The 57,671-nt window shown below is 70.4% G+C and carries 48 protein-coding genes (1 of these 48 running past the window's edge); 14 read left to right on the top strand and 34 right to left on the bottom strand.

Annotated elements, in window-relative coordinates; genetic code table 11:
- Positions 1–119: 119 nt before the first annotated feature.
- Both AC067M_RS15130 and AC067M_RS15125 read right to left on the bottom strand, forming a co-directional pair.
- Positions 120–1,508 carry a M16 family metallopeptidase gene (locus AC067M_RS15130; RefSeq protein ID WP_478697440.1) on the bottom strand — a complete coding sequence of 463 codons (1,389 nt, stop codon included), beginning with the start codon at positions 1,506–1,508 and terminating at the stop codon, positions 120–122.
- The gene (locus AC067M_RS15125) at positions 1,505–2,854 is read right to left on the bottom strand and encodes a M16 family metallopeptidase (RefSeq protein WP_393623499.1); all 1,350 of its coding nucleotides are present in this window, start codon (positions 2,852–2,854) and stop codon (positions 1,505–1,507) included. Before AC067M_RS15125 ends, AC067M_RS15130 begins: the two co-directional genes overlap by 4 nt.
- A 366-nt stretch (positions 2,855–3,220) precedes the next feature.
- Between AC067M_RS15125 and AC067M_RS15120 the strand changes: the two genes are divergently transcribed.
- Positions 3,221–5,677, top strand: a complete 2,457-nt coding sequence (locus AC067M_RS15120) for a DNA gyrase/topoisomerase IV subunit A (protein WP_478697439.1) — start codon at positions 3,221–3,223, stop codon at positions 5,675–5,677.
- A gap of 59 nt (positions 5,678–5,736) precedes the next feature.
- Here AC067M_RS15120 and AC067M_RS15115 read toward each other — a convergent pair whose 3' ends face one another.
- A complete protein-coding gene (locus AC067M_RS15115) occupies positions 5,737–6,837 on the bottom strand; it encodes a CobW family GTP-binding protein (protein ID WP_478697438.1) in 1,101 nt (366 codons plus the stop codon).
- 317 nt (positions 6,838–7,154) lie between these two features.
- Between AC067M_RS15115 and AC067M_RS15110 the strand changes: the two genes are divergently transcribed.
- Positions 7,155–7,706 (top strand): DUF6082 family protein, encoded by a 552-nt coding sequence (locus tag AC067M_RS15110; RefSeq protein WP_478697437.1) that lies wholly within the window; start codon positions 7,155–7,157, stop codon positions 7,704–7,706.
- A gap of 150 nt (positions 7,707–7,856) precedes the next feature.
- The gene (locus tag AC067M_RS15105; protein WP_133932844.1) at positions 7,857–8,093 is read left to right on the top strand and encodes a hypothetical protein; all 237 of its coding nucleotides are present in this window, start codon (positions 7,857–7,859) and stop codon (positions 8,091–8,093) included.
- 143 nt (positions 8,094–8,236) lie between these two features.
- Here the strand turns inward: AC067M_RS15105 and AC067M_RS15100 are convergent, their stop codons facing one another.
- Positions 8,237–9,403 carry a citrate synthase/methylcitrate synthase gene (locus AC067M_RS15100; RefSeq protein WP_478697436.1) on the bottom strand — a complete coding sequence of 389 codons (1,167 nt, stop codon included), beginning with the start codon at positions 9,401–9,403 and terminating at the stop codon, positions 8,237–8,239.
- A gap of 99 nt (positions 9,404–9,502) precedes the next feature.
- On the opposite strand from AC067M_RS15100, the gene AC067M_RS15095 reads away from it, so the two are divergent.
- From AC067M_RS15095 to AC067M_RS15080, 4 genes are all read left to right on the top strand, one after another.
- The gene (locus AC067M_RS15095) at positions 9,503–10,801 is read left to right on the top strand and encodes a citrate synthase (protein ID WP_478697435.1); all 1,299 of its coding nucleotides are present in this window, start codon (positions 9,503–9,505) and stop codon (positions 10,799–10,801) included.
- Positions 10,802–10,854: 53 nt separating this feature from the next.
- Entirely contained in the window at positions 10,855–11,796 is a 942-nt protein-coding gene (locus AC067M_RS15090; RefSeq protein ID WP_478697434.1) for a sucrase ferredoxin, read from the top strand.
- A gap of 93 nt (positions 11,797–11,889) precedes the next feature.
- A complete protein-coding gene (locus AC067M_RS15085) occupies positions 11,890–13,560 on the top strand; it encodes an ATP-binding protein (RefSeq protein WP_478697433.1) in 1,671 nt (556 codons plus the stop codon).
- Entirely contained in the window at positions 13,557–14,237 is a 681-nt protein-coding gene (locus AC067M_RS15080; protein ID WP_478697432.1) for a response regulator, read from the top strand. Before AC067M_RS15085 ends, AC067M_RS15080 begins: the two co-directional genes overlap by 4 nt.
- Positions 14,238–14,261: 24 nt before the next feature.
- Here the strand turns inward: AC067M_RS15080 and AC067M_RS15075 are convergent, their stop codons facing one another.
- The 3 genes from AC067M_RS15075 to AC067M_RS15065 form a co-directional block, all read right to left on the bottom strand.
- Complete coding sequence (locus AC067M_RS15075) at positions 14,262–15,323, bottom strand: ABC transporter substrate-binding protein (RefSeq protein WP_478697431.1); 1,062 nt, start codon at positions 15,321–15,323, stop codon at positions 14,262–14,264.
- 104 nt (positions 15,324–15,427) lie between these two features.
- A complete protein-coding gene (locus AC067M_RS15070; protein ID WP_478697430.1) occupies positions 15,428–16,291 on the bottom strand; it encodes an ABC transporter permease in 864 nt (287 codons plus the stop codon).
- Positions 16,281–17,096, bottom strand: coding sequence for an ABC transporter ATP-binding protein (locus AC067M_RS15065; RefSeq protein WP_478697429.1), 816 nt, complete (start codon positions 17,094–17,096; stop codon positions 16,281–16,283). Before AC067M_RS15065 ends, AC067M_RS15070 begins: the two co-directional genes overlap by 11 nt.
- A 159-nt stretch (positions 17,097–17,255) precedes the next feature.
- Here AC067M_RS15065 and AC067M_RS15060 point away from each other — a divergent pair, with 159 nt between their 5' ends.
- The gene (locus AC067M_RS15060) at positions 17,256–17,948 is read left to right on the top strand and encodes a response regulator (protein ID WP_478697428.1); all 693 of its coding nucleotides are present in this window, start codon (positions 17,256–17,258) and stop codon (positions 17,946–17,948) included.
- Between the two features lie 56 nt (positions 17,949–18,004).
- On the opposite strand, the gene AC067M_RS15055 is transcribed toward AC067M_RS15060, so the two are convergent.
- The 6 genes from AC067M_RS15055 to AC067M_RS15030 all read right to left on the bottom strand — a co-directional run bounded on the left by AC067M_RS15055 (position 18,005) and on the right by AC067M_RS15030 (position 24,935).
- Entirely contained in the window at positions 18,005–19,597 is a 1,593-nt protein-coding gene (locus tag AC067M_RS15055) for a solute symporter family protein (RefSeq protein ID WP_478697427.1), read from the bottom strand.
- Positions 19,594–20,148: a DUF485 domain-containing protein gene (locus AC067M_RS15050; RefSeq protein ID WP_478697426.1), complete on the bottom strand. Its 555-nt coding sequence runs from the start codon at positions 20,146–20,148 to the stop codon at positions 19,594–19,596. The genes AC067M_RS15055 and AC067M_RS15050 overlap by 4 nt, the downstream gene beginning before the upstream one ends.
- Before the next feature lie 60 nt (positions 20,149–20,208).
- Positions 20,209–20,901 carry a response regulator transcription factor gene (locus AC067M_RS15045; RefSeq protein WP_478697425.1) on the bottom strand — a complete coding sequence of 231 codons (693 nt, stop codon included), beginning with the start codon at positions 20,899–20,901 and terminating at the stop codon, positions 20,209–20,211.
- Positions 20,898–22,052 (bottom strand): sensor histidine kinase, encoded by a 1,155-nt coding sequence (locus AC067M_RS15040; RefSeq protein ID WP_478697424.1) that lies wholly within the window; start codon positions 22,050–22,052, stop codon positions 20,898–20,900. The genes AC067M_RS15045 and AC067M_RS15040 overlap by 4 nt, the downstream gene beginning before the upstream one ends.
- Complete coding sequence (locus AC067M_RS15035) at positions 22,049–22,573, bottom strand: DUF1453 domain-containing protein (protein WP_478697423.1); 525 nt, start codon at positions 22,571–22,573, stop codon at positions 22,049–22,051. The genes AC067M_RS15040 and AC067M_RS15035 overlap by 4 nt, the downstream gene beginning before the upstream one ends.
- 241 nt (positions 22,574–22,814) lie before the next feature.
- Positions 22,815–24,935 (bottom strand): DNA gyrase/topoisomerase IV subunit B, encoded by a 2,121-nt coding sequence (locus AC067M_RS15030; protein ID WP_478697422.1) that lies wholly within the window; start codon positions 24,933–24,935, stop codon positions 22,815–22,817.
- 444 nt (positions 24,936–25,379) lie between these two features.
- Here AC067M_RS15030 and AC067M_RS15025 point away from each other — a divergent pair, with 444 nt between their 5' ends.
- Entirely contained in the window at positions 25,380–25,610 is a 231-nt protein-coding gene (locus tag AC067M_RS15025; RefSeq protein WP_133932828.1) for a DUF7455 domain-containing protein, read from the top strand.
- Between the two features lie 102 nt (positions 25,611–25,712).
- Here AC067M_RS15025 and AC067M_RS15020 read toward each other — a convergent pair whose 3' ends face one another.
- From AC067M_RS15020 to AC067M_RS14985, 8 genes are all read right to left on the bottom strand, one after another.
- Positions 25,713–26,579: a S1 family peptidase gene (locus AC067M_RS15020; protein WP_478697421.1), complete on the bottom strand. Its 867-nt coding sequence runs from the start codon at positions 26,577–26,579 to the stop codon at positions 25,713–25,715.
- A 131-nt stretch (positions 26,580–26,710) separates the two neighbouring features.
- A complete protein-coding gene (locus tag AC067M_RS15015) occupies positions 26,711–28,255 on the bottom strand; it encodes an RNA polymerase sigma factor (RefSeq protein ID WP_478697420.1) in 1,545 nt (514 codons plus the stop codon).
- Between the two features lie 430 nt (positions 28,256–28,685).
- Positions 28,686–29,573: a FadR/GntR family transcriptional regulator gene (locus AC067M_RS15010; RefSeq protein ID WP_478697419.1), complete on the bottom strand. Its 888-nt coding sequence runs from the start codon at positions 29,571–29,573 to the stop codon at positions 28,686–28,688.
- 172 nt (positions 29,574–29,745) lie between these two features.
- Positions 29,746–32,130, bottom strand: coding sequence for an ABC transporter ATP-binding protein (locus AC067M_RS15005; protein ID WP_478697418.1), 2,385 nt, complete (start codon positions 32,128–32,130; stop codon positions 29,746–29,748).
- A gap of 68 nt (positions 32,131–32,198) precedes the next feature.
- The gene (locus tag AC067M_RS15000) at positions 32,199–32,957 is read right to left on the bottom strand and encodes an NUDIX hydrolase (protein WP_478697417.1); all 759 of its coding nucleotides are present in this window, start codon (positions 32,955–32,957) and stop codon (positions 32,199–32,201) included.
- Between the two features lie 130 nt (positions 32,958–33,087).
- Positions 33,088–35,022 carry a glycogen debranching N-terminal domain-containing protein gene (locus AC067M_RS14995; RefSeq protein WP_478697567.1) on the bottom strand — a complete coding sequence of 645 codons (1,935 nt, stop codon included), beginning with the start codon at positions 35,020–35,022 and terminating at the stop codon, positions 33,088–33,090.
- A gap of 999 nt (positions 35,023–36,021) precedes the next feature.
- Entirely contained in the window at positions 36,022–37,710 is a 1,689-nt protein-coding gene (locus AC067M_RS14990) for a DUF4192 domain-containing protein (RefSeq protein ID WP_478697416.1), read from the bottom strand.
- Positions 37,711–37,880: 170 nt separating this feature from the next.
- Positions 37,881–38,078 (bottom strand): cupin domain-containing protein, encoded by a 198-nt coding sequence (locus AC067M_RS14985; RefSeq protein WP_478697415.1) that lies wholly within the window; start codon positions 38,076–38,078, stop codon positions 37,881–37,883.
- Here AC067M_RS14985 and AC067M_RS14980 point away from each other — a divergent pair.
- Positions 38,073–38,345 carry a LysR substrate-binding domain-containing protein gene (locus AC067M_RS14980; protein ID WP_478697414.1) on the top strand — a complete coding sequence of 91 codons (273 nt, stop codon included), beginning with the start codon at positions 38,073–38,075 and terminating at the stop codon, positions 38,343–38,345. The genes AC067M_RS14985 and AC067M_RS14980 overlap by 6 nt on opposite strands.
- A 142-nt stretch (positions 38,346–38,487) precedes the next feature.
- Here AC067M_RS14980 and AC067M_RS14975 read toward each other — a convergent pair whose 3' ends face one another.
- The 4 genes from AC067M_RS14975 to AC067M_RS14960 all read right to left on the bottom strand — a co-directional run bounded on the left by AC067M_RS14975 (position 38,488) and on the right by AC067M_RS14960 (position 43,758).
- On the bottom strand, positions 38,488–39,663 hold the full coding sequence (locus AC067M_RS14975) for an acyl-CoA dehydrogenase family protein (protein ID WP_478697413.1): 1,176 nt from the start codon (positions 39,661–39,663) through the stop codon (positions 38,488–38,490).
- 50 nt (positions 39,664–39,713) lie between these two features.
- Complete coding sequence (locus tag AC067M_RS14970) at positions 39,714–40,871, bottom strand: CaiB/BaiF CoA transferase family protein (protein WP_478697566.1); 1,158 nt, start codon at positions 40,869–40,871, stop codon at positions 39,714–39,716.
- A gap of 139 nt (positions 40,872–41,010) precedes the next feature.
- Entirely contained in the window at positions 41,011–41,385 is a 375-nt protein-coding gene (locus tag AC067M_RS14965; protein ID WP_478697412.1) for a Zn-ribbon domain-containing OB-fold protein, read from the bottom strand.
- 213 nt (positions 41,386–41,598) lie between these two features.
- Positions 41,599–43,758: a DEAD/DEAH box helicase gene (locus tag AC067M_RS14960; RefSeq protein ID WP_478697411.1), complete on the bottom strand. Its 2,160-nt coding sequence runs from the start codon at positions 43,756–43,758 to the stop codon at positions 41,599–41,601.
- Between the two features lie 378 nt (positions 43,759–44,136).
- On the opposite strand from AC067M_RS14960, the gene AC067M_RS14955 reads away from it, so the two are divergent.
- Positions 44,137–44,757: a hypothetical protein gene (locus AC067M_RS14955; protein WP_478697410.1), complete on the top strand. Its 621-nt coding sequence runs from the start codon at positions 44,137–44,139 to the stop codon at positions 44,755–44,757.
- A gap of 424 nt (positions 44,758–45,181) precedes the next feature.
- Here AC067M_RS14955 and AC067M_RS14950 read toward each other — a convergent pair whose 3' ends face one another.
- The 3 genes from AC067M_RS14950 to AC067M_RS14940 all read right to left on the bottom strand — a co-directional run bounded on the left by AC067M_RS14950 (position 45,182) and on the right by AC067M_RS14940 (position 47,300).
- Complete coding sequence (locus AC067M_RS14950; RefSeq protein ID WP_478697409.1) at positions 45,182–45,823, bottom strand: hypothetical protein; 642 nt, start codon at positions 45,821–45,823, stop codon at positions 45,182–45,184.
- 68 nt (positions 45,824–45,891) lie between these two features.
- The gene (locus AC067M_RS14945) at positions 45,892–46,593 is read right to left on the bottom strand and encodes a ribonuclease HII (RefSeq protein ID WP_478697408.1); all 702 of its coding nucleotides are present in this window, start codon (positions 46,591–46,593) and stop codon (positions 45,892–45,894) included.
- Positions 46,594–46,685: 92 nt separating this feature from the next.
- Positions 46,686–47,300, bottom strand: coding sequence for a TetR/AcrR family transcriptional regulator (locus tag AC067M_RS14940; RefSeq protein WP_478697407.1), 615 nt, complete (start codon positions 47,298–47,300; stop codon positions 46,686–46,688).
- Between the two features lie 177 nt (positions 47,301–47,477).
- Between AC067M_RS14940 and AC067M_RS14935 the strand changes: the two genes are divergently transcribed.
- Positions 47,478–49,025 (top strand): MFS transporter, encoded by a 1,548-nt coding sequence (locus tag AC067M_RS14935; protein WP_478697406.1) that lies wholly within the window; start codon positions 47,478–47,480, stop codon positions 49,023–49,025.
- 335 nt (positions 49,026–49,360) lie between these two features.
- Here AC067M_RS14935 and AC067M_RS14930 read toward each other — a convergent pair whose 3' ends face one another.
- The 3 genes from AC067M_RS14930 to AC067M_RS14920 all read right to left on the bottom strand — a co-directional run bounded on the left by AC067M_RS14930 (position 49,361) and on the right by AC067M_RS14920 (position 51,672).
- Positions 49,361–50,266, bottom strand: coding sequence for an ADP-ribosylglycohydrolase family protein (locus tag AC067M_RS14930; RefSeq protein ID WP_478697405.1), 906 nt, complete (start codon positions 50,264–50,266; stop codon positions 49,361–49,363).
- A gap of 12 nt (positions 50,267–50,278) precedes the next feature.
- A complete protein-coding gene (locus AC067M_RS14925; protein ID WP_478697404.1) occupies positions 50,279–50,938 on the bottom strand; it encodes a histidine phosphatase family protein in 660 nt (219 codons plus the stop codon).
- Positions 50,939–51,066: 128 nt separating this feature from the next.
- Complete coding sequence (locus AC067M_RS14920; protein WP_393623419.1) at positions 51,067–51,672, bottom strand: YdbC family protein; 606 nt, start codon at positions 51,670–51,672, stop codon at positions 51,067–51,069.
- A gap of 157 nt (positions 51,673–51,829) precedes the next feature.
- Here AC067M_RS14920 and AC067M_RS14915 point away from each other — a divergent pair, with 157 nt between their 5' ends.
- The gene (locus AC067M_RS14915) at positions 51,830–52,363 is read left to right on the top strand and encodes a TerD family protein (protein WP_478697403.1); all 534 of its coding nucleotides are present in this window, start codon (positions 51,830–51,832) and stop codon (positions 52,361–52,363) included.
- An 87-nt stretch (positions 52,364–52,450) separates the two neighbouring features.
- On the opposite strand, the gene AC067M_RS14910 is transcribed toward AC067M_RS14915, so the two are convergent.
- Together AC067M_RS14910 and nrdR are read right to left on the bottom strand one after the other, a co-directional pair.
- Positions 52,451–55,345, bottom strand: a complete 2,895-nt coding sequence (locus AC067M_RS14910) for a vitamin B12-dependent ribonucleotide reductase (protein ID WP_478697402.1) — start codon at positions 55,343–55,345, stop codon at positions 52,451–52,453.
- A gap of 165 nt (positions 55,346–55,510) precedes the next feature.
- Positions 55,511–56,071 (bottom strand): transcriptional regulator NrdR, encoded by a 561-nt coding sequence (gene nrdR / locus AC067M_RS14905; RefSeq protein ID WP_478697401.1) that lies wholly within the window; start codon positions 56,069–56,071, stop codon positions 55,511–55,513.
- A gap of 581 nt (positions 56,072–56,652) precedes the next feature.
- Here nrdR and lexA point away from each other — a divergent pair.
- The gene (gene lexA / locus AC067M_RS14900) at positions 56,653–57,432 is read left to right on the top strand and encodes a transcriptional repressor LexA (RefSeq protein WP_385386826.1); all 780 of its coding nucleotides are present in this window, start codon (positions 56,653–56,655) and stop codon (positions 57,430–57,432) included.
- A 164-nt stretch (positions 57,433–57,596) separates the two neighbouring features.
- Here lexA and AC067M_RS14895 read toward each other — a convergent pair whose 3' ends face one another.
- Positions 57,597–57,671, bottom strand: partial view of an ATP-dependent DNA helicase gene (locus tag AC067M_RS14895; RefSeq protein ID WP_478697400.1) — the 3' portion only. It continues 1,992 nt past the right edge of the window; the window shows 75 of its 2,067 coding nt (coding positions 1,993–2,067); its start codon lies beyond the right edge, outside the window; the stop codon is at positions 57,597–57,599.

Raw genomic sequence — 57,671 nt, 5'->3', positions numbered from 1 at the left:
GCTTTTGTAGCGCATCCCACAGGCCAGACAGGCAACCTCTCCCCCAATTCGGACATCAGGGGCCCCTGGAGACGTTTCCGTCTCCAGGGGCCCCTGCGTTCCGCCGCTCGTGTGTGCCGCTACTCGGCGGACACCACCGTGACGGCGCCGATGCCGAGGGCCTCGACGGGCTCCTTGATCTGCGCGGCGTCACCGACGAGGACGGTGACCAGGCGGTCCACCGGGAAGGCGCTCACGGCGGCCGCGGTGGCCTCCACGGTGCCCGTCGCGGCCAGCTGCTGGTACAGCGTCGCCTGGTAGTCGTCCGGCAGGTGCTGCTCGACCTGGTCGGCCAGCGTGCTGGCGACGGCCGCGGCGGTCTCGTACTTCAGCGGCGCCACCCCGACGAGGTTCTGCACGGCGACATCGCGCTCGGTGTCGGTGAGACCCTCCGCCGCGAGCGTGCGCAGCACCGTCCAGAGGTCCTGCAGGGCGGGGCCGGTGTTCGGGGTGTCGACGGAACCGCTGATGGCGAGCATCGCGGCGCCCGAGCCGTCGGGGGCCGAGCGCAGGACCTGCCCGAACGCCCGCACACCGTACGTGTAGCCCTTCTCCTCGCGCAGCACGCGGTCCAGGCGGGAGGTGAGGGTGCCGCCGAGGCAGTACGTGCCGAGCACCTGCGCGGGCCACACGCGCGCGTGCCGGTCGGGGCCGATGCGCCCGATGAGCAGCTGTGTCTGGACGGCGCCGGGGCGGTCCACGATGACGACACGGCCGGTGTCGTCGGCGGTCACCGCGGGCACGGGCCGCGGCTGGGCCGAGGAGCCCGTCCAGGCGCCCAGGGTGTCGCCGAGGAGCGCGTCCAGGTCGACGCCGGTGAGGTCGCCGACGACCACGGCGGTGGCCGTGGCGGGGCGGACGTGCTTCTCGTAGAAGGCGCGTACGGCCGCGGAGTCGATGTTCTGGACCGTGTCCTCGGTGCCCTGGCGCGGGCGGGACATGCGCGACGTGACCGGGAAGAGCTCCTTGGAGAGCTCCTTGGCGGCGCGGCGGGAGGGGTTGGCCAGCTCGTGCGGGATCTCGTCGAGGCGGTTGCGGACGAGCCGCTCGACCTCGCTGTCCGCGAACGCGGGCGCCCTGAGGGCGTCGGCGAGCAGACCGAGGGCCTTCTCCAGGCGCGAGGCCGGGACTTCGAGGCTGAGGCGTACGCCGGGGTGGTCGGCGTGTGCGTCGAGGGTGGCGCCGCAGCGCTCCAGCTCGGCGGCGAACTCCTCGGCGGAGTGCTTGTCGGTGCCCTCGGAGAAGGCCCGGGCCGTGATGGTTGCGACGCCGTCCAGGCCGGCCGGCTCGGCCTCCAGGGGCGCGTCCAGGAGCACCTCCACGGCGACGACCTGCTGGCCGGGGCGGTGGCAGCGCAGGACCGTGAGGCCGTTGTCGAGGGTGCCGCGCTCCGGAGCCGGGAAGGCCCACGGCTTCGCGTCGCCCGCCTGGGGCTGGGGGTGGAAGTCCATCGTGGCGAGCTCGGTCACTGGGCCGCCTCCTCGTTCTCGTCCTGATCGGCGGGGGCTTCGGCGGCGGTCGGCTCGTAGACGAGCACCGCCCGGTTGTCGGGGCGCAGGCGGGCCTTGGCGACCTCCCGGACCTCCTCCGGCGTCACCTCCAGCACGCGCTGGACGGCGGTCAGGGCGAGCTGCGGGTCGCCGAACAGCACCGCGTAGCGGCAGAGTTCGTCGGCGCGGCCCGCGACCGTGCCGAGGCGGTCCAGCCACTCGCGCTCCAACTGGGCCTGGGCGCGTTCCATTTCCTCGGCCGTGGGGCCCTCCTCGGCGAACCGGGCGAGCTCCTCGTCGATGGCGGCCTCGATGACCGGCACCTCGACGTCACCGGAGGTCTTCACGTCGAGCCAGCCCAGGGAGGGCGCCCCGGCCAGCCGCAGCAGGCCGAAGCCGGCCGCCACCGCCGTGCGGTCGCGCCGTACGAGCCGGTTGTAGAGGCGGGAGGACTCGCCGCCGCCGAGGACGGTGAGCGCCAGGTCGGCCGCGTCGCACGCGCGCGTGCCGTCGTGCGGCAGCCGGTAGGCGGCCATCAGGGCGCGCGCGGGGACCTCCTCCTCGACGACCTCGCGCAGCTGCGCGCCGATGACGTCGGGCAGCGTGCCGTCGCGGGGCGCGGGCTTGCCGTCGTGGCCCTGGATCGAGCCGAAGTACTTCTCGATCCAGGCAAGGGTCTGCTCCGGGTCGATGTCGCCGACCACGGACAGAACCGCGTTGTTGGGCGCGTAGTACGTACGGAAGAACGCGCGCGCGTCCTCCAGGGTCGCCGCGTCCAGGTCGGCCATCGAGCCGATGGGCGTGTGGTGGTACGGGTGACCGTCCGGGTACGCGAGGGCGGTGAGCTTCTCGAAGGCCGTGCCATAGGGGACGTTGTCGTAGCGCTGGCGGCGCTCGTTCTTGACGACGTCCCGCTGGTTCTCCATCGACTCGTCGTCCAGGGCGGCGAGCAGGGAACCCATGCGGTCGGCCTCCAGCCAGAGGGCGAGCTCCAGCTGGTGGGCGGGCATGGTCTCGAAGTAGTTGGTGCGCTCGAAGCTCGTGGTTCCGTTGAGCGAGCCGCCGGCGCCCTGCACCAGCTCGAAGTGGCCGTTGCCCTTCACCTGGCCGGAGCCCTGGAACATGAGGTGCTCGAAAAGGTGAGCCAGGCCGGTGCGCCCCTTGACTTCATGGCGCGAACCGACGTCGTACCAGAGGCACACCGCCGCGACGGGGGTCAGGTGGTCCTCTGAGAGCACCACGCGCAGGCCGTTGGCCAGGCGGTGCTCGGTCGCTGTCAGGCCGCCGGAGCCTGCCTGGGCTGTGGCCGTGTGACCCATGGGCATGTACATCCCTTCGATCGCGGGAGCGGTCGTTCCGACCGCGGATTTCCTGCTGGTCCTGCCACTTTATGCAAGCGTGCGGACGGTCGGCGAAGTTCCCGGAGGTCGTACGCCGAGAGCGAGAAGCCGGTTGCGGGCGGCGATGGCGTAGCCTGCGGGCAGTCGTGCCGCAGGGCCGCCCCGGTGGGCGCACGCGGCGCCTCTCGGCGACGGCCGAGCGTTGCGCACCGGGTCCCGGCACGTGTTGTCAGTGCCACGGTCCACAATGGTCCACATCAGATCCCGTCAAACGCTTCAACCATGAGTGAGCCGAAGGCGACGTGAGCGCCCTGTAGGCGAGCGACCAGGAAACAGGAGGAGCCGGCAGCGATGGCCCGCCGCAGCACGAAGACCCCGCCGCCCGACGACTCGTACGAGGAGAAGATCCTCGACATCGACGTCGTCGACGAGATGCAGGGCTCCTTCCTCGAGTACGCGTACTCGGTCATCTACTCCCGTGCCCTGCCCGACGCCCGGGACGGCCTCAAGCCGGTCCATCGCCGCATCGTCTACCAGATGAACGAGATGGGCCTGCGCCCCGACCGCGGTTATGTGAAGTGCGCCCGCGTGGTCGGCGAGGTGATGGGCAAGCTCCACCCGCACGGCGACGCGTCGATCTACGACGCCCTGGTGCGCATGGCCCAGCCCTTCTCGATGCGGGTGCCACTCGTCGACGGGCACGGCAACTTCGGCTCGCTGGGCAACGACGACCCGCCGGCGGCCATGCGGTACACGGAGTGCCGCCAGGCCGCGGCGACGAGCCTGATGACCGAGTCGATCGACGAGGACACGGTCGACTTCACGCCCAACTACGACGGTCAGGAGCAGGAGCCGGTGGCCCTGCCCGCCGCCTTCCCGAACCTCCTGGTCAACGGCGCGTCGGGCATCGCGGTCGGCATGGCCACGAACATGCCGCCGCACAACCTGGGCGAGGTCATCGCCGCCGCCCGCCATCTGATCCGCCACCCGAACGCGGATCTCGACACCCTGATGAGGCACGTCCCCGGCCCGGACCTGCCCACCGGCGGCCGGATCGTTGGCCTGGCGGGCATCCGGGACGCGTACGAGACGGGCCGCGGCACGTTCAAGATCCGGGCGACGGTGGCGGTGGAGACCGTGACCGCGCGCCGCAAGGGTCTGGTCGTGACAGAACTGCCCTTCACGGTCGGTCCCGAGAAGGTGATCGCCAAGATCAAGGACCTGGTCGGTTCGAAGAAGATCCAGGGCATCGCCGACGTCAAGGACCTCACCGACCGTGCGCACGGCCTGCGCCTGGTCATCGAGATCAAGAACGGCTTCGTGCCGGAGGCCGTCCTGGAGCAGCTCTACAAGCTGACGCCGATGGAGGAGTCCTTCGGCATCAACAACGTGGCGCTGGTGGACGGCCAGCCGCTCACGCTGGGCCTGAAGGAGCTCCTGGAGGTCTATCTCGACCACCGCTTCGAGGTCGTGCGCCGCCGCAGCGAGTTCCGCCGCAGCAAGCGGCGCGACCGTCTGCACCTGGTGGAGGGCCTGCTCACGGCGCTGGTCGACATCGACGAGGTCATCCGACTGATCCGCTCCAGCGAGAACTCCGCCCAGGCGAAGGAGCGCCTGATGGAGCGCTTCTCGCTGTCGGAGGTCCAGACCCAGTACATCCTGGACACCCCGCTGCGCCGCCTGACCAAGTACGACCGCATCGAGCTGGAGGCGGAGAAGGACCGGCTCAACTCGGAGATCGCGGAGCTGACCCGAATCCTGGAGTCGGACACGGAGCTGCGCAAGCTGGTCTCCGCCGAACTGGCCGCGGTCGCCAAGAAGTTCGGCACCGACCGGCGTACGGTGCTGCTGGAGTCCTCGGGCGCCCCGGTGGCGACCGTGCCGCTCCAGGTCGCGGACGACCCGTGTCGCGTCCTGCTGTCCTCGACGGGCCTGGTGGCCCGTACCGCGAACGGCGAGCCCTTCACGCAGGACGCCGACGCCCGGCGCGTCAAGCACGATGTGATCGTCTCCGCGGTCCCGGCGACGGCCCGCGGTGAGGTGGGCGCGGTCACCTCGGCGGGACGCCTGCTGCGGATCAACGTCATCGACCTGCCCCAGCTCCCGGACACGGCGTCCGCCCCGAACCTCTCGGGCGGCGCCCCGCTCACGGAGTTCGTCTCCCTGGAGGACGACGAGACGCTGGTCTGTCTGACCACGCTCGACGAGTCGTCCCCCGGCCTCGCCCTGGGCACGGAGCAGGGCGTCGTCAAGCGCGTGGTCCCCGACTACCCGTCCAACAAGGAGGAGCTGGAGGTCATCACCCTCAAGGAGGGTGACCGGATCGTCGGCGCGGTCGAGCTGCGCACGGGCGAGGAGGACCTGGTCTTCATCACGGACGACGCCCAGTTGCTGCGCTACCAGGCCTCCCAGGTCCGCCCGCAGGGCCGGCCGGCGGGTGGCGTGGCGGGCATCAAGCTCGCCGAGGGCGCCAAGGTCATCTCTTTCACGGCGGTGGACCCGGCGGCGGACGCGGTGGTCTTCACGGTCGCGGGCTCGCGCGGCACACTGGACGACTCCGTCCAGACCACGGCGAAGCTGACCCCGTTCGACCAGTATCCGCGCAAGGGCCGCGCGACCGGCGGTGTCCGCTGCCAGCGGTTCCTTAAGGGCGAGGACTGTCTGTCGCTGGCCTGGGCCGGCCATGTGCCCGCCCGGGCGGCCCAGAAGAACGGCACCCCGGCCGAACTCCCCGAGATGGACCCGCGCCGGGACGGTTCCGGCGTGTCGCTCGCGAAGACGGTGTGGGTGGTGGCCGGGCCGGTCTAGCCCGTGTTGTGAAAGTCCCGCCTGCCCTGCGGGCGGACGACGGGACTTTCACAACACGCCTAGTCGGCGAGAACCTCGTCGTCGGGATCCACCTGTGCGTCGTCCTCGTGCGGGTGGCCTTCTCGGTCGTCGTCGGGGTCCCGTACGTAGCGCAGGACGCCCCACATGCCGTGTTCGTCGGCGTGTGGGGCGTCGCTCTTGCACGCCTCCAGTTCCTTGCCGAGTGCGGGGGCGTCGATGTCGGAGCCGATGAGGACGAGCTGGGTGAGGCGTTCGTCGGTGGCCGCCCAGGGCTCCGGGTAGAAGCGGAGGAACCGCCCGACAGCATGGACGGCGTAGCGGTTGCGGACGTCGTACGGTCCGAAGTCGACGTACCCCTTGATCCGGTAGAGCCCCTCGGGCCGGCTGTCGAGGAACGTCATCAGCCGCCGCGGGTCGAGCGGCGTCTCGGAGACGAAGGACAGGCTGTCGTACGCGGTGTGCAGGTGACCGGCGTGATCGTCGCCGGAGTCCTGGTGGAGGTCGTCGAAGGAGAGCTGGCCGATGCGCTCCTCGCTCGGCCGGCAGTCGAAGAGGAACTCGGGGTCGATCCGCCCGTACCGGGCGGGGACGACCGGGGCCCGGTCCGTGAGCGACCGGACGAGGCCGAGGACGCGCTCGGCGTCAGGAGCCCGGTCGAGCTTGTTGACGACGACGAGGTCGGCGAGGGCGAGATGCCGGTCGATCTCGGGGTGCCGGGCGCGGGTGTCGTCGAACTCGGCGGCGTCGACGACCTCGACGAGCCCTCCGTACACGATCCCGGGATGCTCGCTGGCGAGCACCATGCGCACCAGTTCCTGGGGCTCCGCGAGTCCACTGGCCTCGATGACGACGACATCTATGCCGGTGGCGGGGCTGGCGAGCCGCTCCAGGTAGACGTCGAGCTCGCCGACGTCCACGGCACAGCACAGGCATCCGTTGCCGAGGGAGACGGTCGAGTCGCCGAGTGCGCCGGCCACGGCCATGGCGTCGATCTCGATGGCGCCGAAGTCGTTGACGAGGGCTCCGATGCGGCTGCCGCCGCTGTGGTGGAGGAGGTGGTTGAGCAAAGTCGTCTTCCCGGAGCCGAGGAATCCGGCGAGTACGACGACCGGAACCTGCTGCGGACTGCTGTGCCCCAACGCGCGACCTCTCTCACACCGACGCGTGCACCGGCTCGCGGTCCCGGCGCACGTACGAGGATTGAATGCTGTCCCAGGATACGAGCCGGGAGAATCACCGCGAAGTGAACGATTGTTAGCAGCACTGGCGGGGCAGACGTTGGGCATGGCGCCGGAGCGTGCGACCCTCACTTCCTTCCGTGCGCCTCCTCTCCGCCTCCCCGCCGACCAGAGCCGCTCGGCACCCTGGGAGACGGCAAGCGCCGCCCACTCGCCGGTCCCCCTCAGTCACCCGCACCCCGACGACCGGCGGACGGCCGCCTGATTCGGGGGTTGACATGGCCACACAGAGGAATGCAGCGGGGAGGCTGGGCTCGGCCGCAGCCGGCCTGTTGCTCGTCACCGCCGGACTGACGCTGGCCGCGCGTCAACGACGGCTCGAGGAAGCGCGCATGGAGGTGCGGAGGCTGAAACTGGAGGAGTTGGCCTCACAGCGCAAGGCTCTGGCGCACCAACAGCGCATGCACTGGGAACTGTTGGCGAAGGCGATCGACGACCCCTCCCTGGCTTCCGTGATCGACACCTACGACCAGAGCATCCCGGCGGAGAAGCGACGCCAGTTCTTCTACGCCAACGCCTGGTACGTCAACCTCTACCACCTCTACCGAGCCGGGATGCTCGACCAGGAGGAGCTGTACGGGCGTCTGCGTGAGATCTTCCAGAGCCCTGTCGTGCGGGAGTACTGGGAGGCGTCCAGAGGTCAGCGCGCCACTCTGAAGCACTCGTCCGACGAGGCCAGGATCGGCCGGATGGTCGACGGTCTGATCAAGGACCTCGACGAGGCTGACACGGACGAGTGGTGGGTGGTGGGCGAGCCTCCGACGGATTGACTGCGCGCCGCCCGAAAGGCACACCGGTCAAGTCCTTCGCACCGGCAACCCGGCTGGGTGACTTTCGCCCATGGAGACACGTACACCTCATGTATCCCAGTAACGTGCTGCCGAGCATGTGCCCAAATCTTCTGTAAGGACCGGTAACCCTTGAAGATCGTGCGCCGCATCGGTGTGCCTCCGAGCGCCCGTGGCAGTACCTCTGGAGCCAACTGCCCGGACGTGTTCGAGCTGAGCGACGGCAACTTCGCCGTCATCGGCACCGAGGCCACCGAGGCGCTTGAGCGAGAACTGCCTGCCGATGCTTCCCGTGCCGATTACGAGCGAATCGTGGTCGTGAGCCGGGAGACCCTCATTCGCGCCAAGGCAGACATCCCCGACGCCTGAGCCCTACCGTCGCCATCCCCGGCACACGCGCAACCGTCGAGTGAGCCGGGCGCCCGTCCGGCGAGCAGCCCGGCACCCCGTCGCTGCTCGGTGAGTCTCCGATGAGGCCTGGCGCCAGAACGGCACCAGGCCACACGTGTTTCTCAGGCCGCCGCCGGCACGGCCACGGGCGCTCCGGGCCCCACGTAGCGCGCCACCGGGCGGATGATCTTCCTGTCCTCCGCCTGCTCCAGGATGTTGGCGCTCCAGCCCACCGCCCGCGCCGCCGCGAATGTCGGCGTGAACATCTCGCGGGGCAGCCCGCACAGCTCCATGACCACGCCCGCGTAGAACTCGACGTTCGTGTGCAGCTCACGGCCGGGCTTCAGCTCGGCAAGGATGGCCTCGACCTGTCGCTCCACCTCGACGGCGAAGTCGACGCGGGGGCCGCCGAACTGCTGGGCGATCTCACGGAGCATGCGGGAGCGGGGGTCCTCAGTGCGGTAGATGGCATGACCGAAGCCCATGATGCGGTCGCCCTCGAGGACGCGTTCACGGATCCAGGGGGCGATGCGGTCGGGGGTGCCGATCGCATCCAAGGTGTCCAGCGCACGGCTGGGCGCTCCTCCGTGCAGGGGCCCCGAGAGCGCTCCGACCGCGCCCACGAGACAGGCCGCGACGTCAGCGCCTGTCGACGCGATCACCCTCGCCGTGAAGGTTGACGCATTGAATCCATGATCAATAGTTGAGATCAAGTAGTGCTCGATGGCCCGAGCCTGCTGATGGTCCGGTTCGGTGCCGGTCAACATGTACAGGTAGTTCGCCGCGTACGAGAGGTCCTCGCGCGGCTCCACGGGGTCGAGCCCCTGGCCCAACCGGTGCAGCGCGGTGAGCAACGTCGGTACGGCCGCGGCCGCCACCACGGTGTCCTCGCGGCGCCGGTCGGCGTCGATGTCGTACACGGGACGGAAGCCTTTCGCCGCGCCCAGCAGCGACAGTGCCGTGCGCATCCCGGCGAGCGGGCCCGAGTCCCGCCCGGCGGCCGCGATGCCGGGCAGGGCGGCGCGTACCTCGGCGGGCAGGCGGCGCAGGGCCGCGGTCTCGAAAGCGAAGGCGGCGGCACGTGCGGCGTCCGGCAGTTCGCCGTGGACGAGCAGGTGCCAGACATCCTCGAAGCTGCGGGTCTGCGCGAGTTCGACGGCCGAGTACTGGCGGTAGTGGTAGAAGCCCTCGAGCCCCCGAACGTCACCCACCTCGGTGTCGGTGACGACGACGCCCGCGAGTCCTCGCGGGACGTCGACAAGAGCGGCTGCCGACCTGTTGACGGACATGATTTCCTCCCTGGACTTGATTCGACTGTCCATGCTTGACTCGATTACTGTCAATATTGATTGAATCAATATTCCTCTGGGATGGATACGGTGACCCTCATGCGCGACCTGGAACCCGGCCCCGGCCACCCGGAACGACGGCTCAGCACGAAGGAGGCCGCCGAACTGCTCGGCGTGAAACCCGAGACCGTGTACGCGTACGTAAGTCGGGGTCAGCTCAGTAGCCGACGCGTGCCCGGCGGGCGGGGCAGCACCTTCGACGCCCAGGAGGTGGAGGCGCTCGCCCGGCGCAACAGGCGGGAGAGCGGCGGGAGTCCGCAGGCCGGCGGCGAACTCGCCGTAAAAACACGCATCACTCTCATCGAGAAGGACCGGTACTACTTCCGGGGCGTCGACGCGACCGAGCTGGCCGCGCGGCACACCTATGAGGAGATCGCCGAGTGGCTGTGGACCGGTCGGCTGCGCCCGGGCATCACCTTCACCGCGCCCGAGGCCTCGGTGGCGGTCGCCCGCCGCGCGGTCGACGCGCTGCCCGAACACACTGGCCCCACCGACCGGTTGCGGGTCGCGGCGATCGCCGCCTCGGCGGCGGATCCACTGCGTTTCGACCTGTCCGAGGACGCCGTGCTCGGCACCGCGCGTACCCTCATCCCCACGCTCGTGACCTCCCTGCCGACGCAGCGGCGCGGCCACCGGGACGAAGGCCCGCTGGCCCACCGCCTGTGGGCGCGGCTCAGTGGGCGGCCCGCCGACGAGGCGTCACTGCGCGTCCTGGACGCCGCCCTCGGCCTGCTGGTCGACCACGACCTGGCCGCCTCCACGCTCGCGGTCCGCGTCGCCGCGTCGGCCCGTGCGCACGCCTACGCGGCCGTCTCCGCCGGGCTGGGCGTGATCGAGGGCCCCCTGCACGGCGCGGCCAGCGGGCTCGCCCACCGGCTGCTGCTCGAGGTGCTCGACCACGGCGACGCGGCCCCTGTGATCGCGGACGAACTTCGGGCCGGGCGTCGCATCCCTGGCCTCGGGCAGCGGCTCTATGCCGCCGAGGACCCACGCGCGCGTGCCCTGTTCGCCCTCCTGGCGGAGATCCCCCATGCCGCGCCCGCGCTCGCCGCAGCCCGGGACATCGTGGCCACCACCGCCCGCCACACACCGCTGCACGCCAACGTCGACCTGGCCCTCGCCGTCCTGACGGTGTCCTCCGGCATGCCTTCCACGGCGGGCGAGACGATCTTCGCGGTCGCCCGGACCGCGGGCTGGATCGCGCACGCCCTGGAGGAGTACGGCGAACGCCCGCTGCGTATGCGCCCGAGCGGGCACTACGTGGGCCCGACGCCGCCCCAGCCCCTGCCGGAGGCTTCCCAGGTCTCGCCGCAGACATCCCAGCCCCTCGCGGAGTAGGGCGGCGGCAGGGCCGGAAGCAACCCGTCGGAAATCAGGTTAGGCTCACCTTTGTGAGTGCGTGTGCGACCGTCTCGCAGGACCTTGACGAGCCCGTTTCCGGAACCGCGGCGACGGCGCGTACCTGGCTGCTCCTGGAACAGCCCGGCCCCTGGGGCGCCAAGGCGCTCACTTCGAGCCACCTGGACCCCGCGCTGGGGCGCGCCCTGGAGGCAGCCGCCGAGGACACGGGCGTACGCATCGCACTCATCCGCCGTCCCGGGCGGCACGCGGACTTCGGCACACCGCACCTGCGCCGGGTGTACGCGGCCCACACCACCCCGGGCCGGGTGTGGCTGCATGGCGCAACCATCACCGACCCGCGCCAGCTGCTGAACCTCGATTTCGCCGCGCTCGGCAGGGGTGACCGCGGCTCCTTCGACACCGTTCTGCAGGGCGGCCCCCACACGGGCGACCCGCTCGCCCTCGTCTGCACCAACGGCAAGCGCGACCGCTGCTGCGCCCTCCTCGGTCGGCCGCTGGCCGCCGAGCTCGCCGCGTCAGGTGTGACGGGCGTCTGGGAGGTCACCCATCTGGGTGGCCATCGATTCTCACCGACGGTGCTCGTCCTGCCGTACGGCTACGCATACGGCCGGGCCGCGGCGCACACCGTCAAGGAGGTCGTGCACGGCGTGCAGGAGGGCCGACTCGTCGTGGAGGGGTGCCGCGGGCGCTCCACCTGGGGCCGCCCCGGTCAGGCGGCCGAGCTGGCCGTGCGCGGGGCGGTCGGCGAGTACGCGGCGGACGCGTTGAGCGTCGTACGCACGGTCGGCGCCGCACCGCGCTGGGAGGTGACCGTCGCCCACGTGGACGGGCGCCACTGGCAGGTCGTCGTGGCGCAGGGCGCGTCCCTGCCGCCCCGCCCGGAGAGCTGCGGAGCGTCGGTGCTGGGGACGCCCGGACGGATGGACGTCGTGGAGGTGCGTCAACTGGCGGCCACCGCGCTGGCGAGCTGACGCCTTCGGGCAAACGACGACCGCGCACTGCGGCCGAGAGATCCACGCCACACCCCTACGGCAAGGCCCACGCCCCCACGTACCGTCGTGGGTATGAGCCCCACTCCCCCTGCCCGCCGCCTTCGCCTGGGCATGCCGCGCCGGGTGTTCTCACAGATCCTGATGATGCAACTGGCGATCGCCGCGGGAGTCGTGGTGCTCGCGACCGGACTGTTCCTCGCACCGCTGAGTCATCAACTCGATGACCAGGCGATGCGGCGTGCCCTCGCGATCGCGCAGACCACCGCGGCCATGCCGCAGATCGCCGGGGACCTCGAGAACACGCGTCCGTCGGTCGACGGGCCCGTGCAGCGGGAGGCGGAACGGATCCGCAAGGCCAGCGGAGCCGAGTACGTGGTCGTGATGAACACGCGCGGGGTGCGCTGGTCGCACACGGACACCAAGCAGATCGGCGGCATCGTCTCGACCGACCCCAGCCAGGCCCTGGCCGGCAAGGAGGTCATGCAGATCGACAGCGGCACCCTGGGCCGCTCCGCCCGCGGCAAGGTGCCCCTGCGTGACAGCGAGGGCCACATCGTCGGTGCGGTCTCGGTCGGCATCGAGTACGACAGTGTCCGGGCCCGTCTGATCCACGCCATCCCGGGGCTGTTCGCGTACGCCGGCGGTGCGCTGGCCGTGGGCGCCCTGGCCGCGTGGGTGATCTCCCGCCGGGTGCAGCGGCAGACCCGAGACCTGGCCTTCTCGGACATCTCGGGACTGCTGGCGGAGCGGGAGGCGATGCTGCACGGCATCCGGGAGGGCGTCGTCGCCCTGGACCGCGCCGGCCGGATCCGCCTCCTCAACGACGAGGCCCAACGTCTGCTGCACATCGGCGACGAGGTCGTCGGGCTCTCTCCCGACGAGGCGCTCGGCGAGGGACGCACGGCCGACGTCCTGGCCGGCCGGGTGAGCGGCACGGACCTGCTGACCGTGCGCGGACAGCGCGTACTGGTCACCAACCGCATGCCCACCGACGACGGCGGCGCCGTCGCCACCCTGCGCGACCGCACCGAGCTGGAACAGCTCGGCCGTGAACTCGACTCCACGCACGGGCTCATCGACGCCCTGCGCGCGCAGGATCACGAACACGCCAACCGCATGCACACGCTGCTCGGGCTGCTCGAGCTGGAGATGTACGACGACGCCGTGGAGTTCGTCGGGGAGGTGGTCGGCGACCACCGGGCCACCGCGGAACAGGTCACCGAGAAGATCGAGGACCCGCTGCTCGCCGCTCTGCTCGTCGGCAAGGCCACCGTCGCTGCCGAGCGTGGCGTCGCCCTGTGGGTCTCGGACCGCACCCGGCTCCCGGACCGGCTGATCGACCCCAGAGGACTGGTCACGGTCGTCGGCAACCTGGTGGACAACGCGCTCGACGCCGTCGCGGGCACCCCGCACGCGCGCGTGGAGGTCGAGCTGCGCTCCGAGGGACGAACCGCCGTCCTGCGAGTGCGGGACACGGGACCCGGAATCCCTGCCGAGCAGCGAGAATTGGTCTTCACCGAAGGGTGGTCCACGAAGAAGCCGCCGGCACACGGCAAGCGCGGGATCGGGCTCTCCCTGGTGCGCAGACTCGCCGAGCGGCAGGGTGGCAGCATCGCCGTGACCGAGGCGGACGGCGGCGGCGCGGAGTTCAGTGTCGTCCTGCCCGAGGCGCTGACCGAAGCGGCCCTGGAACCCGCGCTGACCGCCCCCGCGAAGCACACTGCCGAGGAGGAGACGCGATGATCGAGGTCCTGGTCGTGGACGACGACGCCAGGGTCGCCCAGGTCAACGCCGCCTACGTCGAGAAGGTGCCGGGCTTCCGTGTCGCCGCCGAGGTGCACAGCGCGGGCGAGGCGCTGCGGCAATTGGAGGCGCTGCCTCGACTGGACCTGATCCTCCTGGACCACTATCTGCCCGATGAGACGGGTCTGGAGATGGTTCAGGAGATGCGCCGCCGCGGCCACCAGACCGACGTGATCATGGTGACGGCCGCGCGGGACGTCTCCACGGTGCAGGCAGCGATGCGGCACGGGGCGCTGCAGTACCTGGTCAAGCCGTTCAACTTCGCGGGTCTGCGCGCCAAGCTGGAAGCGTACGCCGAGCTGCGCCGCACCCTCGACGGCGGCGGCGAGGCGGAACAGGCCGACGTGGACCGCATCTTCGGCGCGCTGTCCGCGTCTTCGGAGCCCGGGCTGCCCAAAGGCCACTCCCCCACCACCGCGGAGCTCGTGCGGCAGTCCCTGATGAACGCAGAGGGGCCCCTGTCGGCCCAGGAGATCGCCGACCGGACCGGGGTGAGCCGTCAGACCGCCCAGCGCTATCTGAAGCTCCTGGAGCGCACGGGGAGGGCTCGGCTGACCCTCAAATACGGCGACGCGGGCCGCCCGGAACACCGCTACGTGTGGGCGACCCGCGCGTGAGGGCCGTACGTCGGGGAGCAGCGGTCAGCCGGCCGCCTTCTCGACGAACTCCGTCGTGTACGTCTTGCTCAGGTCCACCTTGGCGTTCTTGATGTTCGGGTTGAACGCCTTGAGGACCTTCTCGACGGTCTCGGGACCGTCCTTGGGCATGACGCCGTCCTTGGTGAACATCGGCAGGGTGCTCTTGATCGCCGCCGCGTAGAGGACCTTGTTGCCCTGCGAGTAGTCAGCGGGCATCTTGTCGGCGATCTCGGAGGCGCTGTGGGTGGACATCCACTGGAGCGTCTTGACGAATGCATTGGCCAACTTCTGGACGGTGTCCTTGTGGCTGTTCACCCAGTCCGTCTGCATGTACAGACTTGACGACGGGTAGGGCCCGCCGAGCGCCTCGAGCGAGCCGGCGGGCGTGCGCATGTCGAGGAGGATCTTGCCCGCCCGCTTGGAGAGGATCGTCGCGACGGTCGGGTCGGTTGTCATGCCTCCGTCGATGGCGCCCTTCTGGAGCGCCGAGATGAAGGTCGGGCCCGCTCCCACGGCGACCGGCGTGAACTCGCTGACGTCCACGCCGTTCTTGACCGCGAGGTACTTGGTGAGGAAGTCGGTCGAGGAACCGAGGCCGGTGACGCCGAGCTTCTTGCCCTTGAAGTCCTTGGGCGAGGTGATGTCGTCGGCCGCCTTGTTGGAGACGACCTCCACCTCGCCGGGCGCGTGCGAGAACTGCACGACGGACTCGACAGCCTTGCCCTTCACCTGGAGGTCGAGCGTGTGGTCGTAGAAGCCGACCGCGCCCTGCACCTGACCGGAGACGAGTGCGGTCTCGGCCTGCACGCCGGCAGGTTCGCTGAGCAGCTCGACGTCGAGGCCCTCGGCGTCGAAGTAGCCGAGCCGCTGGGTGAGGATCGCGGGCATGTAGATGACCTTGTCGAGGCCACCGACCATGATCTTGACCTTCGTCCCCTTGCCGTCGCCCTTGCTGCCGGAACCGGTGGACGCGGTGCTCGCCGCGTCGTTGGCACAGGCGGTGAGTGAGGAGAGAGCGAGCAGTCCGGCGGCGGCCAGGGCGGCGTATCTGGCGGGCTTGCGCATGGCGGTTCACGTCCTTGTGAGAGGGCGGTGCGGGCAGAAGACGCACCCGGAGAAGCGATGGGAGTGAGGGGGAGCGAGCAGGAGCGAGGGTTCGGTCGAGGGCTTCAGCTGTCGGAGCCCGACGGCTTCCACCGGAAGATGCGGCTCTCGGCGAACGTCAGCAACCCCTCCGCGACGAGCGCGACGACCGCGAGGATGACCATCGCGGCGTACACACCGGCCGCGTTGAAGGTGCCCTGCGACTGCGCGACGAGCAGTCCGATGCCCTTGGTCGCGCCGATGTACTCACCGACGATGGCGCCGATGAGAGCGAAGCCGAAGCTCACGTGGAGGCTGGTGAAAATCCACGAGGTGGCCGAGGGGATGACCACCTGAAGAGTCACCCGGCGGTCGCTCGCACCGAGAATGCGAGCGTTGGCGACCAGGTTGCGGTCGACCTCGCGGGCACCCTGGAAGGCGTTGAAGAAGACTGGGAAGAACACCAGGACCACGGCCGACGCGACCTTGGAGGCGGGCCCGAGGCCGAACCAGATCACGAAGATCGGTGCCAGGACGATCCTGGGGATGGAGTTGAGCACCTTGATGTATGGACCAAGGACATCGGCGAGGAAGGTGATCCGCCCCAGGGCGATGCCGCACACGACACCGGCGACGACACCGATGACCCATCCGAGCAGTGCCTCGTGCAGCGTGTACCAGATCTGTTCGCCCAGGGAACCGAGCGCGGTGCCGTGCATGACCCAGGTGTAGATCTGGTCCCAGATCTTGGAGGGCATGGAGAAGTTGAACGGGTCGATCGTCTTGGTCCGGGCGAGCAACTCCCACAGGCCCAGGACGCCGATCAGGAGGAGCACGCGCGCGGCGGTGACGACGGCTTTGCGTCTGCGGGCCGCGCGGGCCCGTGACTGGGCACGGTTCGGGGTCTTGACCGTGTCGACGACCGGTGTGCTGAGAACCTCATGCGACATGAGCGGCACCCCTCTCGCGGGTGATGCGGACCTCTTCGCCGAGGGACTCCCAGATCTCGCGGTAGATCTCGATGAAGCGCGCCTCCAGGCGGACGGACTCGACCTTGCGCGGCCGGGGCAGGTCGATGTCGAAGACGTGCTTGACGGTGGCGGGGCCCGCCGTCATCACGACGACCTTGTCGGCCAGCGCGATGGACTCCTCCAGGTCGTGGGTCACGAAGACGACAGACGCGCCTGTGCCCTCCCACAGCTCCAGCAGCTCGTCCGACATCAGCGCCCTGGTCTGGACGTCGAGGGCCGAGAACGGCTCGTCCATGAGCAGGATCTCGGGGTCGTTGACGAAGGTCGCGGCGAGCGCGACGCGCTTGCGCTGGCCGCCGGAGAGCTGGTGCGGGTAGCGGTCCTCGAAGGCGGTGAGGCCGACCCGGGCCAGCCACTCGCGGGCCTTCTGCTTCGCCTCGGCCTTCGGCACACCCCGAAAACGGGGGCCCGCCATGACGTTGGACAGAACCGTGCGCCATGGGAAGGTGGCGTCCTGCTGGAAGACGAAGCCGACCTTGTCGCCGACGCCCCGGACCGGCTGCCCGGTGACCAGAACCTCGCCCTCAGTGGGCTCTTCCAGGCCGCTGACCAGTGTCAACGTGGTCGACTTACCACAGCCGGTCGGTCCCACGACGGCCACGAACTCGCCACGTCGAACCGTGAGGTCCAGGCCCCTGACGGCCGTGTGCAGACCCCCCGACGGGGTCTTGAAGATCTTGCTCGCGCCCCGCAACTCGATGGCGGGGCTGGTGTCTGCGCTCATGGCCGGGGACAGTAGGTGTGACCCGGGCCACGACAGCAGCCTTGTGGGCACATGCGCTTCTTTTGCTTGCAACGGCCTGTTGTGCTCGTTTTGCTCGCGCTACAACAACGGAGCTGAAACACGGGCTTTTCGCGCCTGGGCTTGAAGGAAAGAGGCCCGATGATTGACGTCCTGGTCGTGGACGACGACTTCCGCGTCGCTGAGATAAACGCCAAGTACGTGGGCAAGGTTCCCGGCTTCCGGGTCGCCGCCCGCGCGCACAGCGCCGCCCAGGCCCTGGCCACCGTCGAACGCGGCACCATCGATCTGGTCCTGCTCGACCACTACCTGCCCGACCAGACGGGTCTCCAGCTCGTCCACCGCATGCGGGAGCAGGGCCACGGCACCGACGTCATCATGATCACGGCAGCCCATGACGTCACCACCGTGCAGACCGCCATGCGCCTGGGCGCCCTGCACTACCTGGTGAAACCGTTCACCTTCGCGGCGCTGCGCAGCCGCCTCGACTCCTATGCCGCCCTGCGCCGCACCGTCGACCGGGTCGGCGGCCGCGGCATCGCCGGCCAGGAGACGGTCGACCGGATCTTCGGCGCCCTGCGCACCACCCCGGCACCGTCGTCACCGGGGCTGCCGAGCGGCCACTCGGAGCCGACCACCGACCTGATCTGCGCGGTACTGCACCGCGCGGACCACCCCCTCTCCGCCCACGAGGTCGCCGCCGAGACCGGCCTGAGCCGCTCCACCGCCCAGCGCTACCTCCGCCACCTGGAACAAGCCGGCCGCCTCCGCCTCTCCCTGAAGTACGGCGATACAGGCCGCCCCGAACACCGCTACGCCTGGGTGGCGCCCTAGCAGCCGCTCCCCGGCCTCTGGAGGCGGACGCGCTACGAGGATGGCGGCCGCGCCCCCTACACGGCCCCCGCCCCCGTCAGGGACCGCACCTCGGTCTCCGCGTGCTTGGCCTCGTCCGGGGCCTCGGCCGAGGTGACCGTGCCGAGCCAGCCGGTGACGAAGCCCAGCGGGATCGAGACGAGGCCGGGGTTCTCCAATGGGAAATACTGGAAGTCCACGGCCGGGAAGAGGGACTCGGGGCTGCCCGACACCACCGGCGACAGCAGCACGAGCACGACGGCCGGGATCAGCCCGCCGTATACGGCCCACACGGCGCCGCGTGTGGTGAAGCCGCGCCAGAACAGCGAGTAGAGCAGCACCGGCAGGTTCGCGGACGCGGCGACGGCGAAGGCCAAGCCCACCAGGAAGGCGACGTTGAGGTCGCGGGCCAGCAGGCCGAGGGCGATCGCGACGCCCCCGACACCGACCGCCGCCATCCGCGCCACGGCCACCTCACTGCGCGGCTCGGAGCCAGCGCGCCGCAGTGACGCGCACAGGTCGTGGGCCACCGATGCCGAGGCGGCGAGGGTGCATCCAGCCACCACCGCGAGGATCGTGGCGAAGGCGACGGCGGCGACGATCGCGAACAGAACCGTTCCGCCGGTGGAGTCGGCACCGCCGCCCAGGTCGAGGGCGAGCAGGGGGACCGCCGTGTTCCCGGCCGCGTTCGAACCGCGGACCGCCTCGGGACCGACGATCGCCGCCGCTCCGAAGCCGAGGACGATCGTCATCAGGTAGAAGCCCCCGATGAGCCCGATCGACCAGACCACCGAACGCCGTGCCGCCTGTGCGGTGGGCACGGTGTAAAAACGGGAGAGGATGTGCGGCAGCCCAGCCGTGCCCAGCACCAGGGCCAGCCCGAGGCTGATGAAGTCGAAGCGCGCGGTCCAGTCACCGCCGTACCTCAGCCCAGGAGCCAGGAACGCCGCCCCATGACCGCTGCGCTCGGCCGCCGTCAGCAGCAGTCGGTCGAAGTCGCCGTGGAACCGCATCATGACGAGCACCGTGAGCGCGATGGTGCCGCCGAGCAGCAGGACCGCCTTGACGATCTGGATCCACGTTGTGGCCCGCATTCCTCCCAACGACACATAAATCACCATGAGCGCCCCGACGCCGATGACCGCCCAGGCCTGTGCCGCCCCGCCTGTCCGCCCGAGGAGCAGCGCGACCAGGCTGCCGGCGCCCACCATCTGCGCCACCAGATACAGAACGGACACGGTGATGGAGGAAGTTCCCGCCGCGATCCGCACCGGCCGCTCCCTCATCCGGGCCGCGACCACGTCGGCGAGCGTGAACCGCCCACAGTTGCGCACCAGTTCGGCGATGAGGAACAACACCACCAGCCAGGCCACCAGGAAGCCCACCGAGTACAGCAGCCCGTCGTAGCCGAAGAGCGCGATCAGCCCGGAGATCCCCAGGAAGGAGGCGGCCGACATGTAGTCACCCGCAATGGCAAAACCATTCTCCATCGGCGAGAAGAGCCGCCCGCCCGCGTAGAACTCCTCCGCCGAACCACGCCTGTTGCGGCTCACCCAGGTCGTGATCCCCAGTGTCACCGCGACGAACCCGCTGAACAGCAGCAACGCCAGCGTCTGATGGTTGTCGGTCACGACGCACCACCGCGGGCGCCACGGGCCAGCTCCTGGGTGTCCCAGCGCAGTTCGAGTGCGGCGCGGTCCCTGCGGAGCCTGGCATGCCGGGCGTAGCCCCAGGTCAGCAGGAAGGTACTGAGGAACTGTCCGAGTCCGGCGAGCATCGCCACGTTCACGGCGCCCGCCACGGGCCGAGCCATGAACCCGGGCGCGGTGGTCGCCGTCACCACGTACCCCACGTACCAGGTGAAGAAGACCGCGAACGCGGGCACCACGAACCTCCGGTACCGAGTGCGCACCTCCTGGAAGGCGGCGCTCCGCTGCACCTCCAGGTAGACGTCGGCCACTTCCCCACCAGCCCGCTCCGGGCGCGGCTCCGCGCCGGCCGCAGCGAGCCTGTTGTCGGCGACCGACTCGCCCCAGCCCGAGGCGAGTGCGTCGTACCAGGGGTCGTCGTACCGCACGTCCGTGGACGCCTCGGCCGGGGCCGGGCGTTGACCTGCCTGGGCCTCGACGGAACTGTCGGGCCCACCCCCGCCGCGGCGCGCGCGACCGTTGCTTGACTGCATGCCCAAGGATGGACAGAACGGGGAGATCCCCGACTCTTCTTCCCCGCGTGCTTCACCCCATCAGGTGACGTCACCCGCTGGTGGCCGCGCCAGACCCTTCGCATAGGCGTAACGCACGGCTTGCGCCCGGTCCTTGAGTCCCGTCTTGGCGAAGAGGTTGTTGATGTGGGTCTTCACGGTCGCTGTGGAGACATGCAGCCTGCGGGCGATCTCCTGATTGCTGAGACCCTCGGCGATCAGCACCAGCACCTCCGATTCGCGCACGGTGAGCCCGTCCGGCGGCTCCGGGGGCCCGGCCGACCGGGGCCCGGGCTCCGACAGGCGTTCCAGCAGCCGCCGTTGGATGCTGGGCGACAGCCCGGCGTCCCCCGACAGCACGCTGTGCACGGCCCGCACGATCTCGTCGCCGCCCGCGTCCTTCGTGAGGTAACCACGCGCCCCCGCTCTCAGGGCGGGGAACAGCGAGTCGTCGTCCGCGTACGTCGTGAGCACCACGACCTGGGTCCCGGGGTGCTCCGTCCGGATCCGCCGCGTCGCCTCCACTCCGTCGCAGCGGGGCATCCGCAGGTCCATCAGCACCACGTCCGGGGCCAGTTCCGCGACGAGCCTCACCGCCTCGTCCCCGTCACCGGCGGCACCGACGACCTCGACGCCGGGCAACAGACCCAGCAGCATTACGATTCCCTCCCGCACGACGGTCTGGTCGTCCGCCACCACCACCCGCGCGGGTTTCCTCCCCTCCTCCTCCGTCATGTCGGCACCTTCAACGTCACCACGAACCCCTCCTCGCCCCGCCCGGCCCGCAGCGAACCTCCCAGCAGTTCGGCGCGCTCCCGCATGCCCAGCAGACCGTACCCGGCCCCCGCGTCGGCGAGGTCGCCCGGTGCGCCTCCCGAGTCCCGTACGTCCAGCGTCACCTCGTGCGCGCCATAGTCCAGCCGCACCCGCACCTTTGCGCCCGGGGCGTGCTTGCGGACATTCGTCAGGGCTTCCTGGGCGACCCGGCGCACGGCCTGCGACGCCTCGGCCGACAGCGGTCTGCGTTCACCCGTAATGGCGACCTCAGCACCGTCCGCCGCAGTGTCGACCAGCCCACTCAGGAACTCTTCCAGCGGGGTCAGGTCGCCACGCAGCGCGGACAGCGCCTGCCGGGTCTCGGCGAGGCCGTCGCGTGCCATGCCCCGTGCGGCCACGACCCTTTCGAGGATGTGCTCCCGCTGCGCCCCGCGCTCGATCAGCAGCCGCGCCGCCTCCAGATGCACCAGCTGCGCCGAGAGGCTGTGGGCCAGTACGTCGTGGATCTCCCGCGCGATGCGGGCGCGCTCGGCCAGTGCGGCCGACTCCGCCTCCGCCGCACGGGCCGCGCGCTCCTGGGCGAGTAACCGCTGGGCCGTGCCGCGGGCCTCGGCGTCCAGACGCAGGGTGTATCCGGCGAGGGCCATACCGCCGACGGAGGCGACGGTACCCAGCACGGTGCCGCGGTCGACCACGGCGAACCCCGCGAAGGCGATCGAGGCGACGGGCAGCGCCAGCGCGAGGGGCATCCGCTCCAGCGCCGCGATGGCACATCCGCACCACAGGACGAGCGGAAGAGTCCCGAAACCCGCGGCGTGGGCAGCGGCCGCCAGCCCCAACAGCAGGAAGAGGACCGCCAGCGAGGGCCCCAGCCGGTGCTGGAGCGTGGTCCGGAAGAAGGCCCACGTCAGCGCCCCGGCGACGATCACTCCCCCGACACCGGCGCCGAACACCCACCCGTGGACGCGGCTGTCGTGGAAGGCGCCCCACAGCAACAGGCCGAGGACCAGCAGGCGCACGGCCCGGCCGACCACACGTCGCGGGCCCGAGATTCCCTCGCGGCCCAGCGCCTCCCGGGAAGGCCAGCGTGTCCAGGCGTTCTCCCTCACACACGCTCCCTCCGCGCAAGCCAGGCCTCGGTGTCACCGTACGCCGTACGTGCCACCGGAGCCGGGCCCAGCGCACGCCCCCGCCAAACCATGATCCCGGAGCGGACCAGCAGAGTGCCGGCGAGTCCCAGCATCAGGGCCGAGCTGTCCTGATGGACGCCGATCAGCGCGCCACACGCGAACAGACCCGCGCGCAGTCCGATGCCGACGATCCAGACGGCCGCACTCGCCTTGGTGCTCTTGCTCCAGACGGCGCCGTCCGCCGCGGCCCATATCCGGGTGGTCCAGGCCCATCCCGCTCCAGTGGCCAGACCGACAAGCAGTTCGGCGCCCACGAGCAACAGCGACTCAGTGCGGTGGTGGGCGTCGAGCAGGCCGGGCTCGCGCAGCGCCATGACCGCCAGGATCGCGGGGACGAGCCACCAGCGCCGGTCCGCGTCGATTCGGCGGGCGCGGAACTGCCGTACGACCACCAGGGCGACCACGGCCGCGATCAGCAACGCGTTGACCAGCCCGGACATCTCAGCCTCCGTGAGCGGAAGGGGATGCCGACGACGAGTGCCGCCGACGCCTTCGACGCTACGGAAACGCGCAGGTCCGCAGATCGGAGCCGGGGTGGATCACGGGTGGATCCTCGGCCGCCCGCCCTCTCCACCCACGGGTGGAGAGGCACGAGCGGAAGGACCCCCCTGCTGCCACCTGAGGCACCAGTGGAGCCCAGAGAGGCCCCGGGCTCTGTATGCCGCCGCGGCTGGCGTGTTGCTAGGCGTCGATGCGCGACCGGTCCAGCGTCGCCGCCGAGCTGGAGATGAACTCCTTCCGCGGCGCCACGTCGTTGCCCATCAGCAGATCGAAGACCTGCTCAGCGGCCTCCAGGTCGGAGAGGTTGATCCGGCGCAGGGTGCGATGGCGTGGGTCCATGGTGGTCTCCGCCAGCTGGTCGGCGTCCATCTCGCCGAGGCCCTTGTAGCGCTGGATGGAGTCCTTGTACCGGATGCCCTTGCTCTGGAACTCCATGAGCTTGTCGCGCAGCTCACGGTCCGAGTACGTGTAGACGTACTTGTCCTGCCCCTTCTTGGGCTGGATCAGCTCGATGCGGTGCAGCGGCGGCACGGCGGCGAAGACCCGGCCGGCCTCGACCATGGGCCGCATGTAGCGCTGGAACAGCGTCAGCAGCAGGCACCGGATATGGGAGCCGTCCACATCGGCGTCGGTCATCATGATGATCTTGCCGTAGCGGGCCGTGTCGATGTCGAAGGTTCGCCCGGACCCGGCCCCTATGACCTGGATGATCGCGCCGCACTCGGCGTTCTTGAGCATGTCCGTCACGGACGACTTCTGAACGTTGAGGATCTTGCCCCGGATCGGCAGCAGCGCCTGGAACTCGGAGTTCCGGGCGAGCTTGGCGGTGCCGAGCGCGGAGTCCCCCTCCACGATGAACAGCTCGCTGCGGTCGACGTCGTCACTGCGGCAGTCGGCGAGCTTCGCGGGCAGCGAGGACGACTCCAGGGCCGTCTTGCGGCGCTGCGCGTCCTTGTGCTGGCGGGCGGCGATGCGCGTACGGGCCGCGGCGACTGCCTTCTCCATGACCACGCGGGCCTGCGCGGCCGCGTCCCTCTTGGTGGAGGTCAGGAACGCCTTGAGCTCCTTGGAGACTACCTGCGCCACGATGCGTCGGGCCGCCGAGGTACCGAGTACCTCCTTGGTCTGCCCCTCGAACTGCGGCTCGGCGAGGCGCACGGTGACGACGGCGGTGAGGCCTTCCAGGGCGTCGTCCTTGACGATGTCGTCCTCGGCGACGCGCAGCAGCTTCTTGGTCCTCAGCACCTCGTTCATGGTGGCCGCGATGGCCTGCTCGAAGCCCGCGACGTGGGTGCCGCCCTTGGGGGTGGCGATGATGTTCACGAACGACTTGAGTGTCGTGTCGTAGCCGGTGCCCCAGCGCAGGGCGATGTCGACACCTAGCTCGCGGGTGACCTGGGTGGGGGTCATCTGGCCGTGCTCGTCCAGCACGGGGACCGTCTCCCGGAACGTGCCCTGACCGGAGAAGCGGAGGACGTCGCAGACCGGCTTGTCGGAGGCCAGGTACTCGCAGAACTCACTGATGCCGCCGTCGAAGCGGAAGGACTCCTCGCCCTTGCTGCCGCCCTCGCCGAGGCCGTACTCGTCACGGACGACGATCGTCAGGCCGGGCACCAGGAACGCGGTCTGACGGGCACGCTGGTGCAGGTTCTCCAGGGAGAGCTTGGCGTCCTTGAGGAAGATCTGACGGTCGGCCCAGTACCGCACGCGCGTGCCGGTGCGGGTCTTGGGAACCCTCTTGGTCTTGCGCAGGCCACCCGCCTCGAACTTCGCGTCCGGGCCGTTCGTGGCGAAGGCGCCCGGGACACCCCGCCGGAAACTGATGGCGTGGGTGTGGCCGCTGCGGTCGACCTCGACGTCCAGGCGCGCGGAGAGCGCGTTCACCACGGAGGCGCCCACGCCGTGCAGGCCTCCGGAGGCCGCATAGCTGCCGCCGCCGAACTTGCCGCCGGCGTGCAGCTTGGTCATGACGACCTCCACACCGGAGAGGCCGGTCTTGGGTTCGACGTCGACCGGGATGCCGCGACCGTTGTCGCGCACCTCCACGGAGCCGTCGTCGTGAAGGATCACATCGATGTGGTCGCAGTAGCCACCTAGGGCTTCGTCCACGGAGTTGTCGATGATCTCCCACAGGCAGTGCATCAGACCTCGACTGTCGGTCGAGCCGATGTACATGCCCGGGCGCTTGCGTACGGCCTCGAGGCCCTCGAGGACGAGCAGGTGCCGCGCGGTGTAGTTGGAACCGTCCCGGTCTGCTCCTGCCAGCAGCGCTGTGGACGGCACGGACGTCTCGGCGGTCACGCGGTTCGCTCCTCGCTGAATTTCAGGGTGGGCCCTTCTGGGTAAGGGCGCGGCATCGGTAGCCGTTCAGAGGGTACCGAGGCCTGGTAGAGCCGTTGTAACGCCACCCTCGTCTGACCTGAGCCTAGTCCAGAGTCGCATACACGTTCGATCCCTCGTTGGAGTGAAGTACATATCACGTTCCCTTCGGGGCATGAACCATTTAGGCTCCGGGCACGTCCTCATGAACAAACCGGCAATCCAGCCGGGTGGACTGACACCTGACCGACAGCGCGAAACCGTAAGACACGACAGACACGCAATACGGCACATTCGCCGCCAAACCGGCAGCAGACGGCCGCCTCGAAGGATTTTTTTCGAGGAGAAGCCACGAGCGGGAACGTTTTGGGGCTGGTTGGATGTTGACCCTGGTACGACAGCTCGTCGAGCTAGAGAAGAGGCGACGTGACTACTGTTCTGACCCCCGCGAGCCCGCTGACGGCCGCTGATCGCTGCGACCGTTGCGGCGCCCAGGCCTACCTGCGGGTTGTCCTGGTGAGCGGCGGAGAACTGCTCTTCTGCGCCCACCACGGCCGCAAGTTCGAGCCGGAACTCAAGAAGATCGCCGCTGAGATACAGGACGAGACGGAGCGGCTGACGTCCGTTCCGGCATCAGCCACCGAAGAAGAGCGCTGACGCTTCGCACCACGACGAGCCAGCTCGGCACAGGCCGGCACACGGGCGGCCGCCCCTGCTCCCAGGGGCGGCCGCCCGTACTCACACCGTGGTGAGGGCTGCTCATGAGCCCTGAGGCACTGTCTGGGGCTGTCGCGCCCCCTCGTCGGGACTCAACGCCCGCACGACGTCGGACAGGCGCGTGTAGACGCCGGGACTCCCCGGCCATCCGCAGCCGCTCCCCCACGACACCAGCCCGATCAGCCGCCCCTGGGCGACGAGCGGCCCCCCGCTGTCCCCCTGACAGGCGTCCCGGCCACCTCTCACCTCCCCGGCGCAGACCATGGCCGTGGCGAGGTACGTGCCTTCGTCGCCGCCCGGATACGCCTTCTCACACAGGGCGTCGTGCAGCACGTGCACGCGTGCGGCTCGCAGGCTGGGTGCGTAGTCACCGGCGCTCGTGGTGTCCCCCCAGCCGTAGACCGCCGCCTCCACCCCTGGTTCGTAGGCGGGATCACCCGCGGCGGCCATGCGGATCAACGCCGTCGACGGGAGCGGCTCGGCGAGCGTGAGGACGGCGAAGTCTCCGGCGTTGTCCAAAGGGTCGTAGCTCGGGTTCACCCAGGTGCTGCGCACCGGGATCTCCTGCCCGTGGTCCGAGAGCAGGTTCGTACGCCCGGTGATGACCTTGAAGTCGCGCACGCGGCCCGGTGGCGCGCCCAGGACGTCCTCGCTCAGGCAGTGGGCCGCTGTGAGCACAGTCGTCGGGCCGACCGCCACACCTCCACAGAACTGTCCCGATCGCATACCCCCGAACCGGTCACGGCTCGACAGCGCGACCGTCCAGGGGCTTTCGGAGATGTCCACCGGGAACCCACCGACGACGACACTGTCGGCGGCCACGGGGACGGCTGACAGCAACGGTATGACCGCCGCCGCGGCCGCCAGGACCAGCGGCCGGGTCAACGCCCGTACAAGGGGACGACACATACGGGATCCTCACTCTGGGGTGGTTGTGGGAAACCCAGAGTGATCCACCGCGCCCCGGCCCGCACCCGCGCCCGACGCCGAAGGCCCGGCTCCTGAGGGAAGCCGGGCCTTCTGGGGCGTGCTGATGCGACCTAGTCGAGGTAGTCGCGCAACACCTGGGAACGCGACGGGTGGCGCAGCTTCGACATGGTCTTGGACTCGATCTGGCGGATGCGCTCGCGGGTGACGCCGTACACCTTGCCGATCTCGTCGAGGGTCTTCGGCTGACCGTCGGTGAGACCGAAGCGCATCGAGACGACGCCCGCCTCGCGCTCCGACAGGGTGTCGAGGACGGAGTGCAGCTGCTCCTGCAGGAGCGTAAAGCTCACGGCGTCGGCCGGTACGACGGCCTCGGAGTCCTCGATGAGGTCACCGAACTCGCTGTCGCCGTCCTCACCCAGCGGGGTGTGCAGCGAGATGGGCTCCCGGCCGTACTTCTGGACCTCGATGACCTTCTCCGGGGTCATGTCGAGTTCCTTGGCCAGCTCCTCCGGGGTGGGCTCGCGGCCCAGGTCCTGGAGCATCTGGCGCTGCACGCGCGCGAGCTTGTTGATGACCTCGACCATGTGCACCGGGATACGGATGGTGCGGGCCTGGTCAGCCATCGCTCGGGTGATCGCCTGACGGATCCACCAGGTGGCGTACGTGGAGAACTTGTAGCCCTTGGTGTAGTCGAACTTCTCGACCGCGCGGATCAGACCGAGGTTGCCCTCCTGGATGAGGTCCAGGAAGAGCATGCCGCGGCCGGTGTAGCGCTTGGCCAGCGAGACCACCAGACGGAGGTTGGCCTCCAGCAGGTGGTTCTTGGCGCGGCGGCCGTCCTCGGCGATGATCTCCAGCTCACGCTTGAGCTTCGGAGCCAGCTTGTCGGCGTTGGACAGCTTGTCCTCGGCGAACAGACCGGCCTCGATGCGCTTGGCGAGCTCGACCTCCTGCTCGGCATTGAGCAGGGGGACCTTGCCGATCTGCTTCAGGTAGTCCTTGACCGGGTCGGCGGTGGCGCCGGCCGCGGCGACCTGCTGGGCGGGCGCGTCGTCCTCGTCCTCGTCGGAGAGGACGAAGCCCGCGCTCTCGGTGCCCTCGGGCTCCTCGCCGGTCTTCGGAGTCTCTTCGAGGACCTCTTCCTCGAGGAGCTCGGCGTCGTCCTTCGTGGCGCTTGTCTTCTTGGCCGCCGTCTTCTTGGCGACGGTCTTCTTCGCGACCGCCTTCTTGGCGGTCGTCTTCTTCGCAGCGGCCTTCTTGGCGGGCGCGGCTTCCTCGGCGGGGTCGACCGCGGCAGGGTCGGCGGGCGCTGCCGGGGCAGCCGTGGTGGCGGTGGCCTTCCTGGTGGTCACCGTCTTCGCCGCGACCGTCTTGGTGGCGGTGCGCTTGGCCGGACTCTTCGCTGCGACGCTCTTTCGGGTGCGCTTGGGCTCCGCGGCACTGACCATCAGCGTCACACCCTCTTCCTCGAGGATCTGGTTGAGGCTGCGCAGTACGTTCTTCCACTGAGTGGCCGGAATCTGGTCAGCTTCGAAGGCCCGACGCACATCGTCGCCGGCGATCTGCCCCTCAGCCTTTCCCCGCTCAATGAGCGCCATGACAGAGACGGACTCGGCGATCTCCGGCGGGAGCGTACGGGATGTGCTGGCCGACACGAACAACCTCTCGGAACGTTGGAAAACGGCTTTCCGGCCCCGTCCAAGACGGACAGGAGCCGACCACCGGCCTTGGTGATGGGCCGACGGCGCGGGCGGGGCCGGGGAAGATGCACAGCGCCTTGAACGGCGTCCGTATTCCCTCCGCGACTGTCACCTCTTAGGTCATCGCACTGCCCGCGCGAGCGTTACGCCCAATCTGCGTGGCCCGAGTCACACCCCGTAAGCAATCAAAAACGGTCAGACACGGGCAGAGTAGGTCGGCCATGGTGTTGACCTGGATCACTCCAAAGGATTCACCATCTCGTCGCACCGTCGGACCCCGCAGCAACCCGAAGGTTCCTGCGGGGTCCGACGGAGGACGGCCCGCCGACCGGGGGATGCCACAGAAGGGGGAGACATCCCCGGCCGTGCCGCCCGCGGCGCGTGGTCAGTGCTCGCGCGGTGCGGGGACCACGCGCTCCCCCTCGGGGTGGACCATGAGCAGCTGACGCATGGCCGCCTCGGCGGCCGCGCCGTCGGCACCGGCCAGGGCGTCCGCGATCCTGGCGTGGTGCGCGAGGGAGGTCTCGTTCGGCCGGTCACAGCCCGTGACCGGGCTGCCGGAGACCTGGAGGGCGGCCGACACGATCCCGGACAGGTGCTCCAGCATGCGGTTGCCCGCGACCTGAATGAGGAGGGAGTGGAACTCGGCGTCTGCCCGGGAGAACGTGAGCGCGTCCCCCTGCGCCAGGGCGTGCCCCATGATCTCGACCATGTCGGCCAGCCGCTGCTGTACGTCCTCGCGCCCGTGCCCGGCGGCGAGCCGGGCGGCGAGCGGCTCGATCGTCCAGCGCAGCTCGCTCAGCTCTCGACGCTGGTCGTCGCGCTGCGGCCCGAAGGCGCGCCACTCGATGATGTCCGGGTCGAGGAGGTTCCAGTCACTGACGGGGCGCACGCGCGTGCCGACGTTCGGGCGGGCGCTGACCAGGCCCTTGGCCTCGAGGACACGGAGCGACTCACGGACGACGGTGCGGGACACCTCGAACCGCTGGCCGATCTCCTCGGGGACCAGCGGCCGGTCGGCACCCAGGTCGCCCGAGACGATCATCTGGCCCAGCTGCTGGACGAGTTGGCCGTGCAGCCCGCGGCCGCGACTGCCCGCGGCGCGCCGGCCGACCCGGCCCAGTTCGGGGTCCGCGCTCTCCCAGGAGGGAGCTCCGACGCGGTCGGCGGCGGGGGCCTCCCCGTAGGGGTAGCGGTCGAGTTCGCCCGGGCCGGCCAGACCGGAGTCGGCGGAGCGGGCGGCGGTCATCATGGTGTGCGCAAGGGTACTCACGGATCCTTTGTCGGCGCTGGCTCCAACTCCCTTGAGGTCTTTGGTGAAAAGCACACGAAAGGGTGATCGCTCACCCCGTCGCAATTGACGCCTTATCGGAAAGAAACGGGCGTTCTACGGGGAGTTGCGTGCAGGCTGCGTGCAGGCCGGGAACTGAAGGGCACGGATGACGTCACCGGACCCTGCTGCGCAGGGTCGTGAGCAGATACGCGCAGAGCAGGGCGGTCAGCGACAACGTCAGCGCCCCGCCGACGGGTTGGGCGACAACCTTCGCCACACCCGACAGATAGCGCTCTCCCCCGAAGGGCCATTGCAGCAGCAGCACCTCTCGAAGTCTCATGGGAACCCCTGCGGCGGTCCGCACGGACGGTCCCTCCAAGACCTTTTGTACGAGGGGTACGACGACCACGGGCACTGCCAGCACCGCCGCGAGCCCAGCCGTGGTGGACCGGAAGACTCCTGCGGCCAGCACTCCGGCCCAGGCACACCCGATCACGAGACCGGTCCAACTCGCACCGAGGGAAACCCAGTCCGCGGGAACCTGAGCGAGCTCCCGTCCGTAGACGAGGTAGAGCACTTCGGCGTCGCAGCCGACCGTGAGGGAGGCCAACAGCAGCGCGGTGGCACCGGTGACGAGGAGCTTGGCGGCGAGCAGCCCCAGTCGGCGGGGCACGGTGCCGCGGTCCGCCGCCAGCGCGGGGTGGCGGAACTCGTCGCCGAAGGCCAGCGCGCCCAGGAGCCCGGCGCCGAACGCCGCCGGCGGCAGGGGCAGCTCCCGCGGCCACGCGGCCAGCAGGCGGGGCTGAGGAGTGTGCCCGACACGGGCCAGCAGTACGGCGGTGACGGCGGAGGTGACGAGCACCGCGGCGGCTGTGAGAAACGCGGTACTGATGCCGGCGACTCGACGGAGTTCATATCGGAGCGGGCGAAGGGGGCTGGGGGCGGGGCGGACGGAGATGGGCGGAGGCAGAGGCGGCAGAGCGGCGAGGTCGAGCGAGTGGGCTGCGGGGGGACGGGGGGTGCGGGGAGCGGGGTGCGGGTCGGCCGCTGTATTCAGCGGGTGTGCGGTTGAGGCGAGGGAGCGCGTCAGCAGGGCCGGGTCGGTACGGTCGGGATCGTCGGCGCCGGCATCTGCGTCTGCGTCTGCGTCTGCGCGGGCATCGACCTCGACAGGGTGGTGGGGGCTCCGCTCAGCGGTGAGGCCGTGGGACTGTTCGGCGAGCGTCAGGGGAGCACCGTGCTCGGGCCACTCGGCGCCGTGAACCGTCAGCGTCGCTGTGCTCGGCTCCGGCTCGGCGGAGCCGACCACCATGGCGGCGGGAAGGAGGCGGTCCGGGGTGTCCGCTTCGGCGGCCTGGCGCAGGCGGTCGGAGACATCCCCTTCCCCCCCGGCGGCAGCGGGGCACAGAGGGTCCGGGCCCGAGCCGGGCGGAGCGGTGAGGCACAGGCGGTCAGACACGTCCGCTTGCGTCTCGGCGACAGCAGGGCACAGAGGGTCGGGCCCCGAGCCGGGCGGAGCGGTGAGGCACAGGCGGTCAGACACGTCTGCTTGCGTCTCGGCGGCAGCGGGGCTTAGAGGGTCCCGGGCGTCCGCTACCGTCGTCGGGCGCGGGCGGTCCGGGTCGTTCGCTTTAGTCTCCGGATGACGATGCGGGTGGTCAGGCAGTTCGACGGCCGCGCCCGGCCCCATGTCTCCGACCTCGTCGGCGAGTTGGTGGACGAGGATGCCGTGGCGGAAGGCGGTTTCGCCGACGGCGGCGCAGGTGGTGCCGTAGACGGAGAGGCGGTTGCCGTCCTCCTGTACGACCTCGACGGAGAGGCGGGAGGTGCGGGCCTGCTTGGCCAGGAGGGCCGCGAGGCGGGCGGCGTGCGGGGTGCGGACGGCGACGCGGGGGCGGAGGCGGCTGCGGGCGAAGTCCGTGACTGCTTGGTCGGCGACGAGTCTGCCCTGCTCCAGGGTGACGACCCGGTCGGCGGTGCGGGCGGCTTCCTTGGGCTCGGGCGTGGTCAGCAGGACCGTGCCGCCGTGCGCCGCGTGCGCGCGCAGCATGCCGTGCAGCCAGCGGCTTTCGCGGGCGGAGAGACCGTCGGCGGGATGGTCGAGCAGGAGCGTGTGCGGGTCGCCGAGCAGGGCGCAGGCCAGGCCGAGCCGACGGTCCATGCCGCGCGAGAGGGCGCCGAGGCGTTCCTCGCGCAGGCTGACGAGGCCGACTGCTTCAAGGACTTCGTCGGCCCGTCGGACCGGAACGCCCGCGGCCGCGCACAGCATGCGGAGGTGGCCGCGGACCGTGCGGGACGGGTGACCGGGGACGTCCCCGAGAAGCACCCCGACCTCGCGGGACGGGTGGGCGATGCGGTGCAGGGGTCGGCCCCTGAAGTAGGTGACGCCACGGCCCTGTTGAAGTTCAAGCATGAGTCTCAGCGCCGTGGTCTTGCCCGCGCCCGGCGCTCCGAGCAGTGCGGTGACGTGGCCCGCGCGCGCCTCGAAGGAGACGTCGTCGACGGCGGGCGGAAGCTCCTTGCGGGGAGTGCTGGTCAGTCCGATGGCCTGGATCACCCGAAGCAAGATAGCGCGCTATGTCCGGTTTTTCGGGCACCGCACGTCCGATCGGCCGAGGCCGGGAGTCACACTTCGGGGCGCAGCATCGGAGGGTTGAGCAGCGTGGCGCCGCCGGCGCGGAAGAGCTGGGCGGGGCGGCCGCCCTGACGTGTGGTGGTGCCGCCAGTGGGGACCAGGAAGCCGGGCGTTCCCGTCACCTTGCGGTGGAAGTTGCGTGGGTCGAGCGCGACGCCCCATACCGCCTCGTATACGCGGCGCAGCTCACCGACCGTGAACTCGGCAGGGCAGAACGCCGTGGCCAAGGAGGAGTATTCGATCTTGGAGCGAGCGCGTTCCACCCCGTCGGCGAGGATCTGGGCGTGGTCGAAGGCGAGCGGCGCGACCGGTTCGCCGTCACGGACGTAACCGCCCTGCTGGAGGAGCTCCTCGACGGGTGCCCAGCGCGCGTTGCTGGCGTCGCCGCCCGCTCTGGGTGCGGGCAGGTCGGGAGCGAGCGCCAGGTGGGCGACGCTGACCACGCGCATCCGGGGGTCCCGCTTGGGATCGCCGTACGTGGCGAGTTGCTCGAGGTGGGCGCCGTATTCCGGGACGGGGACGCAGGGGTCGTGGGCGCGTAGTCCGGTCTCCTCTGCCAGCTCGCGTGCGGCTGCCTGCGCCAGGTCCTCGTCGGCCCGTACGAAACCGCCGGGGAGCGCCCAGCGTCCCTGGAACGGTGGCTCCCCCCTGCGTACCGCCAGCGCGCACAGGGCATGGCGGCGCACGGTCAGCACGACCAGGTCCACGGTGACGGCGAAGGGCGGAAAGGCTGACGGGTCGTAGGGCATGCGGCGATCATAGTCGTCTGCCTGACGATAAACACTCCCTTCGTCGGCCGCACAGGTGGCTGATCCACTTCGTGCCGTCATGCGCCTCGCCATCGCTCCCGCCGTCCCCTCTTCGGCGCGTCCTACGAGGTCACACCCCCAATTGCAGGCCGTCGGCAGCTTCCTCGACCATGGCCAGGCCGAGTCGGCTCACCCGTACGGAGAAGGGGGCATCCGCGACCCGTAGGCCGGTCAGGCCGATCTCGCCCAGCGGGGCGCTGCGCATGGGGCGCAGCGTGACCGCCCCGGCCGGGGCGTCGGGGCGGATGCCCGCGAGGGTGGTCAGCAGCAGCACTCCCGCGGCCGCCGCGGTGGCGGCGGGGCGGCAGGCCGCCGGGTGGGGCAGGGGAGTACTCCCGTCGGCGCGCTGCTCGCCCGCGTACATCTCCGGGAGCCGGTGACCGAAGGCCGCGGCCGCCGCCAGTACGCCACGCAGCAGCGAACCCGCCTCCTTCTCGTAGCCGGCATCGGCCAGGCCCGCGACGGCGACGGCTGTCTCATGCACGCGTACGGCGCCGACGCGGTGTCCGAACGGGTTATAACCGGGCTCCTTCACGCCCAGCCCGCGCAGCCCCCACCCCGAGTCCAGGACCGGGCTGCCGAGCAGCCTCGCCAGCTGTTCGGTCTGCACCTTGTCGAGCAGCCCGGGCGCCCGCTCGCCCCCGCCCAGCAGGCCGGTGTCGAGGAGATGGGCGGCAGCCGCGCCGAGGTGCGGTACGGGACGTCCGTCGGGAGCGAGGGCGGCCGCCGGCCGACCGCCGCCGAGGTCGTCGATCCAGAAGTCCTCACGAAAGGCCGTCCGGAGTACCCGGGCCCACTGCCGCAGCTCGGCGCCGCCCGGCCGGCCGCAGGCGTCGAGCAGGTCTGCGCCGAGCAATGCCGCGCGGTGGGCGTGGGCCTGTGTCTCACACCGGGCGGGGCCGCCGGGCTGCGGATCGCGTAGATACGGACCGTTGCCCGCGGCGGTCCTCAGCCAGCTCAGACAGCGCTCGGCCGTCGGCAACAGCTCCTGCGTCTCGGGCTCCGGGAGCCCCCAGCGGCGGGCCTCGGCGAGGAGTACGGGAAACAGGAGCGTGGCCTCCGTGCCCGTACACCCCGGTGGCAGATGTGCGCCGGCGTCCCGTCGTGGCCCCGGGACCATGCCGGATCGGGGGTCCGGGCCGGAGATCTGGGTGCGGGCGAGGGCGCGCAGTGTGCCAGCGGCCAGCCGTGTACCGAGGGGCAGCGCCATCCGGGCCGCGGCGAGGGCCTCTGCCGGGGCGAGACCGCACCGCCAGGGAGCCCCGGCCGCGAGGTGCGTGTCCGCGGGGTGTGCCGGGTCGCGCAAGAGCAGTGCCTGCAGATCTTCGACGCTGGTCCGCAGGAATGTCTGGACGCGTGGGTCGTCGCCCGTCGCTCCGGTGGGAGCGGTGGAACCGGCGGGGGTCAGGGGGCTGGTCGCCGCGCGGCCCACGGATCGGATGGGGCCCGCACCGTCCGGGCGTACTCGTAGCTCCACGGTCGTACTGCCGCCCGGAGGAAGTTCGAACTCCCAGCGCAGCAGGCCGGCGGAGGCCAGCGCGTCGGCGGGCGGCGGGTCCGCCGTGACGGACGCGGACCCGTTGAGGCCGGACCAGCGCAGACCGGAGTCGTGGACGCTCGCGGGCAGCTCGGGTCCCGTGTGGCCGGACGCGATCGCACCGAGGTCGGCGAGGTCGGTACCGAGGGCCACCTCGACGGGCAGGCGTAGGGGGCGCGGGGCCGCGCTGTGCAGTGTGATCCGCTCCGTGCCGTCCGCCTGACGGATCCGCTCGATGACGACGTCGGGGTCTGGTCCGGTGTGCGGGGAAGCACGCAGGGTGCCGACGAAGCGGGCCTGGTCCGCGGCGGTCATCCGGGCCTGGACGGCAAGCGGCTCGCGCCCCGCCACGCGCACCTGGCACCGGGCGAGCACACGCCGACCCGCCCGGTAGAAGCCTTCCAACCCTCGGCCGGTCAGCTGCCCTTCCTGGGTGGAGATCGCGAGGCCGGGTAGGGCGACGCAGATCAAGGCGGAGTGGACGGGGGGCAGCTCGGCGGAACGGCGAAGGGTTGGGGCTGGGCCTGGGCCTGGGCTTGCGGCCGAGGCAGTGGTCCGGGGTCGGATGCCTCGGGGGGAGGCGATAGGCGGGCGTCGCGTCTGATCGGTGGGCGGGGAGGGGGGTGATGTCCGTGTGGGGGTGAGAGGTGGGGTGTTGGACGGCCGGGGGGCCGGGTGGGACGAGGCCCCATTCTTTGAAGCGGTGTTGGTGGGTTGGGGTCGAGAACAGCCTTGGCCTGTGTGGGCGGGCTGGTATGGGCGGTGCTGGTCGATGTCGAGGGGATGGCGTGGGGGGCGGCGGTCTTGGCCGGTGGCGACGGGTTGGCGCGGAGGGCTGTCCTGGGCCACGCCCTGAGGTTGGCGCGGAGCGCTGTCCTGAGCAGTGCCCTGAGGTTGGCGCGGAGCGCTGTCCTGAGCAGCGCCGTTGGTTGGGAGCGGGAGCCGGCCCTGGGCAGTGCCAGGTAGGGGGGGCCGGCCCTGTGCAGCCCATGTGGACCGGGGCGGCGCGGTGGGTTCGTGGTGTCCAGCGCCGCCCGCCGCAGTCGGCAGGCCTACGCCGGGCTGACGAGGCGGCGAGACCTGGGGGATGGTGGAGCGGTCGTCGTCGGCTGTGGCGGGCGAGGTCGGCTGGTGCATGCGAGGGCTTCTCCTGCGCTCTGTGTGCCTCTGGCGTGGTCGGCGCCGGGTCGAAGGCCCCGGCAGGACGGGGGCGGGTGGCGACACACCCCGGCCGGGCGCTCCGCCACTCAGGTGAACGGCACGGGGCTCCCCGGGGTCACGGGCACAGCTGGGCATCCCCTCCGAATGGCCGGGGTGTGTCGCTGGGGTCGCGATGGCCGGCGCGTATCCCGTGGTCGAGACAGTCGAGACGTGTGAAACGGGGCGGGACAGCCTGTGTGGCGGCGGGACGGAGCCTGTTTGGCGCCAGATCTGCGCTCCGGCTGCGCCTCGCTGTTCGGGGGCGGCTCACGCCTCCCGCTCGCCGTCACCGTTTGTGGGGTTGGCTTCTCCCGCATGGGTGCCTCGGCGCCGTACCGCGCCCTCGCCCGTGCCACGAGGGCGCGTACCACCCGTCCGCGCGGTGGTGGGACGCCTACGGCCTGACGCCGGCGTGCGGGGTCGGAGGGCGTTCCCCGGCCCGGGCTCGCGTTCTCCGCCGCTCAGGGCGTGAGAGGAGGCGCCGGCACCTGTGGGGCGACGCCGACGGGAGGCCTGCTGGGACACCGGCTCGGGTCCCCTCACCGACGCACTGCCATCATCATCCTCGCCTTCCTCGCCGTCCTCGCCCCCCTCCACCCGGTCGACGCCTTGGCTCTCCTCCATCCGCTCCGCCCCCACACGGCCCTCGCTCTCCCCCGCCGCATCCACCCGACAGGAGCTCTCGGGGAGAACGTCAGTCCCCTCCCCCATGTCGAAAGCTTCGCGCTCCCTCACACCACCCGGCCTCATTGATGCCTCAGCCGCCCGTCCCCGTTCCATGCGTTCGCCGCGCAGGCAGCGGCGGATGGATTCCGGGTCCACGCCCTCATTGCACGCCTGGTGGAGGAGGCGGGCGAAGAGGTAGTCCGGGTCTGCGCCCAGTGCCATCGCGAGGGCTTCCCTCGCCTCGATGCCGTCGCCCGCCGACCAGGCCACCCAGCCGGCCAGGGTGAGAGGGGCTGCGGCGTGCTCGCCGTAGGCGCCCACGCAGCGGCGGGCAAGAGACCGCCAGAGACGTAGGGCGGGGCCTGCCTCGTCGTCCTCCATCCACTCAGCCGCGCGATCGCGGGTCGTGCGGTCCTGCAGGCCGAGGATCAGCGTCGCGGCTTCGTCGTACCCGATCAACTCGTCGTCACGGCGGTCCGCCAGGAGCGGGCCGGCCACGGGCGGTGCTTCGGCGAGGCGCCGCATGACGAGTTCGGCCAGTTTCACCGTCTCCTCCGCCACTTCGGCGCGGCTCGTATCGTCGAGGATTTTGGGGATCAGCGCCCTGTTGGCGGTGTCCAGAGCGGCCTCCTGCTCCAGGGCCGCGGCCGTCTCCCAGGGGAGCAACCTGGCGCGGAGTTCCCGCAAGGTGCCGCGTACCTGGATGCCCGCGTACGTGGCGGCCGCGGCGAGGACGGAGGTGCCCGGGAGGCCCATGGCAGTCCCCTCGACGGGACAGCAGCCCTCGCTGCCGCAGCAGTACGACCAAAAGCGGCCGTCGGAGATGCACAACGCTTCGATGACCGGCACGTCGAGGGCGCCGCACTCGACACGCAGCCGCTGGGCCAGTGGTCGCAGTCGTTCCATGACCTGCCGCCCCGACTCGCCCTTGGCCGGTTCCTGGCAGACGTAGGCGACGATCTGTTCGGGCCGGGCGCCTCGGCGTTCGCTGCCCGTCACCAGGCCGTGTGCCAACTGGCGGGCCACGGGAGCCCAGTCGTCCGTGTTCGCGGGAATGCCGAGCCGGGCCCGGCCGCCGAACCTGCCGCGGCCGTCCCTGTCGTGCAGGGCGACCAGGACGATACTGTCCTCGGGGCGGTAACCGAGCAGGTAGGGCAGGGCGTCGGCCAATTCGGCCGGGGTGCGCAGAGTGATCTGGTGGGTGCCGTGGCCTTCGTACGGGTCTTGTCCGTCACATCCGGCAATGTCGCCGTCTTCGAAGGATCCAGTGGTTTCGCCGTGATTCGTCATGCGCCGACGATCTCGCGGATCGCGAGGTTCCGCTTGGCCCTGTGGATAACTCAAGTCAGGGACACGTCACCCGTACTGCCGACGCATGGGAGAGGCCGGGATGGTCAGCGTGGTCCAAGTCCGCGGCCTACTTCCTGACGACTTCACTGTCACCATGTTCCGCACCGATGTCACCGATCACCGATGACACCGATGAGAACGAAGGCCATCGTGACCGGTCGGCCGCTGCGGTTGCGCCAGGCGTGGCGGGTGCCGTTCTGGATCACGACATCACCTGCCGAGAGCCGGGTGCAGTGGCCGTCGTCGAGTTCGAGGATGACCTCGCCCTGCAGCACGATGCCGTAGTCCACGGTCGGCGTCGTGTGCATGCCGTCGGGCTCGATGAGTTCGGCGATGCCGGGCGAGTCCCGTTCATCGCGGCGCTGACCCTGGTGGGCGGCGGACTCGCGGTCTCCCTGGTCCCTGATTCAGTGCGCCGCGTCCACATCCCCGGAGTGGCCTACCGCCCTCTCGCGGACGTACCACTGACCACCCGGCTCGTGGGCGTCTACCGCAGGGGCGAGCGCTCACCCGCGGTACGCGGCGTGATCCGCCGCCTGCGCGAGGCCGCGGCCGCCACGACGACGGCCGGCTGAGGCAAGCCCCTCACCGACGTGGACGCTCCGGTCGCCGCCCGCTCGCCAGGACCTCGCGGACGGCGTCGAGCGCGGAGTCGGGGCTTTGGAGACGACGGCGACCTGGGCGACCGCCGTCTCCTTCAGCTCAGATCCCGCGCGGTCAGCGGAACGCCGCCTGACCCGTGATCGCCTGCCCGACGACCAGAGTGTGCATCTCGCTGGTGCCTTCGTACGTCAGGACGGACTCCAGGTTGTTGGCGTGGCGCAGCGGCGAGTACTCCAGCGAGATGCCGTTCGCCCCCAGCACCGTGCGGCACTCCCGCGCGATGGCGAGCGCCTCGCGGACGTTGTTGAGCTTGCCGACGCTGATCTGCTCGGGCCGGATGCGGTGCTGGTCCTTGAGCCGGCCCAGATGGACGGCGAGCAGTGCGGCGCTGCCCAGGGACACGGTCATGTCCGCGAGCTTCTTCTGGGTGAGCTGGAACGCGCTGATCGGCTTGTCGAACTGCACGCGGGAGTCGGCGTACTCGATGGCCGCCTGGAGCGAGTCCCGGCCCGCGCCGACCGCGCCGAACAGGATGCCGAAGCGGGCCTCGTTCAGGCAGGACAGCGGGCCGCGCAGGCCCTCGGCGTGCGGCAGCCGGGCCGAGTCGGGCAGCCGTACGTTGTCGAAGTACAGCTCCGAGGTGATGGACGCGCGCAGCGACATCTTCTGCTTGATGTCCTGCGTGGTGAACCCGGGCGTCCCGCGCGGCACGAGGAAGCCACGGACGCCGTCCTCGGTCTGCGCCCAGACGGTGGCCACGTCGGCGATGCCGCCGTTGGTGATCCACATCTTGGAGCCGTTCAGGACCCAGTCGTCGCCGTCGCGGACGGCCCTGGTGCGCATGCCCGAGGGGTTGCTGCCGAAGTCGGGCTCGGTCAGGCCGAAGCAGCCGATCGCCTCACCGGCGGCGAGCCGGGGCAGCCACTCCTGCTTCTGTTCCTCCGAGCCCCACTTCCAGATGGAGAACATCGACAGCGAGCCCTGCACGGACACGAAGCTGCGGAAGCCGGAGTCGGCGGCCTCCAGTTCCAGACAGGCCAGGCCGTAGCTGACGGCGTTGGTCCCTGCGCAGCCATAGCCTTCGAGGTGCATGCCGAGGACGCCCAGCTTGCCGAGTTCGGGCGCGAGTTCGCGGGCGAAGTGCGCGTTCTCGAACCACTCGCCGATGTGCGGGCGCACCCGGTCGGCGAGGAACTTCGCGACGGTGGCCTGGATCTCGCGCTCCTCATCGGTGAGGACGGAAGCGATGTCGAGCAGTTCGAGGGGGTCCTTCAGCGGCCTGCCGCTCATAGGGGGCTCCTTGTGATCATGGTTGGGTAGGTGGGTTCACGTTTCACGCTTCACGCTTCACGCGGAAGCGGGTCGGTGAGGCTCTGGAGGATCTCCTCGGTGTGCTGGCCCAGCCGTGGCGAGGGCAGCAGGTACCGCGCCGGTGTTCCGCTCAGGGTGATGGGATGGGCGACCTGGCGAGAGGGCATGCCGCTGTCTCCGTCGGCCGCCGCTGCGGGGATCTCGACGATGCCCGGCAGGCCCAGCCGCTGGGCGAAGGCGAACGCCTCGTCGAGGCCGTTGACCGGCCCGGCCGGCACTCCTGCGGCCAGCAGGACGGTCGACCAGCGGTCTGCGCCCTCGGTGCTCAGCAGCCGGGTGAGGATCTCCCGTAGCTCGGCGCGGTGGGCGACCCGGTCGGCGTTGGTGCGGAAGCGGTCGTCGAACGCCAGGTCTGGATCCTGGAGGACCTCGGCGAGCGCCGCGAACTGCTTGTCGTTGCCCACCGCGAGAGCGATGGGGCGGTCCGCGGTCGGGAGGGTCTCGTACGGGGCGATGCTCGGGTGCGCGTTGCCCAGGCGTCCTGGGACGACACCGGCGACGGCGTACGCCGAGGCCTGGTTGACCATGGCCGACAGCAGCGAGCCGAGCAGGTTCACCTCCACGAGCTGCCCCTCCCCGGTGGCGTCCCGGTGCCGGAGCGCCGCGAGGATGCCGAGCGAGGCGTGCAGTCCGGTGATCACGTCGACCAGGGCCACGCCCGCCTTCACCGGATCCCCGTCCGCGGCGCCGGTCACGCTCATCAGGCCGCCGACGGCCTGGACGAGCAGGTCGTACCCGGGGATCGCGGCGCCCTCACCGCTGCCGAAACCGCTGATCGAGCAGTAGATCAGTGCCGGGTGCCGGGCACGGAGCTCCTGGTGGCCGAGGCCCAGCCGCTCCATCGTGCCGGGGCGGAAGTTCTCCACGACCACGTCGGACTCGGCGACCAGGGCCCGTGCCTGTTCGCGGCCGGCCTCCGTGGTCAGGTCCAGGACGACCGACCGCTTGTTCCGGTTGACGCTCAGGAAATACGTCGACGTGCCGTCGTGGTCCGCCGGCGGGTGCCAGGCCCGGGTGTCGTCCCCGGTTCCCGGCCGCTCGACCTTGATCACGTCAGCGCCGAGGTCCGCGAGGAGCATGGTGGCGTAGGGCCCCGCGAGAACCCGGGAGAAGTCGGCGATGCGCAGGCCGCCCAGCGCGCCCGCGCCCCGCCCCGTCCCGTCGGGAACACCGGCCCACTCGTCCGGTGCGTTGTCCTGGGTGCTCACGCGCCCTCCTCTGTGATCGTCCGGCCCGACCGTGGCTCCCCACCGGAGCCGGGTCCCGTCACCACCAGCGCGTCGGAGACGGTGCCGGGCGGGTGAGTTCGACGACGGGAAGGCCCTCACCGCAGGGCGTGAGAGCCCCTACGAGGGTCACCCGCGCGCCCACCGCCACCACGAACGGCGCTGTCCCGGTGACCTGGCAGAGCAGGTTGAAGCCCTCGTCCATCGCGACGAACCACGTGTTCTGCTGGGCGTGGCCGTTACGGCGAACGACGACTCCCACGCCCGCGCTGCGTTCCCGGTCGAAGGCCATGGACCCGCAGGCACGGCAGAACGAGCGCCGGTAGGCCGGAGTACCGCACCAGCGGCAGCGCTGGAAGAAGAGTTCACGCCGGCCCGCCGCCTCGGTGGGTTCACGGGTGTCTGTCTGGAGCATCGCGTCCTCCTGCACGCAGGTTCGCTGACCGGAAACAGGTGATCGGAATCCGATGTCCCCATCACTCTGGCCCCGCCGCGAATCACCGGTCAACGACGTGCTGACGCATCCTTGTGCGCGGAAAACGGTCCGTTCCCGGAGGTCAGAGCCCCCTTTCCGGCTTACTCTCGTTTTGGTCGCCGGGACATGGACCGCCCTCAGGGCTTCTGAACCTCAGCCGGCCGCGGCAAGGACCAGGGGGAGGACCTGGTCGCTGCCTGCCTGGCGGAGCAGGCGGGCTGTGACGGCGAGGGTCCAGCCGGAGTCGCTGTAGTCGTCCACGAGCAGGACGGGGCCGGGCGAGGCAGCCAGGGCGGCGGACAGTTCGTCGGAGACGGTGAAGGCGCCGGACAGGGCGCGGAGGCGTTGGGCGGAGTTGCTGCGGCGGGCTGCGTGTGCGCCGTTCGGCCCTGTGTAGGTCAGGGTGCCCAGGAAGGGGAGGCGGCCGATGCTCGCGATGCCCTGGGCGAGGGAGCCGACCAGTTGGGGGCGGGTCAGGGACGGTACGGCTACGACTCCGGCCGGCCGGGCGGAGGCGTCCGGGACGTTCGGCGCCCAACCGCCCGGGGAGCGCGCCCAGTCGGCGAGGACGGCGACCGCTGCCCGCAGGACGTCGTCGGGTACCGGACCGTCGGGCGCGTTCTCGGCCAGCAGGGGGCGCAGCCGGTTGCCCCAGCCGATGTCCGAGAGCCGCCCCAGGGCACGCCCGGTGGAGCACTGCTCCCCCGCCGGGATACGGCCCTTGAGGTTGATGCCCAGTGCGGGCATCCCCGTCGGCCACATCCGGCGCGGCTCGACCTCCACGCCCGGGCGGTCCAGTTCCTTCGCCGCCCCCGTCAACGTCTCGGCCGAAACAGAGGAATCGGCCCACGCCCCGGCGCAGTTGTCGCACCGGCCGCACGGAACCGCGCCCTCGTCGTCCAGCTGAAGCCGCAGGAACTCCATCCGGCACCGGGACGTGCTCACGTAGTCGCGCATGGCCTGCTGCTCGGCAGCGCGCTGCCGCGCGACCCAGGCGTACCGCTCGGAGTCGTAGACCCACGGCTCGCCGGTCGAGATCCAGCCACCCTTCACGCGCTTGACCGCGCCGTCCACGTCGAGCACCTTGAGCATGGTCTCCAGACGGGTGCGCCGTAGATCGACCACGGCCTCCAGGGCCGGCACGGACAGCGGTCGGCCCGCGTCCGCGAGGGCGGAGAGGGTCTGGCGGACCTGGGTCTCGGGCGGGAAGGCGGTGTCGGCGAAGTAGCGCCAGATGGCCTCGTCCTCCTTGCCCGGCAGCAGCAGCACATCGGCATGCTCGACCCCGCGGCCCGCACGTCCCACCTGCTGGTAGTAGGCGATCGGCGAGGACGGCGAGCCGAGGTGTACCACGAAGCCCAGGTCCGGCTTGTCGAAGCCCATCCCGAGCGCCGACGTCGCCACCAGAGCCTTGACCCGGTTCTCCAGCAGGTCGGCCTCGGCCTGCAGCCGGTCCGCGTTCTCCGTGCGCCCCGTGTAGGAGGACACCGGGAAGCCGCGCTGCCGCAGAAAGGCGGTGGCCTCCTCGGCCGCGGCCACCGTCAGCGCGTAGATGATCCCGGAACCCGGCAGCTCGTCCAGATGCTCGGCCAGCCAGGCCAACCGGTGCGCGGCGTCCGGCAACCGGACCACACCCAGCCGCAGACTCTCCCGCTCCAGCGGTCCACGCAGCACCAGGGCCTCACCGGCGCCGGTGCCCAACTGCTCGGCCACATCCGCGGTGACCCTCGCGTTGGCGGTCGCGGTGGTGGCCAGCACCGGCACCCCGGCCGACAACTCGGCGAGCATCGCCCGCAGTCGGCGGTAGTCCGGCCGGAAGTCATGCCCCCAGTCGGAGATGCAGTGCGCCTCGTCGACCACCAGCAGGCCGGTCGTGGCCGCGAGCCTGGGCAGCATCTGCTCGCGGAAATCCACGGAGTTGAGGCGCTCCGGACTCACGAGCAGAACGTCGGTCTCGCCGCGTTCGACCTCCTCGTGGATGGTGTCCCACTCCTCCGGGTTGGCCGAGTTGATGGTGCGCGCCCGGATCCCGGCCCGCTCCGCCGCCTCGACCTGGTTGCGCATCAGCGCCAGCAGCGGCGAGACGATCACCGTGGGGCCGGATCCACGCCGGCGCAGCAGAGCGGTGGCGACGAAGTACACCGCCGACTTGCCCCAGCCGGTGCGCTGCACCACCAGGGCACGCCGGCGCTCCTCCACCAGGGCCGACACTGCCTGCCACTGGTCCTCCCGCAGCCGGGCCGAACCCCCCGGGGCACCGACCAGCTCAGCGAGGATGGCATCGGCTTCAGTACGGAGCTCCAGGTTGTCCATGCCCCCATGCAACCCGAACCGCCGGTCGCGAGCCAGCTCACTCAGTGTGACGCCCGGATCGCGAGGGGTCCCTGCGTCTGCTGTGGATCAGGGCGGACGCGACGCGCGGGCGGCCGGTGACGGCGATGCCGGCACGCACACGCTGTGCACGGCCGGCCGATGCGTTGCCCGGTTGACCACGGGGTAAGGATATAAGCCACACACCACCCCATAACCGTCGGTGGCCCCAATTGCTCGTTGCCGCATCCCAGTTCGACAGGAAGAATTGAGGTCCGCTCCCCGCGAGGCCCGTCCGTTGATGACGTAGGGCTCTGCTGCGGTGTGCGCTCCTCCGAATCCGACCCGCCCGCTGTGTGGGCCGTAGCCGAAGGGAGGAACGTGACCTTCGGATTCGCGCCGTCCTCGGCGGCATCGTTGTCTACGTCCGCGTCCGCCGCTTCCGCCAACCGCTTGCTCGAGCCCGCGGAGTGGGCCGCCGCGGGCATCCCGCTGCTGCGCAACCCCCGGGAAGTCGTCAGCGGGCTGCACTCGCGGCATCACCCGAAGCCGGCGACGGCGATCGTGGCCGTGCTCGACCAGGACGAACGGGTCCGGGCGAGCGCCTCGTTCATTCGGCGGGCGGCTCCGGCGGACGGCTGGATGTTCCGCAACGCGCTGCTGGCCCAGCTGCGCCGGGTGATCCCGCACGACCTGCGGCGCCGCACCCCGGTGCGCACCGCCGTGCTGCTCTACTGCCGTGACGGCGACCAGCGCTGGACGGAGGAGGACGGCGCGTGGATGTGGGGCCTGCGGGACGCGTGCACGCTGCACGGGCTGCGCTGCGGGGCGTACATCACGCTGACCCGTGACGGCTGGCAGGTCCTGGGCGAGGGCCGTGGCGGCCGTAGCCCCAACACGGACTCCTCGCCGGAGCCCTTCGCGATATCCGAGGCACCGCCGCCACTGCCCCGCACCGGCGGTGCCGCTTCCGAGGTGCTGCGCCGGGCGGCCGCGCGCTGAGAGGGTAGCCGGAGCCCCACGGGCGCTCCGGGCCTCGTCGGCGCCTACGGCCGACGACAGGGCCGCCTTACGTGCGGCATGTGCCCCGGCCTTGAGTGCGGCTCGCCGTACGGCCCTACCGCCGGCTACGGCGCGCACCACGCCCTCGCGCCAAGCAGCAGACGACCGCTTGAGTCGTGCCGGACGCCCCCTTCGGCCGCACCGCACCACCGCTGCACACACCGCGCCAGGCGGCATCGCGGGGCGCGTGTCGGTCTCGTCCTGGCGTGCGCTCTCAGGCCCGACGGCGGCCCGCCTGCACGCCGGACACGTCGCCGCCTGCGCTCCCGCCGTCCGCGCACGCCAAAGCACCGCCGTGCAGACACCCCCCACGGCGGCGCCCCCGTCACCCCGGGCACCCCGCGCCCGGGACTACGGAATCGGCTCAGACGCCCGCGCCCAGCACCGCGTTGATCTGCTGCGGGTCACCGCAGACGATCAGCAGGGCGCCGGCCCGGCCGAGGGCCTGGGGCAGAGCGGCTGCGGCCACCGTGTCCGGGCCGCCGTTGAGGGCGACGACGACCACAGGGCGGGAGGTGGCCCGGCCGACGACAGCGGCGTCGGCGTAGAACACGTCGTCGCGGGCGTCGTGCTGGGCCCAGTAGGAGGTCTCACCGAAGGACAGCTCGTGGGTGGCCCACGGGTGCTGCTCGCCGGTGGTGATCACCAGCACCTCACCGGGGGCACGACCCGAGTCGAGAAGCAGGTCCACTGCCTCCTCTGCGGCGTCGAGGGCACCCTCGGCCGAGGCGGGGATCAGCTGGACCTGCGGGGTCGCAGAGGTCTGGGTGGAAGCGGCCGGAGTGGCCGGGCCCGAGGACTCGGGCTTGGCGGCGGCCCCGTCGCGCGGCGCGCGTTGCACCGGCGGCGCGGGCCGCACAGGGCCAGGACGACCGGGGCGCGGCGGAGCCGCGGGGCGGGGGCCGGGTACGGGGCGAGGGGTCGGCGCGGTTCGGCCACTGGCCGGAGTGGCGCGGGGACCCTGGGCACTCTCGTGAATCTGAGGCTCCTCGGGAATGAGAGGCATGGGCTGTTATTTATCAAACATTGGCGCGGCTCGCGCCAGCGGGTGGCACATCAGTGCGAGCGGAATCGTCAGAAATCGAAGCCGAGCTGACCCTCGATCTCCGGAACGTTTCCGTCCGCCCAGGTGCGGGCCTTCTTGAGATGCCGCCACTGGGGCAGCGCATCAAGATACGCCCACGACAACCGGTGGTACGGGGTGGGGCCCCGCGTCTCCAGTGCGGCCTTGTGCACGGGCGACGGATACCCGGCGTTGTCCGCAAAACCGAAGTCTGCATGGTCGATACCCAGTTCGGCCATCATTTTGTCGCGCTGAACCTTGGCGATCACCGAGGCCGCCGCGACCGCCACGCACGACCGGTCCCCCTTGATGACCGTACGGACCTTCCAGGGGATACCGAGGTAGTCGTGCTTGCCGTCGAGGATCACCGCCTCGGGGCGGACGGGCAGCGCGTCCAGTGCGCGCACCGCGGCGAGCCGCAGCGCCGCCGTCATCCCCAGGCTGTCGATCTCCTCCGGAGAGGAGTGGCCCAGGGCGTACGACGTCACCCACTTCTCCAGTTCCACGGCGAGTTCGGTGCGCCGCTTCACGGTGAGCAGTTTGGAGTCGGTCAGGCCTTGCGGGGGTCGGCGCAGTCCGGTGACCGCCGCGCAGACGGTGACAGGACCGGCCCACGCGCCGCGCCCCACCTCGTCGACACCGGCAATGATCTTCGCTCCGGTCGTGGCTCGGAGGGAGCGCTCGACGGTGTGGGTAGGTGGTTCGTACGGCATGGCGCCCTTAGCGTACGCCGCCGGGAACCCCGCGCGACACCCGGCTTCCCCTAGCAGCCACAGGGGCGTTCACCGGCTCCGCCCAGGCTCGGTCAGGGGCGCAGCAGTGGCAGCATCAACTGGTCGATCATCTCTGCGAGATCCTGATCGTTCCATTCGCTTGCACAAATCTTGGAGCGGTACATCATCATGGCCGGGATGGCGTCGCAGACATAGCCGTTCACCGCGTCGGACCGCACTTCTCCACGCTCGATTCCACGGTTGATGACCTCACGGAGAAGCTCGATGGTGGGCTCCACCACCCCTCCGAAGATCACGTTATGGAAGCGCTCCACCTGACTGGGATCGCATTCGTGAATGACTGATCGCAGTGCGAAACCGGGGCGCGAGAACATCGCGTCGCGCGCCTGACGGCACAGTTCCAGCAGATCCGCGCGGACGCTCCCGAGGTCGGGCGCCGTATCCAGACGCGGCAATCCGGCCTCCAACGCGTCGGCGACGAGGTCCTCCTTGGACGGCCACCGCCGGTAGACCGCGGCCTTGCCGGTCTGGGCGCCCGCGGCGACGCCCTCCATCGTCAGGCCGTTCCAGCCGACCGTACTGAGCTGCTCGAGTGCGGCATCGAGAATCGCGCGTTCGAGCACGGCGCCACGCCGGCGGGGGGAGGTCGCCTGAGCGGGGGCGGCCGTCCAGCGTGAAGTAACCATCTGGGCGTCTCCAGCGAGCAGAGGGAGCGGGTATTTCGGGGATCGGGGACGCGCCCCACGGCAGCGCGCCTCACGGCGACAACGCGAGTGAACGCTTGCGTTCACTACAGGGGAGTCACTACCGTTGACGCGACAGTGAACGCGAGCGTTCACTAACGCACTTGTGGGGGACCCATAGTGACAACCTCTCAGTTGATCAATGATCAGAAGCCAGGTGCGGCCCGCAGGGAGGGTCATCCCGGCATCGCTCTGACCGTCATCGCGGCCTGCCAGCTCATGGTGGTACTGGACGCGACGATTGTGAACATCGCTCTGCCGCACATTCAAGACGCACTGCGATTCAGCACCACCGACCTCACCTGGGTCGTCAGCGCCTACACGCTCACCTTCGGCGGCCTGCTGCTGCTCGGTGCCCGGGCGGGGGACATCCTCGGCCGCCGACGGGTGTTCATGGCGGGCATCCTGCTGTTCACCTTCGCCTCGTTGCTGGGCGGACTCGCCCAGGAACCCTGGCAGTTGCTGGCCGCGCGGGCCCTGCAGGGCGTAGGAGGCGCGATAGCCTCGCCCACGTCCCTGGCGCTCATCACCACCACGTTTCCCGAAGGCCCGGAACGCAACCGGGCCTTCGGCGTCTTCGCGGCCGTCTCGGCGGGCGGCGGGGCCATCGGCCTGCTGGCGGGCGGCATGCTCACCGAGTGGCTCGACTGGCGCTGGGTGCTCTTCGTCAACGTGCCCATCGGTGTACTGATCGCCGCGCTCGCACCGCTCTACATCAGCGAGTCCCAGCGACACCCCGGCCGCTTCGACATCGCGGGCGCGCTGACGTCGACACTGGGCATGGCATCCCTCGTCTACGGCTTCATCCGCTCGGCGGAGGAGGGCTGGCGCGACAGTCTGACCCTCGGGTCCTTCGGGGTCGCGCTGGTGCTGCTGCTGGCCTTCGTGTTCACCGAGATGCGGGCCAAGGAGCCGATCACTCCGCTGAGGATGTTCACCGACCGCAACCGCTCGGGCACTTACGTGATCATGCTGAGCCTCGCCGCGGCGATGTTCGGGATGTTCTTCTACATCGTGCTGTTCGTGCAGAACGTGCTGGGATACAGCCCCATCAAGTCGGGCGTGGCCTTCCTTCCCGTCACGGTCGCGATCGCGGTCGGCGCGGGTCTGTCGCAGCGGTTCCTGCCGACGCTCGGCCCCAAGCCGTTCCTGCTCGCGGGCTCGGCGCTCGTGGTCGTCGGGCTCGCCTGGCAGACCTTGATCAGCCCGGACAGCTCGTACGCCGGCGGGGTGCTCGGTCCCATGCTGGTGTTCGGCTTCGGCATGGGCCTGAACTTCGTGACCGTGACGGTCACCGCGGTCGCCGGGGTCGCGCAGCAGGACGCGGGCGCCGCGTCCGGACTGCTCAACGCCACGCAGCAGGTGGGTGGTTCGCTCGGGCTGTCCATCCTGACGACGGTGTTCGGCACGGCCAGCAAGAACGAGGCGGAGAAGCAGCTCCCGGACTTCCTCGCCCATGCCTCGGCGGAGCAGAAGGCGGAGTTCGCTCAGACGCACCAACTGCCCGCGCCCTGGGGGCACGAGGTGCTCGCCCACGGCATCTCCACGGCGTTCGTGCCCGCCGCCGCGATGGCCGCGCTGGCTCTGGTCACCGCCTGGTTGGTGATCCGGGTCCGCAGGAGCGACCTGGAAGCCCTGTCCGGCACGGCGGGTCCGATGGCCGGCTGACGGGAGAGCAAGGAGAGCACCACGGGCCGGCCCGAAGGGCTCGTCGAAGGGCGCCACCTGGGTGCGTCCACGGCTGCCGGGCCGGCCCGTGCGCTGCCAGGTGTACGGCAGCCGGCCGCCGTACACCCTGCCCCGCGCTCGGCCGCATGACCCATACGGTCGCCAGCATGACGACAACCAGCCAGAAACGCATCGACACCACCCCCGACTCCGCTCACACCCCGTCCCCCGCCGGTGAGCACTCAGCCGTCACACAGCGGTTGCCAGAACAACGGGCGGCCGGTCACGCAGAGTTCCCGCCGAGCACAGAGAGTTTCCCATGAGGTCGGTCGGTGTCAGACGGACCCCAGCACCCACTCCGGCAGTGTCTCCGTCCGCTCCACCCACGCGGCGGGCGGCGCCCCCGCCTTCCCCGCGGCAAGCACCCCGCCGACGATGGCGCAGGTCGTGTCCACGTCCCCGCCGACCTGTGCGGTCGTCCAGAACGCCTCCTCGTAGTCACCGAGGGCGCGCGCGGCCGACCACAGGGCGAAGGGCACGGTGTCGTGGGCGCTCGTACGCCGTCCGCAGCCGAGTACGGCCGCCACGGTGGAGGCGTCGTCGTAGTCCAGCATGTCGCGGGCGCGTCGCAGGCCCGCGCCGACGGCGCTCTTCGGGACGAGCGCGATCACGCCGTCGAGCAGTGCCTCGGCCCTGGGCGGGCCGCCGGGGGCCGCGGCCAGGGAGGCGGCAGCGGCGACGGCCATGGCGCCGACCACGGCCTCGCGGTGCTGGTGCGTGGGGTAGGCCGAGATCTCCGCCTGGTGCGTCGCCTGCTCCGGGTCGTTCGCGTACCAGGCGCCCAGGGGTGCGATCCGCATGGCCGCGCCGTTGCCCCAGGACCCCTGCCCCTTGAAGAGTGCGGAGGCCAGCTCGCGCCAGTCCCCGCCTTCCCGGACCAGCCGCAGCAGCCGGTTGACCGCGGGGCCGTACCCGCGGTCGAAGTCGTGGTGCTCGGCGAAGGAGCGGGCCAGCGCGTCCTGGTCGATGCGGTGGTGGGTGGCCAGCACCGAGACCACCGAAGCGGCCATCTCCGTGTCGTCCGTCCACTGCCAGGGCGCGGGTGGCAGCTCGCGCCGCTTCAGCAGCGGATAGTTCGCGGGTACGAAGAACTGTGAGCCCAGCGCGTCCCCCACCGCCAGTCCGCGCAGGGCTGCGAGGGCGCGGTCCAGGCGCGCGTCGGGTGAGGAGTCAGCGGTCATCGCCCTGCCACTCTATCCGGTGATCCCATAGGGCTCCGGGTCTCGCCAGCGTGCGAACGGCCGGTTCAGCGTGTACTTGCCGTCCTCCCCCAGAACGAGCATCCGCATCTCGGCGTTCCCCGGGTTCGCCAGCGACTCGAACTCGGCGACCGTCCAGTGGAACCAGCGCATGCAGAACAGCCGCATGGCCAGGCCATGGGTCACCAGGAGCACGTTCGGCGGGTGGTCGGGGTCCTCGAAGCTGCGGAACAGGCTCTCCAGGAAGCCGCCTACTCGGTCGTACACGTCGGCCCCGCTCTCCCCCTGGGCGAAGCGGTAGAAGAAGTGACCGTAGGCGTCCCGGTAGGCCTTCTGCAGCCTCACGTCGTCACGGTCCTGCCAGTTTCCCCAGTCCTGCTCGCGCAGCCGCGGCTCCTCGCGCACGCGTATGAGGTCGGGGTCGAGGCGGAAGGCTTGGAGGGTCTCGTGGGTACGGCGGTACGGCGAGACGTACACACTGACGCGCTCCCGGCCGAACAGCTCCCGCAACTCCTTGCCGGTCTCCTCGGCCTGCCGCCGGCCCCGCGCGGTCAGCGCCAGGGCGTGGTCGGGTTCACGCTCGTAGACGGTGTCATCAACATTGCCCGTTGACTCCCCGTGCCGGACAAGGACGATGCGCCGTGGTCGTGCCATGCCGAAACCCTAGATCGGTTGACGGGTCCTGGAGCACTCGTACGGCCTCCATACGGCGTAGGTCACACAGTTCCTGCACCACAGGGCGCACAGGAACGCGCGAAAAACACTTCCGGACGGTCCGGATGTCACACCGTCCAGGTCGGCTCCAGTTCCACGATGTCGCCCGTGAGGGACGCGATGTCGGCCTCCGTCTGGGCGCGTAGGGCGAGCCGTTCTACCCGCTCGGTGCGGTACTTGCCGTGCTCGGCCTCGGAGCGCCACATCGACAGCACCAGGAACTCGTGCCCCGGCGCCTCGGCGAACAGTCCGCGGATCATGCCGGGCGAGCCGGCCATCGCCGGGTTCCAGACCTTCTCCTGCATCAAGGTGAAGTGCTCGGCGCGTTCCTCGTGGACGCGACACAGGGCGACTCGGAGCAGGTCGGCGTCCGTGAAGCGCGGCTCGAAGCCGGTCTTCACGTCGAATCGGTAGTCGAACAGTCTGACCTGGGCGTCCTTGAAGGTGCCCGACTGGGCCGCGGCGAGCCGGTCGTGGGAGCGGGCCATGAAGGAGTCGTAGAAGGCACGGCTCTCCCAGAAGGCGAAGACATGCGCCACGGAGGGCCGCCCCCTGCTCCAGCCCCCGCCCTGCCCCCGAAAACCCGGCTCCCCCGGAAGCCCCGCCCACTTCCGCTGCCCCCGCTCGAAGCCGCGGCGGTCCACCACGGTGCAGCGAATCCACTTGACCAGCACCGCGCCATCGTAAGGCCAGCGGGCGTGGCGCTGGTCACTCTCCGGCCGAGAGCGGCCACGCACACGCGCGCGTGTGCGTGGCAGGATGGACAACCGGCCCAGACGGTCCGGCAGTTCGCGCCGGGGGTGAACGGGGAGACGGGTAAGGGGAGGCCTGGTGAGCGGGATCAGCAAGGGGATCAGCAAGGTGGAGATCTCACTGAAGTGGGATCCGAGTCCGGCGGGGCAGCCGGCCACGGACCTGGACGTCGTCGCCGCGACCTACCCGGCGGGCGATCCGTACGGCGACCCGGCCTACGTGGTGCACTTCGACAGCCGCTCCCCCGACGGCACCATCACCCTCAACCGGGACAGCCCGGACGGCAAGGGTTTTGGCTGGGACGAGGTCATGACCGTGGAGCTCGGCCGACTGGACGCCCGGTACACGCGCGTGGTCGTCGGTGTGGTCATACAGCAGCGTTCCGGGCGGCGGGCGTTCATGGACGTCATCAATCCGGCCATCCGGATCCGTGAGGGTTACACGGTCCTGGCCGAGGACGACTTCGGCGGCGCTCTGGGGGCGACGGCCGCGACGATCGCGGAGTTCGTGCGCGACGAGTCCGGCGGATGGTCCTTCCACCCGGGAGTCCACGGCTACGAGGACGACCCGGCCGACTTCGCGAACGTCATGGGACGGACACGACAGTCCTGAGGGGACCTTCGCACCGCGACAGTCCCACCGCAACGACGAGGGCGGTGGAGCCGAAACCGGCTCCACCGCCCTCACCGGGTCAGACGATCAGCTGCAGCCGCTGGTCGAGCCGCAGCCCTCGCAGATGTAGCAGGACCCGGCCCGCTGCATCTTCGTACCGCAGGAGAAGCACAGCGGGGCGTCCGCCTGGATGCCCAGCTGCATCTCGACCAGCTCGGCGCTGGTGTGGGCCTGCTGTGGAGCGGGCTTGGCCACCTCGACCTCGGCCCTCGGGGTGGCGACGGCCTTCAGCTCCTGGGCGCGGGGCGCCGACTGGGCCAGGCCCTCGACGTCCACGTCCTCCTCGGCGGGCTCGTACGAACCCGTCTCCAGGTGGCGCTGACGCTCCTCGGCGGAGTGGATGCCGAGGGCGGAACGCGTCTCGAAGGGCAGGAAGTCGAGCGCCAGGCGGCGGAAGATGTAGTCGACGATCGACTGCGCCATCCGCACGTCCGGGTCGTCCGTCATGCCGGCCGGCTCGAAGCGCATGTTCGTGAACTTCGAGACGTACGTCTCCAGCGGCACGCCGTACTGGAGGCCGACGGAGACCGCGATGGAGAAGGCGTCCATCATGCCCGCGAGCGTCGAACCCTGCTTGGACATCTTCAGGAAGACCTCGCCGAGACCGTCGTCCGGGTAGGAGTTGGCGGTCATGTAACCCTCGGCGCCGCCGACCGTGAAGGAGGTCGTGATGCCGGGACGGCCCTTGGGCAGGCGCTTGCGGACCGGGCGGTACTCGACCACCTTCTCGACCGCGGTACGGATCGTGTCCTCGGCCTTCTCGGTGATCTCGGCCTTCTCCTTCTCCTTCGTCTTCGCGGAGAGGGGCTGGCCGACCTTGCAGTTGTCGCGGTAGATGGCGAGCGCCTTGACGCCCAGCTTCCAGGCCTCGAAGTAGATCTCCTCGACCTCCTCGACGGTCGCCGTCTCCGGCATGTTGACCGTCTTGGAGATGGCGCCGGAGATCCACGGCTGGATCGCGGCCATCATGCGGACGTGGCCCATCGGGGAGATGGCCCGCTCGCCCATGGCGCAGTCGAACACCTCGTAGTGCTCGTGCTTGAGGCCGGGCGCGTCGATCACGTTGCCGTGGTCGGCGATGTGGGCGACGATCGCCTCGATCTGCTCCTCCTGGTAACCCAGGCGGCGCAGGGCCTGCGGGACGGTGCCGTTGACGATCTGCATCGAGCCGCCGCCGACCAGCTTCTTGAACTTGACCAGGGCGAGGTCGGGCTCGACACCGGTGGTGTCGCAGGACATCGCGAGGCCGATGGTGCCGGTCGGGGCGAGCACGGACGCCTGGGAGTTACGGAAGCCGTTCTTCTCGCCGAGGCGCAGCACGTCCTGCCAGGCCTCCGTGGCGGCGGCCCAGACCGGGCTGTCCAGGTCGTCCATGCGCACGGCGATGCCGTTGGCGTCGGAGTGCTGCTTCATGACGCGGTTGTGGGCGTCGGCGTTGCGGGCGTAGCCGTCGTACGGGCCGACGACCGCCGCGAGTTCGGCGGAGCGCTTGTACGCCGTGCCGGTCATCAGGGAGGTGATGGCGCCGGCGAGGGCTCGGCCGCCGTCGGAGTCGTAGGCGTGGCCGGTCGCCATCAGCAGGGCGCCGAGGTTGGCGTAGCCGATGCCGAGCTGGCGGAACGCGCGGGTGTTCTCGCCGATCTTCTGGGTCGGGAAGTCCGCGAAGCAGATGGAGATGTCCATCGCGGTGATGACGAGCTCGACGACCTTCGAGAAGCGCTCGACGTCGAAGGACTGGTTGCCCTTGCCGTCGTCCTTCAGGAACTTCATCAGGTTCAGCGAGGCGAGGTTGCAGGACGTGTTGTCCAGGTGCATGTACTCGCTGCACGGGTTCGACGCGGTGATGCGGCCGGACTCGGGGCAGGTGTGCCAGTTGTTGATCACACCGTCGTACTGGATGCCCGGGTCGGCACAGGCCCACGCGGCCTCGGCGAGCTTGCGGAACAGCGCCTTGGCGTCGACCTTCTCGATGACCTCGCCGTTCATACGGGCGCGGAGGCCGAACTCGGTGCCGTTCTCGACGGCCGTCATGAACTCGTCGTTCACGCGGACGCTGTTGTTGGCGTTCTGGTACTGGACGGACGTGATGTCGTCGCCGCCCAGGTCCATGTCGAAGCCCGCGTCACGCAGGGCGCGGATCTTCTCCTCTTCCTTCACCTTGGTGGCGATGAAGTCCTCGATGTCCGGGTGGTCCACGTCGAGGACGACCATCTTCGCTGCGCGGCGGGTGGCGCCGCCGGACTTGATGGTGCCGGCGGAGGCGTCGGCGCCGCGCATGAAGGAGACCGGCCCTGAGGCGTTGCCGCCGGAGGACAACAGCTCCTTGGAGGAGCGGATGCGGGAGAGGTTCAGGCCGGCACCGGAGCCGCCCTTGAAGATCATGCCCTCTTCCTTGTACCAGTCGAGGATCGACTCCATGGAGTCGTCGACGGCCAGGATGAAGCAGGCGGAGACCTGCTGCGGCTGGGGCGTGCCGACGTTGAACCAGACGGGGCTGTTGAAGCTGAAGATCTGGTGCAGGAGGGCGTACGCCAGCTCGTGCTCGAAGATCTCGGCGTCGGCGGGCGAGGCGAAGTACTTGTGGTCCTCGCCGGCCTTCCGGTACGTCTTCACGATGCGGTCGATCAGCTGCTTGAGGCTGACCTCGCGCTGCGGGGTGCCGACGGCACCGCGGAAGTACTTGCTGGTGACGATGTTGACCGCGTTCACCGACCAGAAGTCGGGAAACTCGACGCCACGCTGCTCGAAGTTGACCGAGCCGTCGCGCCAGTTGGTCATGACGACGTCACGGGACTCCCAGGCCACCTCGTCATACGGATGCACGCCGGGGGTGGTGTGGATCCGCTCGACACGCAGTCCCTTGGTGGCCTTGGTGCCCTTCGCCCGGGTACCCCTCGCCGGACCGCTCGCCGTCTCTGTCATGCCGCCTCCCTGTACGGGCGAAAACGCCCTGAAGTGCCACGTTGTTCCCGTGACACGGTGTTCTGTCTGGTGTTGCGGGCGCCCTCACGCTGCGACCCGCAACAGGTCTTCGAATCGCCGCCGCCCGGCCGGACCCGGACCTGAATCCCGGTTCCGGCCCGTCGGTCAGTCGGCGGCGTGGGCGGGCTCGGGGACCTCCACGGTCCCCCCGGTCCCGCCGTCGTCTTCCCGGCTCCCCGCACCCGCGTCCTCGCGGTCGTCGTCGTCCGCGGCGAGGCGTCCCGTCTGTTCCCTGAGTTCGGCGATCGCGGCCTCGAAGTCCTCGAGCGAGTCGAACGCCCGGTAGACGGAGGCGAATCGCAGATAGGCGACGAGGTCGAGCTCCTGCAACGGGCCGAGTATGGCCAGTCCCACGTCGTGGGTGGTCAGCTCGGCGCTTCCGGTGGCCCGCACCGCCTCCTCGACCCGCTGGCCGAGCTGGGCGAGTGCGTCCTCCGTGACAGGCCGTCCCTGACATGCCTTGCGCACACCGTTGATGACCTTGGTACGACTGAACGGCTCGGTGACTCCGGACCGCTTCACCACCATGAGCGAGCACGTCTCCACGGTCGTGAAACGACGGGAGCAGTCAGGACACTGGCGGCGCCTGCGGATCGACGTGCCGTCGTCGGTCGTACGGCTGTCGACGACGCGGCTGTCGGGGTGCCTGCAGAAGGGGCAGTGCATGGACTCCAACCCTCCTCACAGCAGACTCAATAGCCCCAGAGGCCTCTTGGGCCCCTCGAAGCAGCCCCAAGCATAGGCGATCTCCTGGGGTGCGAAGACCCGGGGGACCACAACTTCTGGGCCGCTGCTGCAATCGAACCACTACATGTGGGGATTGGCTCATACATCCAGCCCTACGCGCGTGTCGCACCCGGACGGGCATGTGCCACCGGCCCAAACCGTCCCGCGGAGCACCCGGACACCCGCGACCCGCGGCTGCACGGCCGTACCGCCGCGCCACATACGGAGATACCGTGGGCGCCACAGGGAGAAGACGTGCGACTCCCGCACGGAGCGGGGCCCGTCCCCGGTCGGCGGGACGCTGGATGGCAGACTGAGGCGACAACCTACGAGGTTCAACCAACCCGGCGGCGAAGGGTGCAACAATCAGCCCTTTTGTCCGCCAGGCAGCGCGTTAGCCATACACCCGGACACACGCTCAGGCCAGGTGAATCGCACTTTTTCACTCGAACGTGTGTTTGGCGCAACCTTTCGAAAGCAACTACCGTTGTGCTGCAGGGAGACCATCGAGAGGGGCCGACGTGACCACCACCGCAGACAGTGCCACCATCACTGCCCAGGACCGCTCCCAGGGCCGACTCGAGCCGGTGCATGCGATGAACGAAGCCACGAATCCCGAGGCACACAAGCGCTCACTGCCTGGCCGACCTCCAGGCATCCGGGCGGACAGTTCGGGACTCACCGACAGGCAGCGCCGGGTGATCGAGGTGATCAGGGACTCCGTGCAGCGACGCGGCTACCCGCCGTCGATGCGGGAGATCGGCCAGGCGGTCGGCCTGTCCAGCACCTCCTCGGTCGCACACCAGCTCATGGCGCTGGAACGCAAGGGCTTCCTGCGCCGGGACCCGCACCGGCCGCGCGCCTACGAGGTCCGCGGCTCCGACCAGGCGGCCTCCGTGCAGCCCACCGACACCGCGGGCAAGCCGGCCGCGTCGTACGTCCCGCTGGTCGGCCGGATCGCCGCCGGTGGCCCGATCCTCGCCGAGGAATCGGTCGAGGACGTCTTCCCGCTCCCCCGCCAGCTCGTGGGTGACGGCGAGCTGTTCGTCCTGAAGGTCGTCGGTGACTCGATGATCGAGGCCGCGATCTGCGACGGCGACTGGGTCACCGTGCGCCGCCAGCCGGTCGCGGAGAACGGCGACATCGTGGCCGCCATGCTCGACGGCGAGGCCACCGTCAAGCGCTTCAAGCGCGAGGACGGCCACGTCTGGCTCCTCCCGCACAACTCGGCCTACGAGCCGATCCCCGGTGACGACGCGACCATCCTCGGCAAGGTGGTGGCCGTTCTGCGCCGCGTCTGAGAACACGGGCGGGCGGGCCTCACCGGCCCGCCCCACCCCCAGACTGGGCCCCGGGATCCCTGCGCCGGTTCCGGGGCCCTGTGCTGTGCCGGTGCGCTGCGGCTGTGCTGAGCCTGCTGCTGTGTCGGGGCCCGTGTGGACCGGGCCCCAGCACAGCATCGCGCCTACTGCGCCTCCGCCTGCTCCCCCGCCGGCTTCTCCGTCTCAGCCTGCTCCTCCGCAGGCTGTTCCGCATCGGC

This window comes from Streptomyces sp. NPDC043427, assembly GCF_056436655.1.
The sequence above is the reverse complement of the archived record's forward strand: the minus strand, read 5'-3'. Positions and strand labels throughout refer to the sequence as shown.

Excerpts from the sequence above, each read along its gene's own strand:
- AC067M_RS15125 (WP_393623499.1), bottom strand. The coding sequence starts at position 2,854 with ATGCCCATGGGTCACACGGCCACAGCCCAGGCAGGCTCCGGCGGCCTG.
- AC067M_RS15120 (WP_478697439.1), top strand. The coding sequence starts at position 3,221 with ATGGCCCGCCGCAGCACGAAGACCCCGCCGCCCGACGACTCGTACGAG.
- AC067M_RS15110 (WP_478697437.1), top strand. The coding sequence starts at position 7,155 with ATGGCCACACAGAGGAATGCAGCGGGGAGGCTGGGCTCGGCCGCAGCC.
- AC067M_RS15100 (WP_478697436.1), bottom strand. The coding sequence starts at position 9,403 with ATGTCCGTCAACAGGTCGGCAGCCGCTCTTGTCGACGTCCCGCGAGGA.
- AC067M_RS15095 (WP_478697435.1), top strand. The coding sequence starts at position 9,503 with ATGCGCGACCTGGAACCCGGCCCCGGCCACCCGGAACGACGGCTCAGC.
- AC067M_RS15085 (WP_478697433.1), top strand. The coding sequence starts at position 11,890 with ATGAGCCCCACTCCCCCTGCCCGCCGCCTTCGCCTGGGCATGCCGCGC.
- AC067M_RS15080 (WP_478697432.1), top strand. The coding sequence starts at position 13,557 with ATGATCGAGGTCCTGGTCGTGGACGACGACGCCAGGGTCGCCCAGGTC.
- AC067M_RS15075 (WP_478697431.1), bottom strand. The coding sequence starts at position 15,323 with ATGCGCAAGCCCGCCAGATACGCCGCCCTGGCCGCCGCCGGACTGCTC.
- AC067M_RS15070 (WP_478697430.1), bottom strand. The coding sequence starts at position 16,291 with ATGTCGCATGAGGTTCTCAGCACACCGGTCGTCGACACGGTCAAGACC.
- AC067M_RS15065 (WP_478697429.1), bottom strand. The coding sequence starts at position 17,096 with ATGAGCGCAGACACCAGCCCCGCCATCGAGTTGCGGGGCGCGAGCAAG.
- AC067M_RS15060 (WP_478697428.1), top strand. The coding sequence starts at position 17,256 with ATGATTGACGTCCTGGTCGTGGACGACGACTTCCGCGTCGCTGAGATA.
- AC067M_RS15050 (WP_478697426.1), bottom strand. The coding sequence starts at position 20,148 with ATGCAGTCAAGCAACGGTCGCGCGCGCCGCGGCGGGGGTGGGCCCGAC.
- AC067M_RS15045 (WP_478697425.1), bottom strand. The coding sequence starts at position 20,901 with ATGACGGAGGAGGAGGGGAGGAAACCCGCGCGGGTGGTGGTGGCGGAC.
- AC067M_RS15035 (WP_478697423.1), bottom strand. The coding sequence starts at position 22,573 with ATGTCCGGGCTGGTCAACGCGTTGCTGATCGCGGCCGTGGTCGCCCTG.
- AC067M_RS15020 (WP_478697421.1), bottom strand. The coding sequence starts at position 26,579 with ATGTGTCGTCCCCTTGTACGGGCGTTGACCCGGCCGCTGGTCCTGGCG.
- AC067M_RS15000 (WP_478697417.1), bottom strand. The coding sequence starts at position 32,957 with ATGCCCTACGACCCGTCAGCCTTTCCGCCCTTCGCCGTCACCGTGGAC.
- AC067M_RS14990 (WP_478697416.1), bottom strand. The coding sequence starts at position 37,710 with ATGACGAATCACGGCGAAACCACTGGATCCTTCGAAGACGGCGACATT.
- AC067M_RS14985 (WP_478697415.1), bottom strand. The coding sequence starts at position 38,078 with ATGCACACGACGCCGACCGTGGACTACGGCATCGTGCTGCAGGGCGAG.
- AC067M_RS14975 (WP_478697413.1), bottom strand. The coding sequence starts at position 39,663 with ATGAGCGGCAGGCCGCTGAAGGACCCCCTCGAACTGCTCGACATCGCT.
- AC067M_RS14965 (WP_478697412.1), bottom strand. The coding sequence starts at position 41,385 with ATGCTCCAGACAGACACCCGTGAACCCACCGAGGCGGCGGGCCGGCGT.
- AC067M_RS14960 (WP_478697411.1), bottom strand. The coding sequence starts at position 43,758 with ATGGACAACCTGGAGCTCCGTACTGAAGCCGATGCCATCCTCGCTGAG.
- AC067M_RS14950 (WP_478697409.1), bottom strand. The coding sequence starts at position 45,823 with ATGCCTCTCATTCCCGAGGAGCCTCAGATTCACGAGAGTGCCCAGGGT.
- AC067M_RS14945 (WP_478697408.1), bottom strand. The coding sequence starts at position 46,593 with ATGCCGTACGAACCACCTACCCACACCGTCGAGCGCTCCCTCCGAGCC.
- AC067M_RS14940 (WP_478697407.1), bottom strand. The coding sequence starts at position 47,300 with ATGGTTACTTCACGCTGGACGGCCGCCCCCGCTCAGGCGACCTCCCCC.
- AC067M_RS14930 (WP_478697405.1), bottom strand. The coding sequence starts at position 50,266 with ATGACCGCTGACTCCTCACCCGACGCGCGCCTGGACCGCGCCCTCGCA.
- AC067M_RS14925 (WP_478697404.1), bottom strand. The coding sequence starts at position 50,938 with ATGGCACGACCACGGCGCATCGTCCTTGTCCGGCACGGGGAGTCAACG.
- AC067M_RS14910 (WP_478697402.1), bottom strand. The coding sequence starts at position 55,345 with ATGACAGAGACGGCGAGCGGTCCGGCGAGGGGTACCCGGGCGAAGGGC.
- nrdR (WP_478697401.1), bottom strand. The coding sequence starts at position 56,071 with ATGCACTGCCCCTTCTGCAGGCACCCCGACAGCCGCGTCGTCGACAGC.